Source organism: Prosthecochloris marina (genome assembly GCF_003182595.1).
GTDB classification, from domain to species: domain Bacteria; phylum Bacteroidota; class Chlorobiia; order Chlorobiales; family Chlorobiaceae; genus Prosthecochloris; species Prosthecochloris marina.
The window spans coordinates 1-57671 of sequence record NZ_PDNZ01000007.1 but is presented as its reverse complement, the minus strand read 5'-3'; the positions used below and the strand labels follow the sequence as shown (position 1 = coordinate 57671).

Annotated in this window: 51 protein-coding genes and 1 other RNA gene (1 of these 52 running past the window's edge); 24 read left to right on the top strand and 28 right to left on the bottom strand. The window is 44.6% G+C overall.

Features of this window, described 5'->3' with window-relative positions; genetic code table 11:
- A protein-coding gene (locus CR164_RS10120) for a hypothetical protein (protein WP_110023878.1) crosses the window boundary here: on the top strand, nucleotides 1–190 show its 3' portion. 41 nt of this gene lie to the left of the window's left edge; the window shows 190 of its 231 coding nt (coding positions 42–231); the start codon falls outside the window, past its left edge; the stop codon is at nucleotides 188–190.
- A gap of 431 nt (nucleotides 191–621) precedes the next feature.
- Here the strand turns inward: CR164_RS10120 and CR164_RS10115 are convergent, their stop codons facing one another.
- The 10 genes from CR164_RS10115 to ilvD all read right to left on the bottom strand — a co-directional run bounded on the left by CR164_RS10115 (nucleotide 622) and on the right by ilvD (nucleotide 13106).
- Complete coding sequence (locus CR164_RS10115; RefSeq protein WP_110023877.1) at nucleotides 622–1869, bottom strand: serpin family protein; 1248 nt, start codon at nucleotides 1867–1869, stop codon at nucleotides 622–624.
- A gap of 69 nt (nucleotides 1870–1938) precedes the next feature.
- Complete coding sequence (gene cimA, locus CR164_RS10110) at nucleotides 1939–3543, bottom strand: citramalate synthase (protein ID WP_110023876.1); 1605 nt, start codon at nucleotides 3541–3543, stop codon at nucleotides 1939–1941.
- Between the two features lie 50 nt (nucleotides 3544–3593).
- A complete protein-coding gene (locus tag CR164_RS10105) occupies nucleotides 3594–4157 on the bottom strand; it encodes a LeuD/DmdB family oxidoreductase small subunit (protein ID WP_110023875.1) in 564 nt (187 codons plus the stop codon).
- A 32-nt stretch (nucleotides 4158–4189) separates the two neighbouring features.
- Nucleotides 4190–5488, bottom strand: a complete 1299-nt coding sequence (locus CR164_RS10100; protein ID WP_110023874.1) for a 3-isopropylmalate dehydratase large subunit — start codon at nucleotides 5486–5488, stop codon at nucleotides 4190–4192.
- A gap of 6 nt (nucleotides 5489–5494) precedes the next feature.
- Complete coding sequence (locus CR164_RS10095) at nucleotides 5495–7063, bottom strand: 2-isopropylmalate synthase (RefSeq protein ID WP_110023873.1); 1569 nt, start codon at nucleotides 7061–7063, stop codon at nucleotides 5495–5497.
- Nucleotides 7064–7080: 17 nt separating this feature from the next.
- A complete protein-coding gene (gene leuB / locus CR164_RS10090) occupies nucleotides 7081–8142 on the bottom strand; it encodes a 3-isopropylmalate dehydrogenase (protein ID WP_110023872.1) in 1062 nt (353 codons plus the stop codon).
- A gap of 10 nt (nucleotides 8143–8152) precedes the next feature.
- Nucleotides 8153–9145 carry a ketol-acid reductoisomerase gene (gene ilvC, locus CR164_RS10085; RefSeq protein WP_110023999.1) on the bottom strand — a complete coding sequence of 331 codons (993 nt, stop codon included), beginning with the start codon at nucleotides 9143–9145 and terminating at the stop codon, nucleotides 8153–8155.
- A gap of 40 nt (nucleotides 9146–9185) precedes the next feature.
- The gene (gene ilvN / locus CR164_RS10080) at nucleotides 9186–9665 is read right to left on the bottom strand and encodes an acetolactate synthase small subunit (RefSeq protein WP_110023871.1); all 480 of its coding nucleotides are present in this window, start codon (nucleotides 9663–9665) and stop codon (nucleotides 9186–9188) included.
- Between the two features lie 8 nt (nucleotides 9666–9673).
- The gene (gene ilvB / locus CR164_RS10075) at nucleotides 9674–11395 is read right to left on the bottom strand and encodes a biosynthetic-type acetolactate synthase large subunit (protein ID WP_110023870.1); all 1722 of its coding nucleotides are present in this window, start codon (nucleotides 11393–11395) and stop codon (nucleotides 9674–9676) included.
- A 25-nt stretch (nucleotides 11396–11420) separates the two neighbouring features.
- Nucleotides 11421–13106, bottom strand: coding sequence for a dihydroxy-acid dehydratase (ilvD, locus tag CR164_RS10070; protein ID WP_110023869.1), 1686 nt, complete (start codon nucleotides 13104–13106; stop codon nucleotides 11421–11423).
- A 654-nt stretch (nucleotides 13107–13760) separates the two neighbouring features.
- Between ilvD and CR164_RS10060 the strand changes: the two genes are divergently transcribed.
- The 8 genes from CR164_RS10060 to ybgF all read left to right on the top strand — a co-directional run bounded on the left by CR164_RS10060 (nucleotide 13761) and on the right by ybgF (nucleotide 21086).
- Entirely contained in the window at nucleotides 13761–15332 is a 1572-nt protein-coding gene (locus tag CR164_RS10060; protein ID WP_110023867.1) for a DUF92 domain-containing protein, read from the top strand.
- Between the two features lie 31 nt (nucleotides 15333–15363).
- Complete coding sequence (tolQ, locus tag CR164_RS10055; RefSeq protein ID WP_110023866.1) at nucleotides 15364–16026, top strand: protein TolQ; 663 nt, start codon at nucleotides 15364–15366, stop codon at nucleotides 16024–16026.
- Nucleotides 16013–16477: an ExbD/TolR family protein gene (locus tag CR164_RS10050; protein ID WP_110023865.1), complete on the top strand. Its 465-nt coding sequence runs from the start codon at nucleotides 16013–16015 to the stop codon at nucleotides 16475–16477. Before tolQ ends, CR164_RS10050 begins: the two co-directional genes overlap by 14 nt.
- On the top strand, nucleotides 16464–17315 hold the full coding sequence (locus tag CR164_RS13130; RefSeq protein ID WP_204901806.1) for an energy transducer TonB: 852 nt from the start codon (nucleotides 16464–16466) through the stop codon (nucleotides 17313–17315). Before CR164_RS10050 ends, CR164_RS13130 begins: the two co-directional genes overlap by 14 nt.
- A gap of 201 nt (nucleotides 17316–17516) precedes the next feature.
- Nucleotides 17517–18839 (top strand): Tol-Pal system beta propeller repeat protein TolB, encoded by a 1323-nt coding sequence (gene tolB / locus CR164_RS10040; RefSeq protein ID WP_110023863.1) that lies wholly within the window; start codon nucleotides 17517–17519, stop codon nucleotides 18837–18839.
- A gap of 383 nt (nucleotides 18840–19222) precedes the next feature.
- Nucleotides 19223–19678, top strand: a complete 456-nt coding sequence (gene pal, locus CR164_RS10035) for a peptidoglycan-associated lipoprotein Pal (protein ID WP_110023862.1) — start codon at nucleotides 19223–19225, stop codon at nucleotides 19676–19678.
- 15 nt (nucleotides 19679–19693) lie between these two features.
- Nucleotides 19694–20245: a peptidoglycan-associated lipoprotein Pal gene (gene pal / locus CR164_RS10030; RefSeq protein WP_239994535.1), complete on the top strand. Its 552-nt coding sequence runs from the start codon at nucleotides 19694–19696 to the stop codon at nucleotides 20243–20245.
- A gap of 76 nt (nucleotides 20246–20321) precedes the next feature.
- Nucleotides 20322–21086, top strand: a complete 765-nt coding sequence (gene ybgF, locus CR164_RS10025; RefSeq protein WP_110023998.1) for a tol-pal system protein YbgF — start codon at nucleotides 20322–20324, stop codon at nucleotides 21084–21086.
- Nucleotides 21087–21181: 95 nt separating this feature from the next.
- On the opposite strand, the gene pscD is transcribed toward ybgF, so the two are convergent.
- From pscD to CR164_RS09995, 6 genes are all read right to left on the bottom strand, one after another.
- Nucleotides 21182–21565, bottom strand: a complete 384-nt coding sequence (pscD, locus tag CR164_RS10020) for a photosystem P840 reaction center protein PscD (protein ID WP_110023860.1) — start codon at nucleotides 21563–21565, stop codon at nucleotides 21182–21184.
- A gap of 138 nt (nucleotides 21566–21703) precedes the next feature.
- On the bottom strand, nucleotides 21704–23635 hold the full coding sequence (gene dnaK / locus CR164_RS10015) for a molecular chaperone DnaK (RefSeq protein WP_110023859.1): 1932 nt from the start codon (nucleotides 23633–23635) through the stop codon (nucleotides 21704–21706).
- Between the two features lie 82 nt (nucleotides 23636–23717).
- A complete protein-coding gene (locus CR164_RS10010; protein WP_110023997.1) occupies nucleotides 23718–24116 on the bottom strand; it encodes an Hsp20/alpha crystallin family protein in 399 nt (132 codons plus the stop codon).
- A 490-nt stretch (nucleotides 24117–24606) separates the two neighbouring features.
- On the bottom strand, nucleotides 24607–24984 hold the full coding sequence (locus tag CR164_RS10005; protein ID WP_110023858.1) for an ArsR/SmtB family transcription factor: 378 nt from the start codon (nucleotides 24982–24984) through the stop codon (nucleotides 24607–24609).
- Between the two features lie 169 nt (nucleotides 24985–25153).
- A complete protein-coding gene (locus CR164_RS10000; protein WP_110023857.1) occupies nucleotides 25154–25381 on the bottom strand; it encodes an anti-sigma factor family protein in 228 nt (75 codons plus the stop codon).
- Nucleotides 25382–25412: 31 nt separating this feature from the next.
- Nucleotides 25413–26042: a sigma-70 family RNA polymerase sigma factor gene (locus tag CR164_RS09995; protein WP_110023856.1), complete on the bottom strand. Its 630-nt coding sequence runs from the start codon at nucleotides 26040–26042 to the stop codon at nucleotides 25413–25415.
- A 140-nt stretch (nucleotides 26043–26182) separates the two neighbouring features.
- Here CR164_RS09995 and CR164_RS09990 point away from each other — a divergent pair, with 140 nt between their 5' ends.
- Nucleotides 26183–27694, top strand: a complete 1512-nt coding sequence (locus CR164_RS09990; RefSeq protein ID WP_110023855.1) for a phytoene desaturase family protein — start codon at nucleotides 26183–26185, stop codon at nucleotides 27692–27694.
- Between the two features lie 12 nt (nucleotides 27695–27706).
- Here the strand turns inward: CR164_RS09990 and CR164_RS09985 are convergent, their stop codons facing one another.
- The 5 genes from CR164_RS09985 to mfd form a co-directional block, all read right to left on the bottom strand.
- Complete coding sequence (locus CR164_RS09985) at nucleotides 27707–28927, bottom strand: alanine dehydrogenase (protein WP_161953518.1); 1221 nt, start codon at nucleotides 28925–28927, stop codon at nucleotides 27707–27709.
- 70 nt (nucleotides 28928–28997) lie between these two features.
- Entirely contained in the window at nucleotides 28998–29693 is a 696-nt protein-coding gene (locus CR164_RS09980) for a succinate dehydrogenase iron-sulfur subunit (RefSeq protein WP_110023854.1), read from the bottom strand.
- A 19-nt stretch (nucleotides 29694–29712) separates the two neighbouring features.
- Complete coding sequence (locus CR164_RS09975) at nucleotides 29713–30399, bottom strand: 2Fe-2S iron-sulfur cluster-binding protein (protein ID WP_110023853.1); 687 nt, start codon at nucleotides 30397–30399, stop codon at nucleotides 29713–29715.
- Nucleotides 30400–30536: 137 nt separating this feature from the next.
- Nucleotides 30537–31193, bottom strand: coding sequence for a 2Fe-2S iron-sulfur cluster-binding protein (locus CR164_RS09970; protein ID WP_110023852.1), 657 nt, complete (start codon nucleotides 31191–31193; stop codon nucleotides 30537–30539).
- Between the two features lie 133 nt (nucleotides 31194–31326).
- The gene (gene mfd, locus CR164_RS09965) at nucleotides 31327–34644 is read right to left on the bottom strand and encodes a transcription-repair coupling factor (RefSeq protein ID WP_110023851.1); all 3318 of its coding nucleotides are present in this window, start codon (nucleotides 34642–34644) and stop codon (nucleotides 31327–31329) included.
- A gap of 260 nt (nucleotides 34645–34904) precedes the next feature.
- On the opposite strand from mfd, the gene CR164_RS09960 reads away from it, so the two are divergent.
- On the top strand, nucleotides 34905–35498 hold the full coding sequence (locus tag CR164_RS09960; RefSeq protein WP_110023850.1) for a hypothetical protein: 594 nt from the start codon (nucleotides 34905–34907) through the stop codon (nucleotides 35496–35498).
- 35 nt (nucleotides 35499–35533) lie between these two features.
- Here CR164_RS09960 and CR164_RS09955 read toward each other — a convergent pair whose 3' ends face one another.
- Nucleotides 35534–36064, bottom strand: a complete 531-nt coding sequence (locus tag CR164_RS09955; protein ID WP_146204166.1) for a hypothetical protein — start codon at nucleotides 36062–36064, stop codon at nucleotides 35534–35536.
- Nucleotides 36065–36440: 376 nt separating this feature from the next.
- On the opposite strand from CR164_RS09955, the gene CR164_RS09950 reads away from it, so the two are divergent.
- The 4 genes from CR164_RS09950 (at nucleotide 36441) to CR164_RS09935 (ending at nucleotide 41376) form a co-directional block, all read left to right on the top strand.
- A complete protein-coding gene (locus tag CR164_RS09950) occupies nucleotides 36441–37409 on the top strand; it encodes an ABC transporter ATP-binding protein (RefSeq protein WP_110023848.1) in 969 nt (322 codons plus the stop codon).
- A 157-nt stretch (nucleotides 37410–37566) separates the two neighbouring features.
- Entirely contained in the window at nucleotides 37567–38277 is a 711-nt protein-coding gene (locus CR164_RS09945; RefSeq protein WP_110023847.1) for a response regulator transcription factor, read from the top strand.
- On the top strand, nucleotides 38264–40066 hold the full coding sequence (locus CR164_RS09940) for an ATP-binding protein (RefSeq protein ID WP_110023846.1): 1803 nt from the start codon (nucleotides 38264–38266) through the stop codon (nucleotides 40064–40066). The genes CR164_RS09945 and CR164_RS09940 overlap by 14 nt, the downstream gene beginning before the upstream one ends.
- On the top strand, nucleotides 40063–41376 hold the full coding sequence (locus CR164_RS09935) for a mechanosensitive ion channel family protein (RefSeq protein ID WP_167392945.1): 1314 nt from the start codon (nucleotides 40063–40065) through the stop codon (nucleotides 41374–41376). Before CR164_RS09940 ends, CR164_RS09935 begins: the two co-directional genes overlap by 4 nt.
- Before the next feature lie 126 nt (nucleotides 41377–41502).
- Here CR164_RS09935 and CR164_RS09930 read toward each other — a convergent pair whose 3' ends face one another.
- Both CR164_RS09930 and CR164_RS09925 read right to left on the bottom strand, forming a co-directional pair.
- Entirely contained in the window at nucleotides 41503–41907 is a 405-nt protein-coding gene (locus tag CR164_RS09930) for a DUF4332 domain-containing protein (protein ID WP_110023845.1), read from the bottom strand.
- 162 nt (nucleotides 41908–42069) lie between these two features.
- Complete coding sequence (locus tag CR164_RS09925) at nucleotides 42070–42582, bottom strand: NUDIX hydrolase (RefSeq protein WP_110023844.1); 513 nt, start codon at nucleotides 42580–42582, stop codon at nucleotides 42070–42072.
- A gap of 174 nt (nucleotides 42583–42756) precedes the next feature.
- Between CR164_RS09925 and bcp the strand changes: the two genes are divergently transcribed.
- The 6 genes from bcp (at nucleotide 42757) to CR164_RS09895 (ending at nucleotide 48304) form a co-directional block, all read left to right on the top strand.
- Nucleotides 42757–43227, top strand: a complete 471-nt coding sequence (gene bcp / locus CR164_RS09920; protein WP_110023843.1) for a thioredoxin-dependent thiol peroxidase — start codon at nucleotides 42757–42759, stop codon at nucleotides 43225–43227.
- A 3-nt stretch (nucleotides 43228–43230) separates the two neighbouring features.
- Nucleotides 43231–43794, top strand: a complete 564-nt coding sequence (locus CR164_RS09915; protein ID WP_110023842.1) for a YqgE/AlgH family protein — start codon at nucleotides 43231–43233, stop codon at nucleotides 43792–43794.
- Nucleotides 43795–44342: 548 nt separating this feature from the next.
- Nucleotides 44343–44746, top strand: a transfer-messenger RNA (tmRNA) gene (gene ssrA, locus CR164_RS09910).
- A gap of 206 nt (nucleotides 44747–44952) precedes the next feature.
- Nucleotides 44953–46188 (top strand): tyrosine-type recombinase/integrase, encoded by a 1236-nt coding sequence (locus CR164_RS09905; RefSeq protein WP_110023841.1) that lies wholly within the window; start codon nucleotides 44953–44955, stop codon nucleotides 46186–46188.
- 249 nt (nucleotides 46189–46437) lie between these two features.
- Nucleotides 46438–47232: a hypothetical protein gene (locus tag CR164_RS09900; protein ID WP_110023840.1), complete on the top strand. Its 795-nt coding sequence runs from the start codon at nucleotides 46438–46440 to the stop codon at nucleotides 47230–47232.
- On the top strand, nucleotides 47225–48304 hold the full coding sequence (locus tag CR164_RS09895; RefSeq protein ID WP_110023839.1) for a beta family protein: 1080 nt from the start codon (nucleotides 47225–47227) through the stop codon (nucleotides 48302–48304). Before CR164_RS09900 ends, CR164_RS09895 begins: the two co-directional genes overlap by 8 nt.
- Here CR164_RS09895 and CR164_RS09890 read toward each other — a convergent pair.
- Together CR164_RS09890 and CR164_RS09885 are read right to left on the bottom strand one after the other, a co-directional pair.
- Nucleotides 48301–49041 carry a sce7726 family protein gene (locus CR164_RS09890; RefSeq protein ID WP_110023838.1) on the bottom strand — a complete coding sequence of 247 codons (741 nt, stop codon included), beginning with the start codon at nucleotides 49039–49041 and terminating at the stop codon, nucleotides 48301–48303. The genes CR164_RS09895 and CR164_RS09890 overlap by 4 nt on opposite strands.
- Nucleotides 49042–49766: 725 nt before the next feature.
- Complete coding sequence (locus CR164_RS09885; RefSeq protein WP_161953517.1) at nucleotides 49767–50885, bottom strand: FRG domain-containing protein; 1119 nt, start codon at nucleotides 50883–50885, stop codon at nucleotides 49767–49769.
- A 222-nt stretch (nucleotides 50886–51107) separates the two neighbouring features.
- Between CR164_RS09885 and CR164_RS09880 the strand changes: the two genes are divergently transcribed.
- Nucleotides 51108–51572 carry a DUF1499 domain-containing protein gene (locus CR164_RS09880; RefSeq protein ID WP_110023836.1) on the top strand — a complete coding sequence of 155 codons (465 nt, stop codon included), beginning with the start codon at nucleotides 51108–51110 and terminating at the stop codon, nucleotides 51570–51572.
- A 36-nt stretch (nucleotides 51573–51608) separates the two neighbouring features.
- On the opposite strand, the gene CR164_RS13370 is transcribed toward CR164_RS09880, so the two are convergent.
- On the bottom strand, nucleotides 51609–51839 hold the full coding sequence (locus tag CR164_RS13370; protein WP_110023835.1) for a LexA family protein: 231 nt from the start codon (nucleotides 51837–51839) through the stop codon (nucleotides 51609–51611).
- A complete protein-coding gene (locus CR164_RS09870; protein ID WP_110023834.1) occupies nucleotides 51827–52867 on the bottom strand; it encodes a DUF4917 family protein in 1041 nt (346 codons plus the stop codon). Before CR164_RS09870 ends, CR164_RS13370 begins: the two co-directional genes overlap by 13 nt.
- A 522-nt stretch (nucleotides 52868–53389) precedes the next feature.
- Between CR164_RS09870 and CR164_RS09865 the strand changes: the two genes are divergently transcribed.
- Both CR164_RS09865 and CR164_RS09855 read left to right on the top strand, forming a co-directional pair.
- Nucleotides 53390–54961, top strand: a complete 1572-nt coding sequence (locus CR164_RS09865) for a tetratricopeptide repeat protein (RefSeq protein ID WP_161953516.1) — start codon at nucleotides 53390–53392, stop codon at nucleotides 54959–54961.
- Nucleotides 54962–56019: 1058 nt separating this feature from the next.
- Nucleotides 56020–57671, top strand: a 1652-nt coding sequence (locus CR164_RS09855) for an Ig-like domain-containing protein (RefSeq protein WP_167392944.1), incomplete at its 3' end; no start/stop codon positions are given.

Here is a 57671-nt window from a genome sequence, read left to right as displayed (position 1 = left end):
CAGCGAGACAGATGATGGATCCCCGGGTCTGCGCTCCGCTTGCCCGAGGATGACAAAAGGAGAGAGAAGTCATGCCGCACTTGATGCGGCCTCCATGCTGACCAACGGGCAGGTGATGGATTCCCGGAGTAAGGCTTCTTTTTCCAATTACTCTACTTTTCCTGTTGTTCAAGTGGTTTCAATTCTTTAAATGCGTCTCAAAATGATGGGTTTGATCTCATTTTGAGTCTCTTTTTGTCCACTTTGCTTCATGACAGAATTTTATTCGCCATAAATGCGCTATTTGTTTGGCCAATATTACGTTTTTTGTTTTGGCATACACTTTGCATATAAAGAAATAGTAGTATGAAGTTTACAACCTCACGCCCGTGAGGTTGAGCAGGCGGAATGGGGGACGCCTGCTCCAAGAAAGCGGTCAGTACGGCCGCTTTTTTTTATTCCAATTCCCGATTTTTTGCAAGGCTTTTGACTGCTTATATCCGTTTTGTCAAAATCTCACGTACTGCGCGTATATCGGAAAGAACATCAAGAGCTTCAATCTCGATGCCGAAATGACAACAGACAATCTCACCCTTTAGTCAGAGGTAAAGGGGCAAGTTCACTGCCGGCCATGGCAATCGGTCAGTGATGGCTTGGATCTACAACTCTTCCCATAAACAGTATCGTGCCGAAACGGTTTTCTCTGATCATAAACACAAATGGATGATCTGCACGAAATACAGGAGCGGGTTCAGGCATTGCGGATGTGAGCTGCATAACGACGCCAGTTGCTGCGGCTGCTTCGGTTCCCTCTTCATTAACGTCTATAAATGCTTTATGAACAACAGCCCCGATGAAAAGGTTATCGCTATCGGGAGTCATGTTTGAGAAGTCAGCCTTCATGGGATCAAATGCATCCGTCATGCCAAGTGTACGGAGAGTTTGATCGAGGCGCAAGGTGGAGGTGAGGGTGAATTTCGGCAGAAAAACATTGACGGTTGTCTCTTTGAGTGAGTTTGTCAAGGTATTCAGCAGTTCGGGTGTGATGCTGTTTTCAAGCATGGAAATCCTGTTTTTTTCGACAGGAAGCAGTACAAGCATCGAAAGATCGTTGCCAGAGTAGGGTAGCTCGAGAATCTGCAAGGAATCTGTTGATGCATACTTGAACTGCTGCTCCTGATGCATCATCGAAACGGTTACTGTTTTGTCCTGTTTGACAAAAAAGCTTGATTCAGTTGTTGTCGATTTGTCAAAACTGTTTGTCCAGTCACCCTTGAAGTAGATGGCGTTGACGAGCGTCAGTCTGGTGAGGCTGTTAAGAATACCGGGTTTCAAGAGTTCCTTGATTTTGTCCCTGGTTTTCTTTTCCACCCAGGTGTTGATGGTTTCTCTGGCTGTTTCGGTGTTTTTAGTGTAGTCAACCGAGGTAACAGTTGAACGGTAGTATTGTTTGAGATCATGCAGGAAAGAGTTTGAAAGTACATATCCCTCCTGCGGCCATAAAGAGTTTGCGGTTTCAAGCGTTACGGCACCTTTTGCGGTAATCGAGTCGATATTTTTTTCAAATGCAGCCTGTGCGGTATGATATGTTGCGATGTTTTCCGGTGCTTGAAGCAGTGAGGCGATCTGACGTTCGGTTTCGCCTGCGGCACCTGCAATCGTCATCGAGAGTGCTGCCGATATGCTATAAGGCGAAAAGAAAAGATTGCTTTCGGTGTTTTTGCTCAGTGTACGGTAGAGGTTCAGGGAAAATGCCGTTTTATCCGCTTTTTTTATAGCTGTCGACAACCTGTTTTCAACTTTTCCTGTTTTAGCCGGTACGCTGCAAGCAAAAACCGGTATGAAAAGCAAAAGGATCAGTATTGTGCGTAAAATATTGCTGATAGACATCTCTTTACGATTTAGAGTGTATCTCCTATATAACACGCATCACTCCCGAAATATTGGGAAACCTTCTGGTTACTGTACTTCTGCGGGGGCGGCGTATGTTGTTTCCTGCATATTGAACAGATAGTAGTTGATGCTGTCGCTCAGTGCCTGAAGACTTGCATCGATGATGTTGGTTGAAACACCGACAGTCGACCATGTCGAGTGCCCGTCACTGGTTTCGATAAGTACTCTTACCTTGGCGCTTGTTCCTTTTTTTTCTTCAAGCACACGTACTTTGTAATCAACCAGTTTGATGGTGCGTATGGCCGGATAAAAGCCACGCAGGACTTTTCGAAGCGCCTTGTCGAGTGCGTTGACCGGACCGTCTCCATCGGCGGCCGTCATCTCAATTTCATCGTTGACCTCGATTTTAAGGATGGCTTGGTCAACGGGTTCACGGTTTTTGGCTGACTCTATGTGTACTTTTGATTCGAGCACTTCAAAAAACGGTTTGAATTTCCCCAGCTCATGGTGCAGAAGCAGCTCGAAGGAAGCTTCGGCAACATCGAACTGAAAACCCTCATATTCGAGTTTTTTGATTCTTTGAACGATTTTTTTAAACAGTTCCCCGCTGTCCGGCAACTCTATGCCTAATTCTTTTGCCTTGTAACGAATATTGCTCTGTCCTGCAAGTTCGGAGACAAGGACTCTCTGGCGGTTACCGACAGTTTTCGGGTCGATGTGCTCGTACAGAGAACTTTCTTTGAGAACCGCGCTGACATGGATACCTCCTTTATGGGCAAAAGCGGATTTACCGACAAAAGGAGCTCTGTTATCAGGGGGAAGATTCAGCAGTTCATAGACGGAGTTAGAGAGCGAGGTAAGCTGATTAAGGTTTAGCTTATGGTGAAAATGGCCGTTGAGCTTCAGGATGACGTTCGGAATGATGCTGATAAGGTTTGCATTACCGCATCGTTCACCGATACCGTTTATGGTCCCCTGTACATGGGCAGCTCCGGCTCGTAAGGCAGAAAGAGCATTTGCAACCGCAAGGTCGCTGTCGTTATGAGTGTGAATGCCGATTGGAATGTTCGTTGCGGAAATAACCTCCTGAACGATAGTATATACTTCATGAGGCATTGTGCCGCCATTGGTATCGCAGAGTACAAGACGGTCAGCTCCGGCTTCTTCGGCCGTTTGCAGCATTGTCATTGCAAACACAGGATTGTCCTTGTAGCCATCAAAGAAATGCTCGGCATCGAACAGCACCTGCCGACCGCGGTTTTTCAGAAAGTTGACCGACTTGAAAATCAGCTCGGCGTTTTCTTCGTCGTTCAGCCCCAAGCCAACTGCAGAGTGGGCTTTCCAGGTTTTCCCGAAAATGGTTATCACAGGTGTTTCCGATTTCAGGAGCCCTGTCAAATTCGGGTCTTTTTCGATGTTATCGGGTTTTCTCGCTGTAGAACCGAAAGCACAGAGCTTGGCGTTTTTTAGCTGAATGTGGAGCGCTCTGCGGAAAAATTCCTCATCCTTAGGATTACTGCTCGGCCATCCTCCCTCGATATAATCAACACCGAATTCATCGAGTTTTTCGGTAATAAGCAGTTTGTCCTGGACGGAAAGGGTTATTTTTTCTCCCTGTGTTCCGTCCCTGAGTGTGGTATCGTACAGTTCTATGGCGCTTCTGTTCTTCATATCAGTTTCTTTCCCTGTGCAATGAGCGATCAACGCGAGGTGTGCCCGAGTCAAGAGCCCATAAGATTTTCCTTTTTAGCGTAGGCGAAAATTCCTCCGGCCATGACAATATTGTATACGTCCCCGAGCGGTTTGAGGGTATAGGTTTTTTCCTGTGTCAGGTTTGCAATCGTGTTGTTTTCAACATCAATCTTCAGTTCATCACCGGTCAAAACGGTTTTGTTGAGCGCTTCGGCTGTTTCGTAAGGTATAACAAATCCCCCGTCTACACAGTTGCGGTAGAAGATTCTTGCATATGATTCTGCAACAATGGCCTTTGCTCCGGCAACCTGAAGGGAAAACGGGGCGTGTTCACGCGATGATCCACAGCCGAAATTGGGACCAGCGATAATGATCGAGTATTCCGATTCGAATTTTCCGTCTTCAACAAAGGGGCGATTTCCCTCGGGAAGACCCGCTTCAGCAGTTGGTACTCCGGAGAGCGCGTATTTTCCGTAGAGTTTTACTTCTTCGGGATCTGAAAGGCTGTAGACAAGATGCTCGGCCGGGATGATCTGGTCGGTATCGATGTTCTTGCCTAAAACATAGGCTTTTCCCTGTATAATGCTGTCCATAATGTTTGAGCTTTGATCTGTTTTCGGTCCGATTATCTGAGAAACTCTCTGGGGTCGGTTAATTTGCCTGTGATTGCCGATGCGGCGGCAGTCAGCGGAGAGGCAAGGCAGACTCCGGCTTTTTTACTGCCCATTCGGCCTGGAAAGTTTCTGTTTGTTGTCGAGACGACAAGATCGTTGTCTTCCGAGCGTCCGAATGTGTCGGATGGGCCTCCCAGGCAAGCAGCGCATGATGGCCGGGCGATGGTGCAGCCTGCATCTTCAAGGATCTTCCTTATAGGCTGGCCTTCAACCAGTTCTGTCTCGAGGCTTTGGGCAACTTCCACGGTAGCCGGAACGATGTTTGTCGGTATCGATACCGTGTTTCCTTTCAGGATTCCTGCAGCCATGACAAAATCACTGAGCTTGCCGCCCGTGCAGGATCCGATATAGGATTTCGTGATCCTGGTACCCTGAACACTCCGAACGGTTGCACGATTGTCAGGGCTATGCGGCATGGCCACTACAGGTTCGAGTTCCTCAACCTTATAGCGATAGATGCTATGGTAGTCGGCATCGGGGTCGCTGTTGAAAATTTCGTACGGTTTTCCTGTCCTTTCTTTTACGTAGGCTTCGGTAACATTGTCCGCAGCAATGATACCGTTCATACCACCGGCTTCTATCGCCATGTTGGTGAGAGTCATGCGTTCTTCCATCGGCAGTGAGTATACCGCTGAACCGTCGAATTCCATGGCTCGGTAAGTTGCTCCATCGGTGCCGATATCGCCAAGGATCTGCAGAATGAGATCTTTTGCTGCAAGATAGTCCGGCATTTGGCCTTCAAAGATGAACTTCATGGATTCGGGGACTTTTTCCCAGATTTTTCCCGTACCGAGAATAAATGCGGCATCGGTATTGCCGATGCCCGTACCGAACATGCCGAACGCACCGGAGGTGCAGGTATGTGAGTCGGTCCCGAAAAGAACCGTTCCAGGAAGGTTATAACCTTCCTGGGCAAGGGCGACGTGACAAACCCCTTTGTAGCGGTCGGTCCCGACGTCGTAGTAGTTTGGAAGGTTCTGCTCTTTCGAGAATTTCCGCAAAAGGTCGATGTTGCGGTGAGCGTGCTCGTTTTCAGTGAAAATATAATGATCCGGAAGTACCACGACCTTTTCTGGATCCCATACTTCTGCGCCGGAACCGAATTTTTCCCTGAATATGTCGAAAGTAGGTGGGCCGCATACGTCGTGTGTCAGCAGAATGTCGACATTGAGCCATACATTCTCGCCTGTTTCGACAAATTTTCGGTTGGCAGCCCTGGCAAGGATTTTCTGCGTTATCGTTTGTGCCATGATCGGTTAAATCCCGTTATCGATTGTATTGTTGTTCTCGTTTTCTTCTGCATCCTGTCTCAGACTGAGTGCCTGAAGGTATGCTTTTGCACTTGCTTCGATGATGTCTGTCGACACACCGCGTCCGGTAAAAAGATGTTTGCCATCCTTGAGTCTTACTGTCGCTTCGCCGAGAGCCTGACGCCCTGCGGTTGTTGATCGTACCGAATAGGAGTATAGCAACGAGCCAAGACTCAGTGCCCGTTCGATCGCCCTGAAGCATGCATCGACGGGACCATCTCCGGTGGACGACTCTTCATACGTGTTGCCTTTTGCCCGTATTCGTACTGTCGCGGTAGGAATTGACGCTGTACCGCTGTTGACATGGAGGTAGTCGAGTTCAAGCGGTTCGAGCGGTTTGTTCAGCTCGTCTCCCATGAGTACTCTCAGGTCATCATCGTAAATTTCTTTTTTCTTGTCGGCAACTGACAAAAATCGCTCATATACTTTTTCCAGTTCCTCGCCGGTGACTTTGTACCCCAGTGAGCTCAAGCGTGCCTGCAAACCGTGTTTGCCTGAATGGCGCCCAAGCACGATGGTTGTTTGTGGAACGCCTACGGATTCAGGGGTCATTACTTCATAGGTTTGCCGGTTTTTCAGCATTCCGTCCTGATGTATGCCGGATTCGTGGGCAAATGCGTTATCACCGACAATTGCCTTGTTCGGCTGGATGATAAGACCGGTGAACGAGGAAACCATGCGACTGGTGTTGTAGATTTCTTCGGTCACGATATCGGTATAAAAGTCATGCAGGTCACTTCGCACTTTCAATCCCATCACGATCTCTTCGAGGGAGGCGTTGCCTGCTCTCTCCCCAATGCCGTTGATCGAGCATTCGGCCTGTCTCGCTCCATTTTCGATTGAGCTGAGTGTATTCGCTACGGCAAGACCAAGATCGTTGTGACAATGGACACTGATAACTGCCTGGTCTATGTTTGTGACCCGTTGTTTCAGGTCGGCGATTTTTTTCCCAAACTCGGAAGGCCAGGTATAGCCGGTAGTGTCTGGAATGTTGACCGTTGTAGCTCCGGCTTCTATGACTGCCTCGATGATTTCTGCGAGGTAGGCCGGGTCTGTTCTTCCGGCATCTTCGGCGGAAAATTCAATATCATCGGTAAATGTTTTTGCATACCTGACTGCGTCTACCGCCATCTTGAGAATGGACCGCTGTTTTTCCGCAAGAGTCTTACCGTACCGTTCGTGTCCGAACTTGCCCATGATATGGATATCCGATGTACTGATAAACGTATGAATCCTCGGATACCGTGCATTTCTCAGGGCATCGTGGGCGCTTTTGATATCGTTTTCCATGGCCCTGCAGAGTGCGGCTACGATTTTACCGGATTCATCGCCAACATGACGAACAGCCTCGAACTGGAGCGGGGAAGATGCGGGAAACCCGGCTTCAATGATATCTACATTGAGCTTTTCGAGCTGCCGTGCTATCTCGACCTTTTCCTGCAGGTTCAAAGATGCCCCTGGTGACTGTTCACCGTCACGCAGGGTGGTGTCAAATATCAGTACCTTTTCTTTCACATTTCGTCAGATGATGGTTACGATACTTCTAAATTTGCCGTGATGGCATCGGTGATTTCTGTTGTCGACGCGATGTTGTCATCGGAGTTTGCGATATCGGCGGTACGCATTCCGGATTCAAGAGTCTTTTCAATCGCCTTGTATATGTCATCGGCAACGTGCTGCATTGAAAAACTGTGCTCGAACATCATGGCTACCGAAGCGATAGTCGCTATCGGATTTGCCTTGTTTTGCCCTGCGATGTCGGGTGCACTGCCATGAATCGGTTCATAAAGAGCATGGTTCTTGCCGATACTTGCCGATGGAAGCATGCCCAAACTGCCGGTAATCATGCCGGAGATATCACTGAGTATATCGCCGAAAAGGTTTTTTGTGACAATTACGTCGAACTGTTTGGGATCGCGAACAACCTGCATTGCAGCATTGTCGACATACATGTCGGTCAACTCGACATCAGGAAAATCCTTGTGCACTTCATGGACAATGTTTCTCCAGAATTGTGAGCATTCCAGCACGTTGGCTTTGTCAATGCAGACAAGCCGCTTTTCCCGTTTCATGGCTGTTTCGAATGCGAGGCGTGCAATGCGCTCGACCTCGTATTTTTCATATACCATGGTATTCCAGCCTTTGGTGTCATCGTATCCTCTTGGCTGGCCGAAATAAATTCCTCCTGTCAGTTCCCTGATGACCATAAAGTCTGTGCCTGAAAGGATATCCGGCTTGAGTGACGATGCATTGACGAGAGCATCATATACTTTTGCCGGACGGAAGTTTGCAAAAAGGCCCAGTTCCTTGCGGATTCTCAGGAGTGCGGCTTCCGGTTTTTTCTCATGCGGCAGGTTTTCCCATTTCGGGCCGCCAACAGCGCCGAGCAGGACAGCATCGCAGTTTTTACAGGCTTCGAGAGTTTCCTCGGTGAGCATCTCGCTGTGGACATCGTATGATGCGCCTCCGAAGAGGTGTTCCTCTATCGATACTTCCAGGTCGTATTTCTCCTCCAGCGCATTGATGACCTGTACGGCACTGGCGACAACTTCAGGTCCGATTCCGTCGCCTGGTATGGTTACTATCTTGAACATTCGTTATGCATTATTTTTTTAGAAGCCAGCTCATCATTTCACGCAGCTTTGACCCGACCTTTTCGATGGGATGGTCTGTGTTAGAAGCGCGAAGTTTTTTCAGGTTTGGGTAACCGGAGTTGCATTCATCGATGAACTCTTTGGCGAACCTGCCGTCCTGAACCTCTTCAAGGATTTTTTTCATCTCTGCCTTGACGGCTGAAGTGATGACTCTCGGGCCGCGTGTCATGCCTCCGTATTCGGCAGTGTCGCTGACGGAATAATTCATGCGTGACAAACCACCTTCATAATACAGATCGACAATCAGCTTCAGTTCATGCATACATTCGAAATAGGCGAGTTCTGCCGGGTAACCTCCCTCGACAAGTGTTTCAAATCCTGCCTTGATCAGTTCTGCGGAACCCCCGCAAAGTACGGCCTGTTCACCGAACAGATCGGTTTCGGTCTCGTCCTTGAACGTTGTTTCGATGACGCCTGCTTTGGTGCCGCCAAGGCCTTTGGCCCATGCAAGTGCCTGTTGCTTGGTGTCGCCCGTATAATCCTGATAGACGGCTATGAGGCAGGGGACACCGTTGCCCTGGGTGAAGGTTCGGCGGACAAGATGGCCGGGGCTTTTCGGCGCGATCATCATGACGTTTACGGTTTCGGACGGTACGATCTGGTTGTAGTGGATATTGAAGCCGTGTGCAAACGCCAAGGTATTGCCGGCTTCAAGGTTCGGAGCTATTTCCGTTTCATAAATGCTTTTTTGGTACTGGTCGGGGAGAAGAATCATAATGATATCCGCCCACTTTACGGCATTGGCTATCGGATTGACCTCCAGGCCTGCTTCCCTGGCTTTTGCGCATGAAGAACTGTCCGGTCTCAGACCTACACAGACGTTCAGTCCGCTTTCTTTCAGGTTCAGGGCGTGAGCGTGGCCCTGGCTTCCGTAACCGAGTACGGCGATGTTTTTCTCCTGCAGGTATTTCAGATCGGCATCCTGCTCGTAGTAAACGTTCATATGATTGTTTTCTGTTTTATGTTGCATGAAAAAAATAAAATCAACTCTCGCCACGGGTCATGGCAACCGTGCCGGAGCGGGCAATTTCCTTTATGCCGAGAGGCCGGAACATGTCAATGGTTGTATTGATCTTGTCCGGTGAACCGACGACCTCAATAGTAATGGATTTTTGTTTTATATCCACGACTTTTGCCTTAAAAACATCGATCAACTCGAAAATCTCCTGCTGTGACTGTTTACCGAGTTTCAGGGTCATGAGAAGCAGCTCTCGCGATACGTGCGGCTTGTGTGTTACATCGACAACCTTCAAGGTGTCGATGAGCCGGTTTAGCTGCTTGAGTATCTGGCTTATGATGTTGTCGTCTCCTCGGGTGACAATCGTCATTCGGGATATTTCACTGTCTTCTGTTTCTCCGATCGAGATGCTTTCAAGGTTGAATCCCCTTGCGCTGAACATGGCTGCAACTCTGTTAAGCGTACCGAATTTGTTTTCGACCAGAACGGATATGATATGTTTCATAGTTTCATTTATACCATTGTGTTAGGGTTCAGCCTGTCAAAAAGCATTTCAGAAATCGATGCACCTGCCGGTACCATGGGAAAAACCATGTCTTTTTTAATAACCTTGAACTCTACCAGGACAGGGCCTTCGTTGTGATCAAGAGCTTCGCTGATGGCTTGCTTCGCTTCAGCCGGATTGATTGCACTCATCGCTTTGACGCCGAATGCCTCAGCGACACGGACAAAATTAGGGTTGCTCTGCTGCAAGTCGGTGAACGAGTACTTTTCCTGATGAAAGAGCTCCTGCCACTGCCGGACCATACCAAGGAAGTTGTTGTTGATCAGGAAAAGTTTGACAGGCAGTTTGTAGTGTACCGCTGTAACAAGCTCCTGGATGTTCATCATGAAACCGCCGTCGCCACAGAAAAGAACAACCGGTCTGTCGTGAACGCCGAACGCTGCACCGATAGCTGCCGGCAAGCCATATCCCATGGTGCCGAGACCTCCACTGGTTATGATCGAGCGCGGGTTGGCGAACTTGTAGTACTGAGCTGTCCACATCTGGTGTTGTCCGACATCAGTAACCACAACGGCACTGCCCTCGGTCTGTCGGGAAACTTCATCGATAACGAACTCGGTTTTGAGCTTTTTTTCATCGTTGACATACGTGAGGGGGCACTGCTCCCGCCATTTTGCAATCTCTTCGAGCCACGGCTGACGGTTTTCCCTTGTTTTCGGCAGCGCTTTAAGAACGCCTTCAAGAAAGTGCCGGGAATCGCCGACAACAGGAAGGTTTACCTTGATATTTTTGTCGATGTTTGTCGGGTCGATATCGTTATGAATTTTATATGCATGCGTCGCAAACTTTTCAATCTTGCCGGTTACCCGGTCGTCAAACCTTGCTCCGACTGAGATGAGAAGATCACAGTTGTTGACGGCCTGGTTTGCCCAATACGTCCCATGCATACCGAGCATTCCCATGCTCAGGGGGTGGCTGCCTGGAAATGCGCCTAATCCCTGCAAGGTCATGGTGACCGGTATGTCTTGCTCGATCGCAAGAGTTCTGAGCGCTTCTGACCCTTCGGAAGCGATAACACCGCCGCCGACATACAGAAGCGGCCGTTTAGCCTTGGCAATGATTTTCGCCGCTTTTTTTATCTGATTTTCATGGCCTTTGATCGTTGGCTTAAATCCACGAATGTCGATCTTTTCCGGCCAGTTGAAAACGCATTCCGAGCTTAGGACGTCTTTTGGCAGATCGACCAGAACCGGGCCGGGCCTTCCTTGTGTTGCCAAGAAAAATGCTTTTCTGATAGTCGTTGCAAGGTCTTTGGCATCCTTGACCAGGAAATTGTGTTTCGTTATCGGCCGGGTGATACCGACAATATCGGCTTCCTGAAAGGCATCGTTGCCAATAAGGTTGCTTACTACCTGGCCGGTAAAAACAACCATTGGAGATGAATCCATGTAGGCGTTGGATATTCCTGTAACAGTATTGGTGGCTCCGGGGCCCGAGGTGACCAGGACAACCCCGGGTTTGCCGGTTGCCCTGGCATAACCTTCGGCCATATGAGTCGCTCCCTGCTCATGGCGTACAAGGATGTGTTTGATATCCTGGACGTCGTAGAGCGTTTCGTATACTTTCAGGAGCGCACCGCCGGGGTAGCCGAATATGTATTCAACATTTTCCCGGCGCAAACATTCAAAAAATATTTCAGAACCGTTCATTTTTTTGCCGGATGCATGCATGAGTTGTCATTGTTTAATATTAAGATTAACAAACCGGATTTTGTAAAATCGCTCCCGTGCTTGCTGACGTTACCATCTGCGAATAACGTGCAAGGTATCCTTTGGTGATTTTCGGGATGAATGCCGGAATTTCTGCCAGTCTTTGTTCAATAGTTTCGTCGGAAAGATCCACCGACATCATCCTGTTCGGCAGATCGATAGTTATCATATCGCCGCTCCGAATCGCTGCTATCGGTCCTTTTTCTGCAGCTTCCGGTGACACATGTCCGATACATGCTCCCCGGGAACCTCCTGAGAATCGACCATCGGTAATGAGTGCAACGCTGTCTCCGAGGCCCCGGCCCATGATCGCACTGGTCGGTGATAGCATTTCTGGCATACCAGGGCCTCCTTTCGGGCCTTCGTAACGGATAACCACAACGTCACCGGCGACTACATCTCCGTTCATGATGCCGGCAATAGCTTCATCCTGGCAGTCATATACTTTAGCCGGTCCGGTGTGATGCATCATTGATTCGCTGACCGCACCGGTTTTGACAACCGCACCTTCCGGAGCAAGGTTGCCATAAAGGATCGCCAGTCCTCCAGTATGAGCGTAAGGGTCCTCTATGGAACGAATGACCGATGAGTCACGTGTCATTGCGTTTTCAATGTTTTCTCCAAGTGTTTTTCCTGTAACTGTTGGCCTTGAAAGATCGAGCAGACCGTCGATTTTCGACAGTTCTTTCAATATTGCTGAAATGCCGCCAGCTCGGTCGACATCTTCGATATGCACATCTTGTGTTGCCGGACTGACCTTGCAGATATATGGCGTTTTCGATGAAAGAGTGTTGAGTTCTGAAAAGTCAAACGCCTCTTCAGCCTCATTGGCAATAGCCAGTGTATGCAATATCGTGTTTGTACTACCGCCCATCGCAAAGTCAAGTGCGAAAGCATTAAGCAGTGTTTTCCTTGAAAGAATGTCCCGCGGCTTGACATCTTTTTCAACCAGGTCGATGATTCGCCGTGATGCTTCTCTGACCAGATCCTCTCTTCGAGGATCCACCGCAAGCACCGTTCCGTTTCCGGGAAGTGCGAAACCGAGTGCTTCACAGAGGCAGTTCATGGAATTTGCCGTAAACATTCCCGAACAGGAGCCGCAGGTCGGGCAGGCATTATCTTCAATAACGCTCAGTTCGTCCTCGCTTATTGCGCCTGTACTATGACGACCGACAGCTTCGAAAACCGAAATCAGATCAACAGTCTCGCCCGAAGGTGTACAGCCTTTTTTCATCGGGCCTCCAGAGACGAAAATAACCGGGATATTCATACGGACAGCAGCCATCATCATGCCTGGCGTTATCTTGTCACAATTTGGTATACAGACAAGGCCGTCGAGACGGTGGGCTTGTGCAACGGTTTCTACGCTGTCGGCTATCAGTTCGCGGCTTGCGAGGGAGTAGCGCATGCCGATATGGCCCATGGCAATACCGTCACATACTCCGATGGTATTGAACTCGAAAGGAACACCACCTGCTTTTTTTATCTCTTCTTTTGCGATTTTTCCCAGTTTCTGCAAATGGGCATGACCGGGAATAAGTTCGATAAACGAGTTACAGATACCGATAAACGGTTTTTTGAAATCATCGTTCGAAGATATTGTTCCTGTTGCTTTCAACAGACTTCTGTGAGGGGCTTTTTCAAAGCCTTTTTTTATGGTATCAGATCTCATAAAAGGTAATTTTTGTCATTAAAAATCCTTCCCTGGGAGCACCGTTCCCAAGGCCAATGAAAGAATTTTTAGTCAAGAAAGAAGATTGATTGGACCAGGGACCGGAGCGCCGTCAGGGCACTAGAATACCCACCTGTAGAATAATCACAGGCACAAGTGTTCCGATCCTGCAAATGAGGAAAGTGGCTGATTTGCCGAATTGGGCTGTAAGGCCTTTTGGATTTTGTAAGCTATCGTTGGTCATATTCATAATAACTACAATGTATGGCAAGTATAGTGTTTTCTTTCATGTAAAGCAAGTGCAAAATGCAGTGAATATATTATCTGTGGTGGTGTTCGGGGAATTTTTCCTCCGAGCAGATCATTTGGCAAGAATAAATCGCTTTTTACTGGAGATGGGTTTTATGGTAGGATCTTTTGCTGATGCACTCGTGCCATAATAGTAGTATATATGAAAAAACAAGATTTAACGAGTTTGAATCTACTCATTCCAGATGTTATCAAAACACATTTTTTGCTGCCAATCTGATAGAGATGATCGCTAAAATGTTTCTTTTTTGTAATATACATCTCGTTCAGCTATTTTTTCGCTGTATTTTGCGTTAATTATACTTTCGTGAGTTCCGAAAAGATTTTAACCCGAAATTCTTCAATATGCTACGTTTGCAAGCCCCCCTTCAGCAGGATCTCCCAATGTTTTTTCTGCTTCTGGGAGTCCTGACTCTTTTTTTGTTGCTTTTCGAAGTACTTGTCAGGAAATTTTCCGTAAGCGGTTTTGTGCTCAGGAAAGTGCTGCACTTCAGTTTAGGGCTGATTTTGTTTTTTTTCCCCGTTTGCTTTTCCACAAATTTTTTTCCCGTTTTACTTGCGCTGATTTTTGTGGTTGTTAACGCTGCAAGTTTTTATGTTGGGTTCTTTCGTGTTTTGCATGACAGAAACCGGCTGAATCTGCAACAAGGCAATGAACAGGTAAGCTACGGTCCGATTATGTTACCTGTTGCTTTTATTATTCTTGCACTTTTTCTGTGGGAAAGTCATGTCTGGATTCTGAGGATTTCCGTTCTTATTGCCGGGGTTGCTGATTCGCTAGCCGCCATTGTCGGGGGGGCTCTTGGGAAAGTGCATATTGAAAATCTGACAAAAAGCAGAAAAACCATAGAGGGCTCATTGACGATGTTTACGGTGGGGTTTCTGTTATTGCTTGCCTGTCTTTTTGTTTTTCAGAGCGATTTTAAGGAAGGGCTGACGTCCGCGACGTGGTTCCAGCTTCTAGCTCTTGCCTTGTTTCTTGCTGTAATTGCGACAGCCGTGGAAGCACTTGTTTCATACGGGTTCGACAATCTTTTTATTCCCGTTGCGATTTCCTACGTGCTTTACATTGTCGATATAAGTGAAAAAGGGCTTCTTTTACGCTTGTTTGCTGGGGGTGCTTTTGCTTTGATGCTGGCTTTTTTTTCCGTCAAGGTAAAATTTCTCAACAATAGCGGAGCTACAGCGACGTTTCTTCTTGGTACGACTATTTTCGGAATAGGTGGGCTTGAGTGGACGGTCCCGCTACTTACGTTCTATTTGTTGTCTTCACTGTTATCAAAACTTGGTCGAAAAAGAAAAGCCAAATTTGATCTGGTTTTTGAAAAAGGGTCTCAGCGCGATGCAGGTCAGGTCTATGCCAATGGAGGGATTGCATGGATTATCATGATTATTTATTCCTTGACTAACGAACCGGCATATTTTTTTGCTTATCTTGGAACGCTGGCTGCAGTACAATCCGATACCTGGGCAACCGAAATCGGTACCATGTGGCCCAATCCCAAAGCAAGACTTATCACCACTATGCAATCTGTGCCTGTTGGTACTTCAGGAGGTATATCTTTTCCAGGGACACTCGGAGCATTTGTCGGTGCTCTCTTGATATGTGCAAGCGCAATTGTCATGCAGGTAAGCTGGCTCATTGATTTCGGAATAATTAAATCGTTCATGTTGATCGGTTTATCAGGGTTACTTGCCAGTCTTGTTGACAGTTTTTTTGGCGCGACGATCCAGGCACAGTATTATGACCCGATCAGAGAGAAGGTTACTGAGCGTGTCGAGAGCTACAAAGGCGATGGTACCGTTTTGAAAAACAAGCTGATCAAAGGATATAGTTACGTCAACAATGATGTGGTTAATACGCTCTGTGCGCTTTCAGGTTGTGCACTTGCGTTTTTCTTTTCCCTGAACATATGATGATTCCATGAATAATAAACTTAGGTGACTCATGTTTTCTTCCAAGACCGGTTTTTTTTCACTGTTGGCAGATGCAGGCCCTGTTGTTCTTTTTGTGCTTGTTGTCCTTCTGTTGTTTTCCGTTCTCTCCTGGTCTATTATTATTATGAAGGCCGGAAGCATAGGCAGAGCTATTTCGCAGTCAAAAGATTTTCTTGATTATTTTTTTGATGTTTCCAACATAGACAAGGTGTTCGGAGAAGCTGAAAATTACAGGAATGGTTCTTTGGCGAAGGTTTTCAGAGCAGGATATGTAGAGTACCGTGCGCTTGGTGATCTCAAAAAGGCCAGTCAGATTGAGGAGCGCATATCGAGGGCGATAAGGCGTGAAGCAAATGAGGAAACAAAAAATCTATCGAGGTATGTTCCGTTTCTTGCAACCGTTGGTAATACCGCTCCGTTTATCGGTTTGTTCGGAACCGTTTGGGGGATCATGAACTCGTTTTTGAGCATCGGTGTGACCCAGTCGGCTTCACTTGCAACAGTTGCTCCAGGAATTGCAGAAGCACTGGTTGCAACTGCAGCAGGGCTTGCGGCAGCTATTCCTGCCGTAATAGCCTATAATTACTTTACACAGCAGATTAATTCGATAGAAAGGGATCTTGAAGATTTTTCCGGTGAATTTATAAAGTCATTTGTCAATGAACTCGGGTAACGGTTCGAACGGGATGAGGGGAAGGTCGAGCCGGCTGTTGAGTGAAATAAACGTTACTCCGTTTGTTGATGTCATGCTGGTGCTGTTGATCATTTTCATGGTTACAGCTCCTATGATGATTCATGGCGTCAAGGTCGAAGCGCCGGAGACATCTCATGAAAAAATTGATGTAGAGCCGGAGGCGCTAATAGTCAGTGTTGATGAGGATCGTCAGGTTTTTATCAATAAATATCAGCTTGCACCTGATGAATTGAAGGAAAGGCTCCCGGAGATTATCGATATCAATACGGCAGGAGAGGTTTATCTGAAGGCGGATAAGTCTCTGCCTTACGGTTTTGTGATGTTTATTATGGCGCAGATCAGGGATGCGGGGATTGAAAAGATAGGGATGGTTACCGAGCCAGGGAAAGGTCCGGTCAACGATGCAATAAATCCGGATGAGAATGAATAATCGTGACGAACGGAAAGCGAACAAGCGCCGTTTTCTCACAGCCTTTGCCATATCTGTTTTTCTGCATGTTCTGCTTGTAGCTGGCAGTTTTTACCTGCAATATCTTACAGGGCTGAAGCGTCCACAACTCAAAACGATCGATGTGAGCCTTGTAACGTTACCAGGGCCCGGTTCATCTGAAGAGGTTGATTTGTCCGATGGACCGCTTTCTGTCCCCGAACCCGAACCAGAGCCCGAACCAGAGCTTGAGCCTGAGCCCCCTGTTGAAGAACCTCCAGTTAAACCTGAACCTCAAAAAAAGCCTGAGCCAGTAAAAAAAGCTCCGAAAAAGATTCCCGACAAGCCAAAAAAGGTTGAGAAAAAAACGCTTAAAGAAAAGCCAAAGGAGCCTGAGGCGAACGTTCAGGAAAATCAGACGAGTGACTTCGAGCGCACACTTGAGAAGCTCCGTCAGAAAGTTCAGCAAGGTCCTCCTTCCAATCTTTATAAAAGATCAGGGCCTGGGCGCTTCTCATCCGGTGATGGAGATTATGGGGCCCCAATGGGACCTTATGATCGTTATCTCGTTAATGTTGTGACAATTATTCGGCAAAATTGGTCGTTTACACCCCAGTTTATCAGAGAAAAAGGGGATATAAAGGCATATGTCGCTCTTACTATCAATCCAACTGGTACTATCAGTGATATCATGCTTGACAGGGGCTCGGTCAGCAGCTATTTCAACGATACGGTGATCAAGGCAATTGAAGCATCGTCTCCGCTGCCTTCTATACCGGAAAATGTGAGTTACAAACCCATACGGATAGGGCTTGTTTTCACTCCGCAAGGAATAGAGTAGAGGTCGGCATAACAACTCTTTGATATACTGCCGGTCGTTATTTGCAAAGCCCTGATTATTTCCCTTCAAGGCCTTGCGAAAAAGCTTTCGAGTTCATTATTTTTACAAAAGTAAAGAGGGTAATATGTCGAGTTGTATTTATGTGGATATGCTGGATTTGATTGCTACATCAATCAGGAAAAATCATCTCATCGTTCGATTATGAAAACCCATCGTTTATTGTTCCGGATTTTGCTTGCTCTTGCATGGTGTCTTGTTTTTCCCCATTCCGCTTCGTATGCCGAACCCGTAAAGGAATATATCAAAATCACAAAAGCTGGTGCCGACAGGATTCCGTTGGTGCTCAAGCCGATCGATACAAAAAAAGATAAAAACAAACAGTATACCGCAGGAATCGATACGGTTATTAAAAGCGGGCTCGATTTTACCGGTCTTTTTGCCATTATAAAATCACCTCTCAATATTATAACCGGGGGTGATCTGTACCAGGTTGGACAACGGGGGATTAACTTTGCCGCTCTGAGTTCCGTTGGGGCCGAAGTATATGCGGGAGGGGTACTTGAAAGAAAAGGTGATACTCTGAAGATGGATATGGAGGTCTACGATGCTTTGACTGGCAAGCTTCTTATGAGGAAACTTTATGAAGGAGATAAAGATGAGTTGAGGCCGATCGCGCATAAATTTTGTGCTGACCTCGTCAGGCTGTTTACCGGTAAGCCATCCATTTTCGGAAGTAAGATCGCTTTTGTTTCACAAAGCGGCCGAAAAAAAGAAATTTATCTCGCCGATTTTGATGGTTACGGTGCTGTCCCTGTTGCCAGTAGCGGTGACCTTGCGGTGACCCCTGCACTGTCTTCTGACGGACGCATGCTTGCTTATCTTACGTACACACGCGGCCGACCGGATCTTCATATCAAAGATCTTACCACTCAAAAAATTGTTTCCGTCACAAAGAAAGGGATAAAAATCGATCCGTCATGGCGGCATGGCTCTACTGAGCTTGCTACCACGTTTTCTTTCGACGGGAACCAGGAACTGTACCTGGTGCGGAGCAATGGGACTATTGTCCGCCGTTTGACGAAGCATGGCATGATCGATGTATCCCCCTCTTTTTCTCCTGATGGAACCCAAATGGCCTTTGTTTCTTCACGGCACGGCAATCCTCAAATCTTTGTTAAGAATCTTAATTCAGGGGCGTTAAGACGCCTTACTTTCGAGGGAAAATACAATACTCAGCCTGCATGGTCGCCTGTTGGTGATAAAATTGCATTTACAACTATGCAAAAAAACGGGGAAATCAATATATTTATTATAAATGTAGACGGAACAGGGTTGAAACAACTGACGTACGGAGCCAGACATAACGAAGCTCCGAGTTGGTCACCTGATGGAACCATGATAGTTTTCAGTTCTGACAGGAGTGGAAATAGCAAGCTCTATGTCATGAATGCTGATGGTCAAAACCAGAGGAGTCTCAAGCTAGCAGGTGAACAAATGCAGCCTTGTTGGTCTTCATTTCGCTGAAAGCAGTTTCTACTAACCTAAAAAAGGATAACATGAAACCTATTAAAATCTTGTTGAAGGTTCTTCTTGTTCCATCCATGCTGTTTGTTATCGGCTGTGGATGTTGTGAAGAAGTGGTGGTTCCACCACCCCCAGAACCAGAGCCAGTTGTAATTCCGGTACCTCCGCCACCTCAGCCGGCAAGGGGATAACCGATTACACCTTCCGTTATTTCCGCAGCATGTTCTGCATGCTGCGGTATGGCGGTTTCAGTTTTTATTGATGATGAGAGGTTAATAGTTCTATCATTGCAGTATCAAGTCGGCAGCTAAGCAAGGATCACTGAGTAGCGTTGTGTCTTTGGTGTGCTTAATGTGTAAGCAAATAACCCAAAAGGGTACAATATGAAGTTTCCCAAAAGCTTGTTGAACGTTTTTCTCATTCTGTCGATGCTGTTTATTATCGGTTGTGGCTCGTCTTGTCGAGACGTGGTCGTCAAAGCTCCTCCACTGCCACTATCTGCGCCGATGGTTGAGCTTGGTGATGTTTTCTATGCTTTTGACAGTTCGGTACTTGATATGGTGTCTCGGAGCCAGCTCGACGAAAATGTTCAATGGATGATGGAAAATCCCAACGCGACCATTATCATTGAAGGTCATTGTGATGAGAGAGGTACCTACGAATACAATATTGCGCTTGGTGAAAAAAGAGCTGAAAATGTGAAGAATTACATGGTCAATGCTGGTGTGGATCCTTTGCGTATGCAGACGGTAAGCTACGGCGAAGAGCGCCCCTTTGATCCAGGGCATGACGAAACTGCATGGGCTAAGAACAGAAGAGTGCATTTTGTCGTTCAGTAGCTGTCTTGTTTCATTATGAGTAAGGGGGCAAGCAGTTTACTGTTTGCCTTTTTTTTATCATTATTATCAGGAGAAGATCAAACTATGAAAAAGCTATTACTGTTGTGTTGGATTGTTGCTGCAGTTTCGGTGGCAGGATGTGGGTCGAAATCAAGTGAATCTGCTCTCACTACAGATGTGGATACAACGCAGTATGATCAAATTGATGCTGATGCAGCGCTTCGCGAAGAAGCCAGAAGAATGGTGAAAGATGTGTTTTTTGAGTTTGATAGTGCTGAACTTGACCAGATGGCGGTGAGCCAGCTGAAGAATAATGCTGCTTGGTTGGTAAATAATCAAAGCATTTCGGTGATGATAGAAGGGCACTGCGATGAACGTGGAACGTACGAGTATAACATGGCTCTCGGTGAAAGGCGTGCAGAAGTGACAAAAGGTTTTCTTGAACGGGCCGGTGTCAATGGGTCGAGACTTGAAACTGTAAGTTATGGGGAGGAAAAACCGTTTGATCCGGGCCATAATGAAGCTGCGTGGGCGAAGAACCGGCGTGCACATTTTGTGGTTAAATAGTATTTTTTCATAATAAGCATAAGTGTCTCTTGGAAAGAAGCGGGCATTTGTACTTATGAACAAGCTGTGAATGACGATGAAACATACCAGTAGAATAGTTGCCCTTGGCATTGTTGGCGTTATGGTTGCGGGGTGCGCTTCCAAGACTGATCTTTATATGTTGCAGGATGATGTCAAGGAACTCAAAACGCAATCTCAAAAGTCCGGTGGTCAGAATGCACAAGTGTATTCTGAAGTTGAACAGCTTCGCGAAGAGGTCGCCCTGTTGCAGGGAACAATAGAAGAACTGCGTTTCAAATTAGGAGAATCAGGTCAGCCTGGCGTTTCAACCAGCGGTGACCTTGCTCTTCTTTCTGCGGATACAACAGCCTCTTCGCAGCCTCTCGAAAAAGTCACGCTTCCTGTAGATCCGGAAAGTGCCTCGTCTGTTCCCGATTCCGGGGTTTCCGGCATTGAAACATCTTCAGCTTCTGCTGTGGATGATCAGGGGTTATACGATACGGGAGTACGGTATTTTGAGAGCTATAATTATTCTTCGGCAAGAAAGGAGCTTGGACTGCTTTTGGATAATTATCCTTCATCACCGCTTGCTGATGATGCTCAGTACTATATTGCCGAGACTTATTATAATGAGAAGTGGTTTGAAAAAGCTATTCTTGAGTACCAGCTTGTTATCGAAAAGTATCCGGAGGGAGATAAGCGCCCTTCGGCTTACTTCAAGCAGGGGCTTGCCTTTGAAAATATTGGTGATTCCACCAATGCAAAGGTAAGATACAAGGAGTTGGTACAGCTCTATCCCAACTCGAATGAAGCAAAAATAGTTGACCGTAAGTTACAGTAGAGTAAGTAAAGAGATTCAGAAAAAACAAAAAACCCCGGGTAAGGCTCCCGGGTTTTTTGTTTTTTTATTACTACTGATCTGACTGCACCTTTGCTCTATTTGAAGAACTGGTCGAGGGTATAGGTTTCTTTATCTATTTCTACGCAAAGCTGGTCACGGAGGTTGTCGTAAAACACCGGTATATCACGCATTGTCCATTTAATGCCGCGCTTGTCGAAATCAATAACATATCGGTTTTCATTGTCCAGCACTTTTTGGGGCAGATTGATTGCTATGTCCGGCTGTGTTGTGAGAACAAGCAACTGAATTTTACCCTCTTTCAACTGTTCAATAATTTCTTTTGTGGGAAATAGTTTTCTTCTCCCCGAAGCTGGAGATATTACCAGTTCAAGTTTGCCGTTGGGATCTCTTTTCGCAGAGGTTATGAAATACTTGGCAACTTTATGTAGGGCATTGCCGGACCAGACAGCTGATTGCATCGTAAAAGTGTTTAAATTGTCGAAAATTAAAACACACCAGCATGGAAAATATATATCGCTTAAGTTAGTAAAACAGTGGCAAATAAAAAAGGGATTCACATGGAATCCCTTTTTCTGTAAGGTATGGAAGAACCTGTCTTATTTGTCTTTATCGTTGCCATCGATTACCTCATATTCAGCATCGACTTCACCATCACCGTTATCTTTTTTTGTTTTGTCATTTCCTTCGGCTTCGGTGGTATCAGGTCCGGGTGAGGGAGGTGTTTCGCCAGGTTGAGACTGATACATCGTAGAGGCTACTTCGCTCCAGACTTTGTTCAGCTCATCCATTGCCGGTTTAATCGAATCGACACTGCCGGACTTATGAGCTTCCTTGAGTTTTTCAAGTGCAGATTCCAATTCTGCTTTTTTGTCGGAGGGAACTTTGTCGTCCAGTTCCTGTAGTTGTTTTTCGGTACTGAAGATGAGTGAATCCGCGCTATTTTTCAGGTCGATTTCCTCTTTGCGCTTTTCATCTTCCGCAGCGTGCTGTTTCGCATCATCTTTCATTTTTTCGATTTCGGACTCACTGAGTTTGCCGCTGGCTTCGATACGAATGCTCTGTTCTTTGCCTGTTGCCTTGTCCTTTGCTGAAACGTTAAGAATGCCGTTTGAATCGATATCAAACGCAACTTCAATCTGAGGGACTCCGCGCGGTGCAGGAGGAATATCACCGAGATGGAAACGCCCAAGGGTTTTATTGTCCGTTGCCATTGGTCTTTCTCCCTGAAGAACATGTACCTCAACCGACGTTTGGCTGTCCGCCGCTGTCGAGAAAATCTCCTGTTTTTTCGTCGGAATTGTCGTGTTGGCATCGATCAGCTTGGTCATAACTCCTCCAAGAGTTTCGATCCCGAGTGAAAGTGGTGTTACATCCAGAAGCAGTACGTCGCTGACGTCTCCACTCAGAACACCGCCCTGTATTGCAGCACCAACGGCTACAACTTCATCAGGGTTGACACTTTTGTTGGGTTCTTTATTGAAAAGATCCTTGACGATCTCTTGAACTTTCGGGATTCTTGTGGAACCACCTACAAGTACTACTTCATCGATCTCGCTGGTTTTTACTTTCGAGTTTTTAATTGCCCTTTTGCAGGGTTCGACCAGGCTGTCGAACAGGTCGGAACACATTGCCTCGAACTTTGCTCGTGTCAGATTGACGACAAGGTGTTTGGGGCCTTCCTGGGTTGCAGTGATAAAGGGAAGATTAATTTCGGTATCTGTGCGTGATGAAAGCTCGACCTTTGCTTTTTCAGAAGCTTCTTTCAACCTCTGTAACGCCATCATATCTTTTCTGAGATCGATACCTTCCTGCTTTTTGAATTCTTCTGCAAGGTAGTTGATGATTTTCTGATCAAAATCGTCTCCTCCAAGATGAGTATCACCGTCGGTTGCCTTTACTTCGAAGACACCGTCACCAAGTTCGAGAATTGAAATGTCAAATGTGCCTCCCCCCAGGTCAAATACAGCGACTTTTTCATTTTCTTTTGTTTTGTCGAGTCCGTATGCAAGAGACGCTGCTGTAGGTTCATTTATGATGCGTTTGACATCGAGTCCGGCAATTTTCCCTGCGTCTTTCGTTGCCTGCCTCTGTGCATCATTGAAGTAAGCCGGCACGGTAATAACTGCTTCGGTAACTTTTTCACCTAAAAAATCTTCAGCAGTCTGTTTCATTTTCTGCAAGATCATTGCTGAAATTTCCTGAGGAGAATAGGTTTTGTCGTCGATTTCGACCCGTGCTTCTCCATTTGTATTGACTACCTTGTAAGGAGCAATTTTCTTTTCATTTGGTACTTCATCAAATTTTCGCCCCATGAAGCGCTTGATGGAGAAGATGGTATTCTGTGCATTGGTGATAGCCTGCCTTTTTGCAGCGTGTCCGACGAGGCGTTCACCGTTTTTCGTGAATGCTACCATTGACGGAGTTGTCCTGTAGCCTTCGGAGTTTTCTATGACCGTTGGCTGTGTTCCCTGCATTACCGCGACACAGGAGTTTGTTGTGCCAAGATCGATTCCGATAATTTTGCCCATAATTATTTCCTTGTTTTTAGTGTCCTGTCAAAAGGCCCCTTTACCCGCATGTAAAGGGCACCTGACATGAAATTCACTGAGATTACTTGATCGTTATTTCTTTGTTTTTTCTGACCTGCTGTGCTTTTGGAAGACTGACATGCAGGAGACCTTCTTCAAAAGAAGCTTCTATTGTATCCTGATCTATCAGCTCTCCGAGATTGAAACTACGGGAAAAGCTTCCGTAGGTTCTCTCTGTTCGATGATAATTTTTTCCCTGTTCTTCGGTTTTCTGTTCTCTTTCTCCTTTGATGGTCAGTACATTTTCTTCGACACCCAGAGTAATATCTTCTTTTTTTACACCGGGCATTTCGGCTTCTATATGAAATGCATTTTCATCTTCAGAGATGTCTGCCTTGAAGGCTGGAGTTGCAGGTAACTGGGTTCCCTCCCAGATGTCATCGAATAATTTAAGCGGGTCTTTGGATAATTTCACTAACATGGTATGCTCCTTTCTCTGTTCATTCATTACGGTTGTTTAGCTGTGTCCCTGTGTGGTACACAATTCTATTAACAAGTAAGGCAAATTATGTGCCAAACTGATTTTTTCTCTCTTAGTCAGTAAAGTGCTGGATTTTTGTCAGAGCATGTGAAAAGAAGGAGGTATATTTGTCATATTTTCTGGCACGATGTGTGACAGAAATAATGTGGAGGGACAGTAAGTGCTGAGATGATGATCATAACAACATCACTGCGGCGATGAAACGCAACGGGGGGTATAGAGAATGGTCGTAGGTGAATTGTTCTGAAAGAGGTTGACAGAGTTGAATAATGATTTACGCCTAAGTTGAACGATTGTCAAGATGTGGCGGAGATGGGCGGAGAAAAAGGCTCTCATATAATTGAAATGAGATGCGTTGAGGGTGAGCCGACTCGCTCCTTCACTGTGCATGAAGAGAGATATGAGCGGTTATGAAGCTACAGACAGGAAATCAGCTTTCGACTTTCTGAAGCCAGCTCAGTCTGTCCTGCAGATTTTCGACAACGCTTTTGGATATAAGATAACAGGCAAAGATAATGCTGTCATCTGCAATACTATAATAGCATTTCAGTCCTTCTTTCCTTCGGTTGACAATTCCATTGTCGTGCATGAGGGCCAGATGTTTTGAAACATTGGCCTGGCTTGCATTGATCTGGTTGACAATTTCCTGAACAGTTCTTTCTCTTTCGCAAAGCGTCCGGAGTATCCTAAGGCGCATTGGTTCAGAGAGCAGTTTAAAACGATTGGCAACTGCTGTCAGCATCTCTTCAGGCATTTTGAGGTTCCACTTTTTTACCTCTTCTTCGTCAATAATAATATTTTGGCCCATCGCTTAAGAGTTAATTCAGTGCTTAAAAGCACTGCATTTAAAGGGGGAATTCATTCTTGTGGTGGTTATATAGTTATTTATTCATACAAATCAAACACAAAAAATTTTTTTTTCCGGAAAGAAATTATTGCCCTCACTTTTGCGAAGAGCTTGAGTTTTTCCCGGTTAATCAGAGTGGTGTGTCGCTAAGCTTCAGAATGGAATTAACCAGGGATTGAGGTGCCTTGAATCTGATGATTTTTTCCCTGATAATGCTTTTTGTTTTTTGAGCTTCTTTGAATTCACGAAAGCAGGTGGGACACGTCTGAATGTGTTTTTCAAAACCCTCCTGTTCTTCAAGCGTCAGCTCTCCATCGACAGCTGCGCTCATAAGATTCTGGGCTTGTGTGCAATTCATTGTACTGATTAATTCATGTGTTATGTGAGTATTACGGAGTTTCCCTGTTGTCGGTGTTATACCCGTGTTTTTTTGCAAAATCATTGAGCTTCGTGCGCAAAAGCTTTCTGCCTCTGTAGAGTCTTGATCTTACTGTTCCGATCGGGCTTTCAACCATATTTGCAATTTCTTCGTACGTGAAACCTTCAATATCACATAATTGTATGACTTCCTTAAACTCTTCCGGTAATGAATTTAATGCTTGGTATACTTCATCGTGCATCAGTGACCTGAAATAGCCTGTGTTCAGGTCTTCATTGTCGTTTTGCGTGTCTTTTATCGAATGATAAAAATCTTTTATGAGGTCATAGTCAACTTTGCCTGGCTCACGAGCATTTTTTCTAAATTTGTTGATATAATTGTTTTTAAGGATTTTAAACAGCCACGCTTTGCAGTTTGTTCCCTTCTCAAACGAATCAAAAAATTTATATGCTTTGAGATAGGTTTCCTGTACCAAGTCATTTGCATCATCCGGATTCATCGTAAGATGCAACGCATAGTTGTATAATGCGTTAATGTGCTCAACGGCTTCTTCCTGAAACTCCTGCTGTTTAATTTTTTCTTTTGCAGAAAGCGTGTTTTTGGATTCAGGAACGTTTTTTTTATGCGGGGAACTCGTCATATTCTGAATTCGGTAAAAGTTCTTTGATCAGCTCGTTATCATTATATACTGTTACGTAAAAAGTGAAGCGCTAGTAATATAGTATTATAAGAATCTATTTTAATGAAGCTTAAGGTATAAAACAACAGGGTTATCTCGTAATGGCTTATTCTTCAGATATAATTGTCATCGGTTCAGGTATTGGAGGGCTTACAGCCGCTGCTCTTCTCCAGGAAAGAGGTTTTTCTACGCTTACTTTTGAAAAAAACAGTTATCCCGGTGGCAGCTGCGCAGCCTTCAAGCACAAGGGGTACACATTCGATGCTGGTGCTTCGGTCTTTTATGGTTTTGGAGAAGATAAAAGCAGCGGTACGTTGAACATGCACACTCGGATTTTCAGAAAACTGGGGATTGATGTACCTGTTATTTCCGACCCTGTCCAGATTCATTTCCATATGCCTGATGGATTTGACATACCGGCTTATTATGAGAAGGAGAAGTTTCTTGGGACGCTCATGGAACGTTTTCCCAATGAGAAAGAGGGGATTGTGGCGTTTTACAAAGAGCTTGGATCGGTACATGATATCCTCAGTTCTCTTCCTCCCGGTTCGCTTGAAGATCCTATTCATATTCTCAATGTGGGAAGCCGACATCTGGGAAAAATATTGTCGCTCGCATTGAAGACTTTTCAGTCGATGGGAAAGAGTGCAAGAAAGTATATCAAAGACGAGGAGTTGCTCAAATTTATTGATATGGAGGCATATTCCTGGGCTGTACAGGATGCGGTTTCGACGCCTCTTGTCAATGCAGGGATTTGCCTCGCAGACAGGCATCACGGTGGCATCAACTATCCTGTGGGAGGCGCTGGTGTTATTCCTGCAGCGTTATGTGACGGTATAAAAAAATTCGGGGGTGCTGTTGAATTCGGTTGTGATGTTGAAGAAATTTTACTGCGAAATGGCAGGGCGATAGGGGTAAGGTTGAGTAACGGAGACGTACATACTGCTAAAGCGGTTATATCTAACGCTACTGTATGGGATACGTTCAACCGTCTTGTAAAAGATGCTCGCTACAATGTTTCTGAAACCAAGTTTCTTCGTGCTCCAAGCTGGTTTCAGCTGTATCTCGGCGTTGATGCCGGCGTTATACCTGAAGGGTTTCATATGCATCACATTCTTGTTGATGACTGGGCTCGTTACAACGAGCCGGGCGGTACCATCTATTTTTCTGCGCCATCGGTTCTCGACCCGACAGTGGCTCCCGAGGGAAAGCATGTTGTACATGCTTTTGTCACGGATGAAGTTGATCACTGGAAAACCTATCAGCGGGGTGAAGAAAAGTATAAGCAGGCTAAAGAGCGGTATGGTGCATCGGTGATCAGAAGAACGGAAAAAATTCTTCCGGGCTTATCCGATGCTGTAGAGGTGAAAATATTTGCCACACCATTCACTCATGAGCGATACCTGAATCGTTACAAAGGGTCATATGGCCCTCTGTTATATCCCGGTCAAAATGTTTTGCTGAAACCGCAGAATCGAACAGTAGTAAAGGATCTTTATGCGGTCGGTGACAGTACGTTTCCAGGACAAGGGGTTATCGCGGTTACCTATTCAGGCGTTTCCTGTGCATCTTATATTGCCAGAAAACTGGGGAACCCTCTTTCATATCTATAAACAGAGCAGGTATTATCCGGTGGCAAGCAGCATGTCGATTTCACGACAGGGAAGGTCGGTGATTTGAGCGAGGGATTTCTGTGTTACATACCCTTTGAAGGTATAGGTTCCTTTACGGAGGCTGTGGCTGTTCCAGAGGATTTCCGTGATGGTTTCATGAGCGGTGAGTTTCATCAGGAAAGGTAACAAGGTATTGGTAAGGGCGAAAGATGCTGTTCTTGCGACAGCTGAAGGTATGTTCGGTACACAGTAGTGGGTGACTCCGTGCTTGACAAATATCGGGTTCGTATGGGTTGTATGCCTGCTGGTTGCAAAACAGGCTCCCTGGTCAATTGAAACATCGATGATAACAGAGCCTGGCCGCATTGTTTTTATGATGTTTTCATTGACAACGTGTTTGATGACTTTTTGCTTTGGACTGAGCGCTCCAATCATGACATCGGATATTCTGGCAAGTTCCGAGATATAGTGCTCATTGGATATGGCTGTAACGATGTGGCGGTTGAAGAATGCTTCGAAACGTCTGAGCCGGTTGATCTCCTTGTCAATGACTGTAACTTGAGCACCAAGCCCGAGTGCATCCTGGGCAGCGAAGAGGCCTACTGTTCCTGCGCCGATAATAGTAATATGCGCTGGAGGAACGCCTGCTATGCCACCAAGCAGAATACCTCTTCCACCATAGCCTGTTTCAAGATATTTCGCTGCTGTCTGTATTGCCAGAGAGCCTGCTATTTCGCTCAGCGTTCTCACGATAGGCAGTTCACCATCCCTTGTTTCAATAAACTCGAACCCGAGGGCGGTAATGTTTTTTTCAAGAAATGAGTTGATGAGTGATTTATTGACAGTTCCTAGATGAAGCGCAGAAATGAGCATTTGGTTGGGCTTGAAGAGAGCGGCTTCTTGGGGTTGGGGAGGCGAAACCTTCACGATAACGTTTGCATTTTCATAAAGAGTTTCTTGTGAATCTGTTATGTACCCACCTGCTTCAGCGTATTCTTCATCAGTGAAATTACTTGCCAAGCCGGCATTTTTTTCAATTAGTACTCGTACACCGTTTTCATTGAGGATCTTGACACCTGCCGGAGAAAGCGAAACCCTGCGTTCATCATTGGCCCTTTCTTTGGGAATTCCCAGAGCGATGTTCATTTTTTTGTCGGGCTTGATGAGCCATCGTTCCAGAGTTTTTATTCCCAGATCGAAGTCGATGCCTTCAAATTCTCCGCTGTACCCCATTATTTATAAGAGATAGAGTTAGTGTTTTGTAATTAGGTTGCGCCGGGCTCCCTGCCGGTGAGCTGTTTTTTTAGAGCCCGAGAGAGGCTTTTTTCAGCCGGGTAATATGCCAGGTTATATCTATTTCCTTCGGACAGGCTTCGACACAGTTGTATGCTGTATAACATTGCCAAATGCCATGATCCGATGCGACTTTTCTGAGCCTTTCCTGTTTTGCCTGATCCCGGGAGTCAAAAATAAACCTGTAGGCTTTCAGAAGTGCGGCTGGCCCAAGATAATCTTCATTTGCCCAGGAGGTCGGACAGGCTTGTGTACAGGCTCCGCAAAGAATACACCGGGTCGATTCTTCAATTATTTCATGTTCTTTCGGGCTTTGCAGGCGTTCTCTGTCAGGTGGTGGTTCATCATTAATCAGGTAAGGCATGATAGCCTGATATTTTTTCCAGAAAGGGTCCGTGTTGACAATGAGATCTTTTTCAACAACTGCTCCAGGGAGGGGTTCAACTTTGATTCTGTTACTTTCCAGGTCTTTAACCAATGTTGAACATGCAAGTCTGTTTTCTCCGTTGATCAGCATGGCATCACTTCCGCAGACACCATGGCCACAGGATTTTCTCAGGGCAAGCGTACTGTCCTGTTCAGACTTGATTTGCAACAATACATCCAGCACCCTTTCATGTGGAGCAGCATCTACGAGAAACTCTTGATAGTAGGGTGAACGGTCTTTTTCAGGATCAAAACGCGAAATTACTACTGAATACTCCATTGTGTGTTGAGTCACAAGACTATTTTTTAGAAGAACTTGCTTTAATATGAACCCTTTCAACGGGAGTATCGTCTTCGCAGGATTTACATGTCGTGCCTGGAAGATGCAGTTTGCCTCCTGATACATTGCAGAGCGTGCTCGATGCACCCTCAAGCAACCCTGTTGCGCCGGCACCTGCCATATTTACAGGGGCCTGGAGAAACGGAAAGGTGTCGAAAACATTTTTGCCGATCAGTTGTGCCGCCGGGCCCAGACCCTTGCCGATATTCTGGATAGAGGTTACGGGATTGAGTTTCCCTTCCCTGACACGACTGAAAATATTGCCGATTCCGGAAGGAAGCTGATTGACGACATTGTAACCGATGGTCTGAGCGTAGGTGACAAAATCGGTAACCTTCAGACCGAGAACTATCCTGCGAAACATTTCCGCTCTGGACAGTATTCGTACAGGACCGTCCTTTATTATTCTTGTCTGGCAGGCCAGCCTTCCTCCCGCGTCAGTGAGTTTATCGGATATGAAGGCTTTTTCAACATCACTTCGTTCCGACAGGTGGTCCATCCCTTCCTGCACATAAACAAAACAACTTTGGCAAACACCACTTCCGCCACATATGTAACCGATATGGCATTTGTTTTGCTTGGCTACGTCAAGGAGTATGTCTCCCGGTTGTGCTTCACATGGCATGTCATTGATGTGGATACGCATGGTTCTGGATATTTGTTGTTTTTTTTCCTTGCTTCAGGTTAAACATCATCCTTTACAAATATAAGTATTTTTTATGCAACGGTAGGGGGGGCGGTTTATCGGCCCAAGATGTTGCCATGCCGGGCGATGCTCCGGTATCAGTTAACCGGAGCATGTTTCTGGAGTTTCAAGGATTCATGAATTTCGGGAGAAGTTTTATGCGCACCCTCAGCAGTCTGGCCCTTTTTTCCATTACTTCTATGTTCAGAGGTATCAGCATACTCCCTTGTAAATGTTTTCGGTTTTACCTTCCAGTCCAGAGTGCCTTGAATCGCCATGCCAACCAGCTCGAAGGCACCGGCTATTGCTCCGGCAATATCGGTGACAAGCTGCCACGCATCCAGCTTGCCTTCGGAAAACCTGCGGGCCTGCATCACTATGGTTTCGGGGAACTTGATCAGGGATTCCCATCCCATTTTTGCTTGATAAGGAACAAGCTCAAGCGGTTTTTCCTCAAATGTTTTCTTAACCTCTTCGACTGTCGTCAAAAGCTTTACGGTTCCCAGTTTGTCGAGAGTTGTCAAACATGCCACCCTTATTCCTTCTTTGATCAGGCTATCAGAAAGCATCGCTTTTTCTCTGTCGTTCAAAGGAGAAAGCAGGTGCATTCCTTCGGTCACCTTCACATAACAGGTCTGGCATATTCCATTACCGCCACAGAAGTAGCCTATATGCGTGTGATTATTACGGGCAATGTCTATAAGGCGTTCGCCTGTTTTCGCTTCAAATTTTTTGTCATTTATATATACAAACATGGTTATATGATTTATTGTTTATGTACGAAAAGTCTTTTCAATGCTAACCTTTATTGCTTCTTTAAAAGTTGCTTAAATAAGACTTTTTTTGTCTTGTTTGGCTGTGCAAAGGTGCTGACCTGCAATGGTGGCTTCAGGCATGATTGAGCTTTTTAAGAAGAGAACGATACTGTTCCATCAGTACGGCAGGCTCAGCAGGGTAATCAGGTGGATTATGGAGGAGAAGTTTCATTTTTTTACCCTGTTGAAAACGGGGTGTGTATTTCTGCATCCATTCGGACTGCAGGGAAGCGATGAGTTCCTGAAAAAAATGACGATTGTAAAATTCCGCGTTGTTTTCCCCAGGAAGGATGATTGAAAGTGTTTGTGGCTGGATATCGACTTTTGACAGACCGATAGCTGAACAAAGGTTTTTAAGTTTCGCAACGCCTATCAGGTTTTCAACATCTTCCGGAAGAGGTCCGAACCGGTCACGCAGTTCATCCCTGATCGAGTCGATAGCGTTATCTGTCTGGCTTTTGGAGATTTTTTCATAAAAGGAAAACCGTTCCTGTGTAGCCGATATATAATATTCGGGTATCAGGGCGTCGAAATAAAACCCCATGTCGGTGTTGCCTTCCATCTGGACCGGTTGTGACTCGTTCGGGGTGAAAAGCTGGCTGAATTCACCTGATTTCAGTTCTGATACGGCTTCTTCAAGCAGTTTCTGGTAAAGGTCGAAGCCAAGTTCATGAATCGCTCCCGACTGTTCTGCACCAAGAAGGTTTCCGGCGCCTCGTATATCCAGGTCTCTCATTGCGATATTGAAACCTGAACCAAGCTCGGTAAAGCTTTCGATCACGGCAAGCCTTTCCATGGCTTCTCTTTTAAGGGTGTCGGCAGAAGGGATGATAAGGTAGCTGTAAGCCTTTCTTTCGCTTCGTCCTACACGTCCTCTGAGCTGATAGAGGTCGGAAAGACCGAACATGTCCGCTCTGTTGATAATAATCGTGTTCGCATTCGAAATATCGAGCCCCGAGCCGATGATAGAGGTGGAAATGAGAACATCAAGCTCATGGTTGATAAACCGCATCATGACGTTTTCAAGTTCTGCAGTTGGCATTTGACCGTGTGCAATGGCGGTTTTTGCTTCCGGAATGAGTTCGTGAAGCGTATTTCGAACCTGATCGAGTCCTGAGATGCGGTTATGCAGGAAAAAAACCTGACCCTGGCGGTTGATTTCGTGTTGTATCGCTTCTCGGATAGTGTCGGGATTGAACTGTGTAATGACTGTTTCAACAGGTTGACGATTTCTGGGAGGTGTCGATACTATGGAAAGGTCTCTTGCTCCGAGCATCGAGAACTGCAAGGTTCTCGGGATCGGCGTTGCAGACATGGTGAGCGTATCCACTCCAGGAAAAGATTGGCGCAGCTTCTCTTTAACCGCGACTCCGAAATGTTGTTCTTCATCGATGATGAGAAGGCCGAGATCTTGAAACAGAACGTCTTTTGAAACCAGCCGATGTGTACCGATAACTATATCTACAAGCCCTCGAGAAATTTTTTCGACGAGTTCTTTTTGTTCTTTTCGGCTGACGAACCTGCTGAGGACCGCTATATTGACCGGGAAGTTTTCAAATCTTCGTTTGAACGTTTCGGCATGCTGGTGGGTAAGGATGGTTGTAGGTGTGAGAACGGCGACTTGCTTTTTTGATTCGACAGCTTTGAATGCGGCTCGCATTGCTATTTCTGTTTTACCGAAACCGGCATCGCCACAGATCAAGCGATCCATTGGTGACTGGGAGCGCATGTCGTTCTTGACTTCCTCGATTGTTTTTAACTGATCGATGGTTTCGTCGAAAATGAACGATGCTTCGAACTCTCTTTGAAATATAGAATCCTGTCCAAATGCAAAACCCGGTGTCATTTTTCGCTTTGCATAGAGCTTTATAAGCTTGGAGGCAATATCCTTGAGACGTTTTTTTACCTTTTCTTTTTTGGCTTTCCACTTTGGACTTCCAAGTTTTGAAAGCGTCGGCATGGAGCCTTCGGAGGCGTTGTATTTCGAGATGAGGCGGATGTTCTGTACGTTGACGTAGAGTTCGTCACCGCCCTGATATTCTATCAAAACGCTTTCCTGTTCGGAATTACCTACTTCAATGGTCTCAAGAGCCTTGAAAACGCCAATTCCATAATCTTCATGGACGATGTAGTCTCCTACCTTGAGTGTCTGCAGGTCTTTGAGAGAGATCCCTTTGAAGGCTCTTTTCTTGTGGGATTTATGGGTATGGAGTTTACCGAAAATATCGGATTCCGTATAGACGTCAAGGCCGTTGAAGACAAAGCCGGAATGCAGGTTCAAGGCTACCCAGTTGAACTCAACCGGTATTGTTCTTCTGATGTCCCGGGCTTCTTCGGAAACGAATTCTACAAGTTCCTCGATTTCCTTCTTTGAACGACCGACGAAGACGGTATGTCGCTTGTCGGGCTTTTCCCGGTTGAGTTCCCTCGCGAACAGTTTGAAATTTGCGTTCAGCTTTGTCTGTGCCTCGGAATGAAAATCAAGCGTTTGTTTTTCAAGACGGTTTATACAGAGACAGGGAAAACCTTCCAGTTTTTTTTCAACAGCGGCTTTCTTTTCGAAAGCGTTGAAGGAGACAATGTCATCGATCAGGATAACAGTTTCCGGGGGCAGGTAATCCAGAAGGCACCAGGAGGGGCCTTTATCGTCATCATGGTGCTTTTCGGAAAAAAAATTACCTGTCAGAACGACGGCGTCGAGTTGGGCACCCGATAGCTGACTGTTGGTATCAAACGAGCGGATCGAAGTGACGGTGTCTCCGAAGAACTCCATTCTGACTGGTTCACGCGATCCGAAAGGAAATATGTCGACGATCGAGCCGCGCGTTGAGAATTGCCCTTCTTCTTCAACGAACTCCATTCTGTTATAACCATTTTCAGCAAGAAAATCCGTCAACGTGGTATAGCCGGCCTCTTGATCTTTTTCAAGACGAAAAAGCCTCTTTTCCGAGCCTTCGGGGTTTTGTAGCGGAGTCACCACATCATCAAAGTCGGCAAGAAGAACAGCTGCGCGGTTTTCGGAGAGGGCGCCAAGTGCTGCCGGAAGTTCGTCCGAGACGGTGTGAACCGTTGCAGGACCTAGAAGGCCGGGCAGGTCGTTATCATAGATATCGAAGGATGCCTGGGAACCTATGATGAGAAGAGGAACTCCGGTATCATTGAACAACTGTGCTGCAAGCAGAGAAGAGAGGGAACCCTGAAGACCCGAAAGGTTCAGGGTCGGTGAGGCTGTATTCGTGTGTTCCGGAAAGTTGAATTTCTGTTTGATGTCGGCATAGGTGGGATGCATGCCGAGAGCGTTCAGCAGGTAAAAGGTTTTTCTTCTGGTGACTGATGCGTTCGCATTTTTTTGCCTGTCCCGGTCTGCCGGGTTTTCATGAGAGTCTTGCATAACCTGTTTGTCCCTGAACTAAGAGGAAAAGTACTGATAATGTATTTTACTTTACTCGCGATTTATTACTGAAACTGAGTCTGTGGACCGCTTAATTATGCAAAAATATATTGAGTATTTACCTGTACCCGACCTTTTTTTATCAGTCCCTTTCTTTCCTCCAACTTACTATCAGGCTCCCTCCTCGAGGTTTTGGCTTAATTGCCGAATATTTGCGTATATATATTCAATGCCTTTATTCAACTTAACAGACATGCTTTATGTACAGAATGGTTCTCGTTTTAGTCCTGGCTTTGGGCATTGCTGTACCGGTGTATGCAGGTAACAAAGTTACTCGTAAAGTCGATGACTTTACCGGTCTTGAGATGGTGACATTCAAGAAGCCATTGAAGTTTTTACGAACAAAGGGTGTTTCCGTTGCAACAGCGTGGCTTACACCGGAAGTTGCTAAGAAGCCTGACGGTTCTATAGACTGGATGAGGTTTCATTTCAAAAGAGATGATTACGATTCTGCGCTGGGAATATCAAAGGCTTCAGGTAGTACTTTGAAGCTAAAACTGAACAATAATGAAGTGATTGAGTTCCAAGCTATAAATAACCTTTCCGAGATAGATATTGAGTGGACAAGTGTAGGCCCTAAATATAAAGAATATGCTATTTTTGATCTATCGCCTCATCAGTTAAGAGCTATAGCTGAAGCTTCTGAGATAAGGGGGCGAGTAAGTGGAAGGAACGGTATGTATGTTAATATTCCGCATAAACATTTTATGATTCATCAGGACTGGTTGGAGGAGATGAGGGGGTTTTATAATGCGGTTTTTAGCGCGGTCCCAACTCAAGCAGCGCAGCCATGATGAGGCGCTGTCCGATAGCTTGGGTTTTTAGTTTGCTAAAATCCTGATGCCGCACCCTCTTTTGCTTGTTGCTTTTTATATTCTGCTTTCTGTTTTTCTACTTCAATCGAGTACAGGAAAAGTGTGCCGACTTTTGAGAATTCGTTGTATTCCAGGGATATTACAGTTTTTCCCTTGGAAAACGACCCCCAAAGGTAATCTTCTATAAATCTGTTGCGTTGATATCCCTTTCCAAACTTTTCGAATACAACATCTTTAAGCGCAGCCCAATTACTATATCCTTTTGTTTTAATTCCAATACCCGAGAGTTTTCCTTTCCAAAAAAAATATTTGAGTACGGCTAATTCGGCATTTCCTATCTTCATTTCGTCACCGATCCTTTCGTAAGTATGGGTATCACCTTCTGTGTCTATCGCAGTCATGTTGCTTAATGAATTGATGGCCGTACCCCATTTGATGCCACGAAAGCCATCCGGTTCGTTTTTGAAGGCATAGCTTGTTCCTGTCGATAAAATTATCAGTGTTATGAGCATTAAATTGGTGGTGGCAAAAATTTTCTTCTGCACGTTTACCTCCTATGAATTATCGTAGACTTGTTGCTGGAAATGCAGGAATAATAACGGAATTTAGCAAAATTGAAGTAAAATATGTAACCCCGACTGAAATCCGGACTTTTGCATTTACACCGCTTTTCTAACTACCCCCACTTCACCCGACGTGCATTACAGCCCCGGCCCTTTTCCGCTCGATAGATACGCTGTCGCTATTGCTGAGCATGATTCTGCCATTCTCGATTCACGGATGTTTTACCGTTTGTTCTCCTTTGATGAAGCTATTTTGAATATTTTCAGGCAAAGAATTAAACTGCGACAGAATATTTGTACCTTTTCCAGTTCCCAGATTGTTGTTTATTAAGCAGCATGTATAAAGTGGCTTTCGTTGATGGAAAAAATTCTGGAAGTAAAAAACCTCAAGACGTACTATTCGACCGATAACGGAACTGCCAGAGCGGTTGACGGGGTGAGTTTTTCGCTCGGGCGCAACCGGACGCTCGGTATTGTCGGTGAGTCGGGATGCGGGAAGTCCGTTACAGCTCTATCCATCATGCGTCTTGTTCCCATGCCCCCGGGGTATTTTGCCGGAGGAGAAATTTTCTGGAAAGGCAGTGATCTCCTCAAAATTTCCGAAGATGAGATGAGGAAGCTCAGAGGCAATGAGATAGCCATGATCTTTCAGGAACCCATGAGCTCACTCAATCCGGTTTATACCTGTGGCAACCAGATTGTTGAGCAAATTCTTCTCCATCAGGATCTTTCAGGAAAAGAAGCAAAAGGGTTGGCGGTTGAAATGCTTCGTCATGTAGGAATTCCAAACCCTTCTGAGCGCTTCGAGGCCTATCCTCATGAACTGTCAGGGGGGATGCGTCAGCGTGTTATGATTGCCATGGCGTTGTCATGCAATCCGGCTTTGCTTATTGCCGATGAACCGACAACCGCACTCGATGTTACCGTTCAAGCCCAGATTCTTGAACTGATCGGCAAACTTCAGGCCGATACCGGAATGAGCGTTATTCTCATTACGCACGACTTCGGAGTTATAGCAGAGTTGTGTGAAGATGTCTTGGTGATGTATGCCTCAAAAGTTGTTGAAGAAGGAAGGGTTTCGCAGATTTTTTCCGATCCTTTGCATCCCTATACCAAAGGTTTACTGAAGTCGATTCCGAGGATCGGTTCAAAACAACAACGTCTTAACGTTATCGAAGGAAATGTGCCCAGTGCGACGCGTCTTCCCGACGGGTGCAGATTTGCCAATCGCTGTCCTTTGGCAGATGAGCTTTGTCGAAAAGTTGAACCTCAACTTGAGGAATATAACCCTGGACATAAGGCAGCCTGCTGGAAAATTCATGCCTAATCGTATTGAATAGGGTGAATTTTTCACTTTCGTAACATTCTTCGGTGATGTTGCCGGACTGGAAATGGCGGGCTTTTCTGAAATGCCAAGCATAATACCTATATTTCCCCCTGAATTGCATGTATCAGGCTTTTCCAAACCGTCCACTTATGATGCTATGCCCGAGCCATTGATTCTTGTCGTGGAGGATGACCGTAACTTGGCAAAACTTTTGAAATACAATCTTGAAAAAGCCAGTTACAAATGTTTTCTGGCTGAATCGGGGGAAGATGCTCTGCAGTTGCTTGCGGAAAGAGATGTCGATCTCGTTTTGCTTGACATTATGCTTCCTGGTATCGATGGTTTCGAAGTTTGCAGGAGAATACGCCAGCACCAGCTTTTCAGGGATCTCCCTATTGTGATGCTGACTGCAAAAGGAGAAGAGATCGACAAAGTGCTGGGTTTTGAACTTGGCATCGATGATTATGTTGTCAAACCTTTCAGTCCCCGTGAGTTGAATCTCAGAATTCGTGCTATTCTCAAGCGTGACAGAAGAGGAAAGCGGGATACAAGAGAGGTCATGAAATGCGAGGGCCTCGAAGTCGATATTGCCAAACACAGTGTCAAGCTCAATGGCAAGGAAATTACCTTGACACTTATGGAGTTCAAGCTGCTTGCCGTACTTTTAAAAAGAAGAGGGCAGGCTCAGTCACGTGAAACGCTGCTCAGTGATGTATGGGACGTGGATAAGACCATAAACACTCGCACCATTGATACCCATATTACCAGGTTAAGAGAAAAACTCGGTAAAACCGGTAAACTTATCAAAACCGTAAGAGGGCTTGGTTACAAGCTCGAAGACAGCAGAGAGGGCGGTGAAAAAAACTAGCGTTTCTTTTAGACTTGGGCTGGTTTTCGGGGTTATTATTTTTTTTACAGTTGCAATCAGCTACTTCTATCTTGGCGGCCAGCTTCGGTCGCTTTTCTATGATGATTTAAAAAATCAGTTATACAAGAAGCTAAAGCTTAACCGTCAGCTTCTCGAGAGCAGGCCGGTACAGTGGGATGATATTACTGTGTCGGATCAATGGGCTGATGATGTCGGTTCGGCCCTGGAGCTTCGGGTAACGCTTATTTCAATGAATGGCGCGGTGATAGGAGATTCCTATATCGCTCCTGAGCGACTACCTTTTGTTGAAAATCATATGCAGCGGCCTGAGGTGCAACAGGCGCTTGTTGAAGGTGTTGGTGAAGATACCCGCTTCAGTGAGACCGTAAAAGAGGACATGCTGTATATCGCGATAGTGCTTGGTTCCCAGAAACCTTTTGCCGTCCTGCGTTTTGCAAAGCCCTTGAGCCAAATCCGACGGCTTGAGGCTGAAATTCGTAGAGGTGTTGAAGGGGCCTTGTTCTGGTCGCTGTTTTTGTCCTTGATTTTCGGCGCGCTGACGGCTGTTTTTCTTGCAAGTCCACTGCGGCATATTGCGTTGGCCGCCGATAAGCTTGTCCACGGTGATTATTCCACCAAGCTTCAAGTGAAGCGCGGTGATGAAATAGGACAGCTTGCCAGGGCCTTAAACTATATCTCGGATGAGATGAAGCACATGAACCAGCAAGAGGAATGGTTCAAGGCGGTGTTTTCGAGCATTCGAGAAGCGATTATCGTTACTGATTCAAACGGTTTTGTCATGCTTGGAAATCCCGCTGCCTGTAGGTTTTTCAATCTGGATTGCGGACAGATGATAAGGACAGGGGCCGGACGTAAGGTAACCGATGCCCGACTGCTTGATTTATTCGAGCGTATAAAAGTATCTGATTCACCGATTGCCAAAGAAGAGATTACCGTTATGACCGATCGTGGGGAAAGGGTTTTGCAGGTCAGCGCCATGCCGGTGATCAAGGACAATGTTTCTCAGGGAACGGTTTTTGTCCTCAACGATATTACCAGATTGCGTAACCTGGAGCGGGTAAGAAGGGATTTTGTTTCAAGCGTTTCTCATGAGCTTCGTACACCGTTGACCAGTATTACAGGGTACACTGAAACACTTCTCGAAGGAGCTATACACGACCCTGAAAACGCCAAACATTTCTTGCAGATAATTCATCAGGAGAGCGAGCAACTGACTGCACTTATCAATGATGTACTCGATCTTTCGAAAATAGAGTCCGGTCGAATCAACTACAAGTTCAGGTCGGTCAATCTAGGTGATCTCGTTGAAAAAACTCTGAACCTTTTCAGCAGGGCTATTGAAAAGAAGGGTATAGCTTTGCATTTGCATTTTCCCGAGGATCTTCCTTATGTTAACGCCGATAGGGATTATCTTGAGCTTGTGGCTAGAAATCTTGTCGATAATGCCATAAAGTATGTTCCCGAAGATAATGGACAAATCTGGATCAAGGCGTTTGTCGCTGATGATATGGTACGAGTTGATGTGAAGGATAACGGTATCGGAATACCTCAGAAAGATCTCGGAAGAATATTCGAGAGGTTTTACCGTGTTGACAAGGCAAGATCGAGGGCTATCGGGGGAACTGGTCTGGGATTGTCTATTGTCAAACATATTATTCTTGCACACAAAGGAAAGGTCGAAGTTCGTTCTCGGCTGAACCTCGGTTCGTTGTTCAGTTTTACCGTTCCGATTGTTCGTGAAAACCGCAAAACACAATCTAACACATGATAGAATCTGCACTTTCCTATTTGCAGACACATGGACTTACTGAGGGGGAGGCAAAGATAGGTCTTACAATCCTGATGGTTCTGGTCGGTCTGGTTCTCATCGTTATCGTAGAAGTGCTGACTAAAAGAATCTTCTTGAATGCCATTAGTGCATTTGCTTCAAAAACAAAAACCAGATATGATGACCTGTTGGTAAAATACAAGGTTTTTCAATGGTTGGCCCATCTGATTCCTCCTCTTTTGCTCTATAATTTTGCAGTCCCGGTGCTGCAGTTTTATCCTAAAAGCGTTGACGTTGTTCAGTCTCTTGCCTTGGTCTATCTGACAGTCATTTTTGTTTTTGTGATTCTCAGTGCACTCGATGCTCTGCTGGAATATTACAATCAAAGCACCGTTGCCCGGAAGCTGCCTCTCAAAAGCTTTATTCAGGTTATCAAAACTGTTGTCGTGTCGGTTGGAGCCGTGATTGTCATTTCCAACCTGATCGGTCAATCTCCGGTTGTTCTTTTCAGTGGGCTTGGTGCTTTTACTGCCGTTATCATACTGATTTTCAAGGATTCGATCCTCGGTTTTGTGGCAGGTATTCAGTTGACGACAAACAACCTTGTCAAGGTCGGTGACTGGATAGAGATGCCTAAATACGGGGTCGATGGTGATGTTATCGATATTTCCCTTGTAACGGTATCCGTACAGAATTGGGATAAAACCATCAGTACGATTCCGGCCTACGCTCTTATCTCCGAGGGTTTCAAAAACTGGAGAGGGATGGACGAGTCGGGGGGCCGCAGGATCACGCGATCCGTTTTCATTGATATGAAAAGTGTGCGTTTTTGCGATGAGAACATGCTGGAAAAATTCAGCAAAGTTCAGCTTTTGCAATCGTATTTGAGGGAAAAAAAGCTTGAGGTTACTGAATACAATCAACATCACGGCGTTGATACGTCATCACCGGTTAACGGACGCAGGCTGACAAACCTCGGAACGTTCAGGGCTTATCTTGTTGCCTATCTTCGAAATCATCCCAAGATAAATCCCGATATGACTTTTCTTATCCGTCATCTGCAGCCAACCGAAAACGGTATCCCTGTTCAGATCTATGTTTTCAGTAATGACCAGGTTTGGGCAAATTACGAAGCGATACAGGCTGACATTATGGACCATGTTCTGGCTGTCCTGCCGTTTTTCGAGCTCAAGGTTTTTCAGGTTCCTTCAGGCTCCGATATTGCCGACGTTGGGAAGGCTGTACAGCAGGTTTTCACAGAAAACATAGCAAAGCAATCAGCGCATATCGAGCAGAAAGGAAGACAGTAAATGCCTCTGTATCAACGAAGTTGTCCTTTTGATTGTTATTCAGCAGAAGCATTGTAAAATAGCCTGAGCTGTAAGGGCGGTCCCGTCTTTTTCGGGGACTCGCCCGTATGTAAGCCAGCGAAGGTGTCAGTAGTTGATGACTCGAGGCAGCTCTTTGGCTTGGCTAACCCAGTCTGAAACCTGTTTTTCGGTGGGCATTTTCCTGACAAGGTTTTTCACTTCATTGACCTCGACCATTTTTGCATGAAGATTTGCTGCATTACGCTGTGCAAGTTCAGGAACAGTGTCAACACCTGCTTCCTCGAGGAGGTCTGAATACTCCGAGCCGATCCCTTTCACTCTTGACAGGTCGGCGCGGTTTACCCATTGTAGAATCTTATGTTCATCGATACCTGTTTTTTCTGCAAGTGCTTTTCTTCCTTTGCGATCACAGCCTTGCTTTAATAGTTCAGACTGGTTTGGAACCCCGGCGTTTTCGAGTTTTGAACCGAAAGCCTTTCCGATTCCCTCAACATCCGTAATTTTAGCCATGCAAAGCCTCCTTTTAGTTTAAAATTATGGTGTCGGAAGTGGTTTTGCTGTATGGTTGTTTGCTATAACGTAACAATTATGAAGAAAAATGTATACGTTTAGTTATATGGTTTACCAATGATAAGGATACGGTTGTTTTGCTCTTAAAAGTAAATGCTTGCGTCAAGTAGGCGGTTGGTATTCATGGTTTCTTGCATCTTCAATGATTTTCTGGTGGAGTGGGATGTTAATTTGCGGTATACATTCATGGGGGAAAAAATCCGCTTCATACAGTTCATGGTTAATCTGCAATAGCCCGTCGGCTGCAATCACTTTGTATGCGATAACAAGCAGGGAGCCGTACATTTTTGACACACGATGGTATGCACCGATCAACCGGTCTATTTTTCCGAACAATGAGGTCTCTTCAAGCAACTCTCTCAAGCAACCATCCTGAGGTGTTTCGCCGGATTCAAGAAAGCCGCCGGGCAAAGCCCATTCGTTATATGCCGGCTCATGGGCTCTTCTGACGACCAGCAATTCACCGGACAAGTTTTCTGTATAGGCAACCGTTACCGGAAGGGGATTTTCGTAATGTATCCAGGAGCATGATGGGCAAATTTTTCTTTTCCGGTACTCTATTTCTGCAGTTTTTAGTGGGCTTCCGCAAACGGGACAATAATTATAGGTATTCATAGTATCAGTATTGAAGAATGTTTCTCATAGAAGCAAGATGTCAACAGCTTGAAAGGTCAACTGTTTTCTGATTTTTATCTTGGCTGAAAGCTGCATCATGCAAAGAAACTTTTTGTTGGCACAATTAATTCATATCAGACAGTAATAACTAGATAATCATAAAAGTTCATCTTTATGGCACTGCTTGAACCGGGTATGGAAGCGCCGCTTTTCGAGGCAACTGATCAGGATGGAAAAACAGTTAGACTCAAAGATTATATCGGCAAGAAAGTTGTTCTTTACTTTTACCCGAAAGACGATACTCCGGGGTGCACCAAAGAAGCTTGTGCATTTCGAGACAATTTCCCTAAATTTAAACAGATAGGTGTAGAAGTTCTCGGTGTCAGCATAGATAGTGAAAAGCGCCATAAAAAGTTTGTCGACAAGTATGAGCTGCCTTTTAGGCTGGTGGTGGATGAGGATAAAAAAATCGTCCAGGATTATGGTGTTTGGGGACTTAAAAAATTTATGGGTCGGGAATATATGGGGACGAACCGGGTTACCTACCTCATTGCAGAGAACGGACGTATAGAACACGTCTGGCCGAAGGTAAAGCCAGCAGAGCATGCAGAAGAGTTGATAGAATATATTGAAAATAGCGGGTAAATCATGGTTAACGAGTTTGAACAACTTACAGCAGGTGATCTTGTTATGGCTTCGGCAGTTATGCTCGAGTCAAATTTCAAGCGTACTGTTTTGTTGATGTGTGAACATAATGATCAGGGATCGTTAGGTTTTATTCTTAACCGCCCTATGGAAATAAAGGTAAGTGACGCTATCACCGGTTTTGACGATGTTGATGTTCCGCTTCATATGGGCGGACCTGTACAGGTTGATACAGTTCATTATCTGCATAGCAGAGGGGATGTGATTGACGGTTCCCATGAAGTTTTTCCAGGAGTTTTCTGGGGGGGTGAACAGGAGCAGCTAAGTTACCTGTTGACTTCGGGTGTTGTTTCACCATTCGAAGTTCGTTTTTACCTTGGTTATGCAGGCTGGGCTTCCGGTCAGCTCGAAGCCGAGTTCGAAGAAGGCTCGTGGTATACGACGGCTGCAAAAAAAGATGTTGTCTTCAGCGGCGAGTATGAACGCATGTGGGCAAGAACCGTGCGTTCAAAAGGAGGCGACTATCACTATGCTGCTAATTCGCCGGAGCTGCCTGGTATGAACTGATGGTTTTTTTGATCAGTTATGATAATGTTTCGGACGCAGTTTCTACAGACTTAGGTTCTGCATGAATTGCTCAAAGAGCCTATTACCACCTTGGCATTGCCTTATATGGGTTACAACATTGCGAAGAAGCACTTGCAGGTTTAGAGAGAGCAGTTGCCATCAAGCTAAATTTTCCGGAGGCACTTGTTTTTCAGGGAAGCGTGTTTGATGGTATTACAACGATACCGCTTTTTCGTCAGGCATCAGGGGGTGGCTGGAAACCGGTAATCAGGAGCGTGAGCAAAAGCACTGAACGAAGAGTAACTTGTCAAGAGCAATAAGGTAAAGCGATTACCTGACCCTTGTTCACCATCAATTTCCGAAAACAATCAGAATAATAACTATCAACAAGTATGAAACTATTCCCCAGATGACAACGTTGGTAGCTTTCAGCTTTTTTTTGAACATGGAACTTAATACTGTTTGTTTCCGGTTGTTCTTCTCTGATTAAAGTTATATATATGCCTTATACTACACAAGGTCGTGCTTGTGTTTTGTTCTTTGTTATCGGGGATGACAGGCTTTTGACAGGATAGGTGTGCGATCCGGTTGCACTCCGAGTTTCAGCATGGATGGACTCGTTAAAGAAGTCTATGTAACAATTAGATGCAGACGATCATTCGTATGCAATGGCTGCCTGATTAGCAAAAGTTAATTCAATCAGCCATCATTCGATAAAGGAGGCGCTTACTCTGAGCTTATCGAATGGCATAACCCGCGCTTGAGCCATAGCTCGCGCAAGTAAGCTTCATCTGTTTTTTTTTCGGGAAAGCAGGTGAACACTCTTCCGGAATAGTGTTTCGAACTTTGTCGACGGAGTCGTGAAACATGAATACTTAAACATCGAAGATGAGTGTGGTGGCTGTTTCAAGCAATGTTCTGGACGCGGGTTCGATTCCCGCCATCTCCACTATTTCCCTTTCCGATATCATCCAAGAAAGTCTCAAAACCCCTGTAAAATCAGGGTTTTTTGCTTTTCTGTCGTCCGTTATAGTCTCTCTAAGTGTTTTATAATCCAGACTTTTTCGGTACCATTGAGGGTGCTTTAGTGCCAAAAAGCATCTTTTAACTGGATATCGGTACCTATACGGGTACCTATATCGGTACCAATGCTATATCATGCCGAAACAAGTCATTCCTTTAACAGCAGTTAAGGTGAAAACGGTCAAACCAACAGAGAAGGAGCAAAACCTTTTCGATGGTGGGGGCCTCTATTTACATGTGCGATCAATCAAGTACGGAAAAGATGGTAAACTGCTTCCGGGTTCAAAGTTGTGGAGGTTGAAATATCGATACGGGGGCAAGGCCCGCAAGTTGTCGCTTGGCTCTTATCCGGCAGTGAGTCTTGAAGAGGCAAGGCAAAAGAGGCAGGAGGTCAAAGAGCTTATTGCGAAAGGGATTGATCCGCAGGAGATGCGTCGACAGGCGAAAGCGGAAAAGGTTGTTGATCCACAGGGGGAGATGTTCGGTAAAATTGCAATGGATTGGTACAGGATCGCAGAGACCGGATGGAGTAAGAACCATGCTCGGACGGTGTTATCACGGATCGAGCGGGACGTATTGCCTGCTTTGGGACAAAAGCTGATAGCTGAGATTACAACTCGTGATGTGCTCGATACTTTAAGGCGTGTAGAGGATCGTCAAGCGTATGAGACCGCACATCGTATCAGGACAATCATTGGGCAGATATTTTCGTTTGCTCTTATATCCGGGGTTGATGGGGTTTTGAATAATCCGGCATCCGGGCTGAGTAAGGCGCTCAGGAAGCCTGAGACGAAACATATGGCTGCAATACTTGATCCTGATAAGCTTGGCCAGTTACTTCGAGACATTGATGCATATGCAGGAGTTTATATTACTAAGTGTGCTTTACGGTTGACTCCGATGCTTTTTGTTCGTCCTGGTGAGTTACGTACTGCCGAGTGGCAAAACGTTGATCTGGACGGTGCAAGGTGGCGTATTCCAGCGGCACGTATGAAACTGAAGCGAGATCATGTCGTGCCTCTGGCACGGCAGGCTGTAGAGATTCTTCGTGATCTACATATGTATACCGGTGACGGTAAATATGTGTTCCCCGGCAGGATGGCTTCGAGGGTCATGAGTGGCAACACGGTGAATAGCGCATTGCGGACAATGGGGTGGAGTGGTGAGACGGTTACTGCTCATGGGTTTCGTGCAACGGCTCGGACACTGCTGCATGAAAAACTCGGATTCAGCCCTGATGCGATAGAGGCACAGCTTGCCCATGACGTTCCGGATCGCCTCGGTTCAGCTTATAACCTTACCAAACACCTCGATGAGCGCATCCGCATGATGCAGGCGTGGGCGGATTACCTGGATGGGTTGAAATCATAGATGTGAGGATTTAATGGATTTTCTTGCCTCATATTCTCTTCTTTGTTGCAATTTTACGTATCTTTCACGTAATGCGTTCTCATTAACGGAGCACTTTCTTTTAAAATAAGGAGGAATTCGATCGCCTGCAGTGGGGTAGATTACTCTATGTTGTTTTTAGATGAATCTTATAGTGATCAACGATACGTGTGTGCAAAATCAATGATCTGTGATTGTTTTGATTTGCGTCATTAATAATTGATAGATTTTATGGATAAAGAGCATGTGTACGGATATAGAGCCGTTGCTTTTTTAGATGTACTCGGATTTAGTGATAAATTGGATGAATTTGAGGCTGAAGTATCCGATAGATTTGTCTCGAAGAAAGCTAGTGAATTTATAGGAGTATTTAAGAGCGCTATTGAGTCATTAGATCCTAAAAGGTATGCGTGTTATTTGTTTTCCGATAACATCTGTATAACTACAATTAGTGATGATATTGCGGATTTAAGGGATTTACTTATTGTTGTTTGTGAATTATTTTATCGATTTGCGAAAAAAGGATATTTTTTGAGGGGAGGAATTGATTATGGTCTTTTTATAAATGAAGAATTTATTGCTATTGGTGTGCCATTAAAAAACGCATATAAGATGGAAAATCAGGCCATATATCCGAGAGTGGTCATGAGTGAAAGGTTTATTGAAGAGTTTCAAGGATATAATGAAGGTGGTGAGATAGTATTTGATGAATTTTATGATAAATACTTCATTTTAAATAGCTATGAAGTTAATTATTTAAATGTTTTTCTTTACGTTTTTCAGACTAATAATCGTAAAGATAAAGAGGGCTTTTTTATTGACTATAATACATCAATCTCTAATTGCATCAAGAAAAGTAAAATTGAATCTGTTTTCATAAAGTATAAATGGTTGGCCGATCAGTTTAATATTTTTATAGATTTATATGTTGATTCACTGGTGTTTTTGGATAATGATTTTGATCCGGAATCTGAACATGGGTTTCTTGATTTTGTAATAAAAAAAAGAATAAATTATCATGTCTGATTTAGTGTATATGCCGACATTTCGTTCTCGTCAGCAAGAAAATCTTGTCTTGAAAAGCTTTGATTTTGGTGATCATATTTATCCATTATTAGAAATAATAAAAGAATATGATAGAAAGCCTTCGAATAAATCACAAAAGAAGGCAAATGCTGTATACGGATCATTGATTGATGAGATAAGAGCTAAAAAAGTTTTTGTGGATTTGCCGGTTTATCTCAAAGAGCGTCCCTCAATGAAAAAAGAGGTGTTAAATTTTAGTCGTGAGTTTTGTGCCGATAAAGAAAAAAGAACAAAATTTATTCTATCACTTGCTGATTTAAGTGACCGGATTATTCCGGTTATTTCCTCATATCTGCATAGAACTGGAGAGGCTGATTCTTTAAGGTTTCAATTCGATGCACTTAGTTCTTCTTTTGATTCTATTTGTTTTCGTATGCTTTATAATCACTTTGTTGAGGACTGGGAAGAAGTATCGAAATTAGTAAGGGAAACAGATTATGTGATAATGGATCTTGATGTTATCCCTCCATATGTCAGTCCTGCAATAAAGCGAATTGTGGGTTTATGGGAAGATTTTGACAAATGCATCAAAATAGTTTTGAGAAGTGCAATAAATACCGGAATTCAAAATGTTTCATTGAACCACGGAAAGATTATATATGATGCAGATAATAATCTGCTAGATACATATAAAAGAGATTTTAAGGCTGATGCGCTTGGAGATTATGTTGGAATCAAGAAAGATGACTTGACATCAGGTGGGACCATTAGTCCAGGATTCATCCTCTATGACCCAATAGATAATCAGTATATAGGGTTTAAAGGGAAGGTAAAGAATCTCGCAGAGTTTGAGAACACGATTGTTCCTGATGTTTTAAGCTCAGAATATGTGAGAAGAATGAGGAGTGATCACCGTGGATATATCGATGATAATAATATAGGCTGGGAAACATTGCTCAAGATAAAAGAGGGATTGGTTAGCGGTAGAAGTCAGGCAAAATTTAAAAAAATATCAATGGAGCACTATATATACTGTATGAAAAGAAAGATAGAATGTGGTGTGTTTGATTAATTTGAATATATCAAATCTGGTACTATGTTTTTATTGAAAAAAAACTGTAAGTCTATTGGTAGAATGCTATTCCAGTTATTTAAAATGAACTGCCATTTAACATGATATCTTGCTTTAAGGGCTTCTTTAAATAGTTTATTGATTTCATTATTAGAAAACGAATATAAAATGCTTGGCATATATGTCTGCTTAAAATATTTTTTAAGCTCTTTTTTTGTCAGGATTTGAATTTGTTTTTCAGGATTCAAGCAAGGGCTGATAGTTGCTTTTATATGCTCATATCTTTTTTTGCCATTAAATGTCCAGATTCCGTAGTATTCTGGAATTAGTTTTTTTACAGATTCTAAGTGTTTTTCATCAATGACTATAGTGTTGAATTCAAATAACTCCTTGTAGTTATATATTTGTTTTTCAAGCCTATTGAGTGTATCGATCTTTGATTTTATTTCGAAGCATTTAGTTTGGCCATTTATTGCTAAGAAATCAGCTCTGCAGTTTGTGGTTTTGACTTCAAAGGCTGCAGTGTAGTTTAGGCTTCTAAAGTAATTGGCTAAACGGTATTTGAGGATTTCCTCTCCATGGTAGTGTTTTAATAAATCGGCATTTACCTTTCTATGAAGATCGTACTTTCCATATGATGAGTAAGATGTGTCCTTATAAAAAGCTACGAGCGTGTTTCTTAGCTTTTCGGGATAGTCGAGGGTGTTATATGATCTGGCTAAAACACTGTAATCCATTTTATTAAAGTATTTAGAATTAAAGTGTTAGACTATAATGTAGAAAAAGGAAATGAATATACCACTATTATTTATAATTTACACAAATTACTGCTAATTAAAGATGTTTTTTGTTTAATCATGCACGATGGCAATTATATACCTGACGCCGTTAGGGTATCTGCTTTTGCGGGGGGTTTTGGAAGATGTGTACTCGGTCGGGTGATTATGGTAAGAGGTTTTAAAAATTACACTTAAGAGAAAAACACGGAAGCCTCGATTTTTTGCTGGACTAAACAATACGTAAAATAGATGTATTGTCTTATAGAATAATGGGTTAAGCCCATCCGTACAGGTAAAAAAGCCTTCCATCTTGTATAACTCGTTCGAATTATGTAAGATACAGATGAACAGAATCGGTACATTCAGCACTTTGTCCTTTGACATCACTGATTTTCACACGAGCCATCCATTGTGCTCTGGGAGCCCTTGCCAGACAAGCGTTTCCAGAGGTACCTTTTGATCTAATCGTACTCATGGAGTATTGCGACAAATCGGGTTCTTTCTCGGCGTGCTCTTCGCAGTAAGAACTTTTGATCTAATCGTACTCATTGAGTATATAGGGCCTTGGGAGTTGCAGAGGTAGTTATTCGTTGGTGTGCTCTTGTATTGAAGGAAACTGAAAAGCCCGGTTTATCGCCGGGCTTTTGTGTTTATGGGGGGTTGGAAGGGGGGGATGTTTTTCTTTAAATCTCAAAGTTACGATCTTTTAGCTCTTCACATGCCCCATCTAAACCAGGGAAAAGTGAGCCAGCCGTGATGCCCATGTATCTAAGCTCTTGTATTGCCTTATCACGATTACTGATTGGAATGTCGATAGCTGAAAGATATTGTTTGTTGTTTTCTTTTTCTTTTAAATGAATATAGGCTTCAATGTCATCTATATTCGTGACTGTAGTCGCTGCTTGCTGGGGTATTAATCGCTCGTTATCAATTGCTATGAAGTCAGCAATAGATAAGTGTAGATTTGCTGTCGAAAGCAAGAGCTGTTGTTCATAGTCCGACCTCCATTGATGTTGATCAAAAACAAAAATTCGAACCATTTCATCATCATTAGAATCAGCGGCCATTTTGCTTGTAATTGATCGAAAAGCAAAGAATACCGCTACATATGGGGAATACGTCCAATCTAAAAGTGGTGTTGGATATCCATGATGTTGTACTAGGTTGAAAAAGGCACCATTTTCTTTTGGTATATCCAAATTGAATACATGTTTAGTGCGCGCGCTAAGATGTTTATGCAGAGATGGAATATCCTCATTTACAAACCGTGTAAGATCTGCTCTCCCTGTTCGATGGAACGAAGATCGCAATTTCCACGGTTTATTTTGCCCACGAAAAAGGTATCGCGTACCTTTAAGAAGGCCAATGTCCTGTTTAAAAATATCCCAATCTTTTATGTTTTGTTTTAGGTTAGATGGTTCTTCAGCCTGTGAACGAGGTAATGTGCATTCGCCGTGACCATCAAGACTAGTATTCCATTTTAATGACAAATATTTTTCATCCCAACTTCCAGTTACATCTACGAACTCAGCGATCCTTGCGTTTGGATCAAAAGAATTCTTAATATTATTCCAATCATCGGGGAAGCGAGTGGACGGATTTATAGGGGCTATAGAATAAGTACGAAAACTAAAATCATTTCTTTTGTCTGATGTTTGAATTATTGCAAATACGTTCGGAATATTATCATTGTTATGGATAAGATATACGCATCCTTTAAAGTTGTCATGAAGTTCATCGATATTAATGACGATGAAGCCCTCATATGTACCGCTGAAATGTCCGAGCCATTGTCCTTTCAAGATTTCAATTAAATCTAGGTTAGAAATATGATGTGCAAAACAAAAGAACTTATGAAAACATTGACACAATTATTTAATGCTTTAGAATACAAATTAACGATATCTACCCGGTTTTCCGTATCACCCACGTCACCACCTCCCACCGCTTGAAAATCCATCGGAACCTCGAAAGGTTCGTAGTGCCCGCATAACAGGCATCCTGCAAAGCGGTTACACCATAATATGCGGAAATTTGCGTATATTTATGATATTTTATTAACTAACAAATTTACTGTTATGAGAGTATCATCAATACTGCGAATCACCGTTTTGTTTTGCACATTTCTCTTTGTGATCAGTTGCTCATCTGCGTCAACAGTGAGCAAAGACGGGAAGGCACCTGAGGTTGAACCGAAATACTATAACATAGAATATGTAAAGGTTTTTGCCGGCGCTATTGAGGCGGTTAATGCAATGGAGTGGCAAATCACTTTTGCCGATAAAGAGATCGGTATAATCTCAGCTAAAACTCCGACAAGCCTTTTGACATGGGGCGATGAGATCAGCATAAAAGTCAGAAAACCCGAGAATAACAGAGTTAGGGTTGATGTTTCGGCAGGAACCTCCCGACAGATGATTGACTGGGGGAAAAACAGAGGAAATATCAATAATTTTTACCAACAGCTGGATGATATCCTATTAAAATAGAGAATTAAAACCCGGTTCACCATCGGGCTTTTACCTTTATACAGTTTTTCGAATAACCCAAGTCACCACACCTAACGTTCTGAAGTCCATATCTTCGGTTATCTCTGTCGTCTGGTATTTGTGGTTTTCTGAGTTAAGTGATTCGGTTTTGCCTGAAATCAATAACCTTTTGGCGGTTGGTTCTCCGTTGATTGATGCTATGACTTCTGTACTCTCGATAGGTTCAAAGTGGTGGTTGCTGGGCTTTAGGGTGATTATTTGCCCCAAATATTTGCTGTTTTTGCGTCAAAGACGTGAACTTTGCAGTTGATTTTCTCGGCAACTTGCTCGATATGATTTTTATCTTCATCTGAGTATACACCAATATATATACTCCATAGTCTATCAGGTTTTTTTTGTTTGGCTGCTCTATTAATTGCATCGATGATATGTTCGTCATAGGGGCCAAAACTAAAACCAAAGGTGACTAATGATCCTTTGGCTTTACAGAAGCAATCATAACAATAGGTTAAGTACGGATTATGCTTTATGTGCTTTAACTTTTGCTCTCCATTACCTGCTGTTACGAAGATTGGGTATTCGCCTTTTTCCATCCTAGCACTAATCTTACTAAGAAGATAGTTGTAATTGTCATACTGTTCCTTAATAACTGCGATTCCACTATCAAAAAACGGGAGTGCCCCGTGAAGATAGAATACATTTTGCTCATCACGGTGCTTTCCCCACATAAGTTCTGACCATTCTTGTTCTTCCGACTCCATATATTCCCCAGTATCATTTTCGAGTTCCCTGCCACAACCATCTACATGATTCAATACTTTATTTCGCATCAGTACCCAATACAATAGTAAGTCATAATTCGTGGAAAAGAGATTCCCGCCGGTATTCAAGAAAATGCTAAGAAAGTTTGCACATGCAGTGCTTTGCTTCTTTGGTACCTTAAAAACGTGTTCTGGATGTAATGCTCTGACAGCATCAAGAAGGCTGGTCTTGAGTTTTTTGCTAGCTGTGTCTATTCTTTTCTTGAGTTTGGGATCACCATCAAATGCGCGAAAAAGCGCTGAGAAATGATCTAAGAACTGCATGATCACTTCAAAGTTTCTTGTTTCAATGACTTCTAAAATTTTTGAGAGGTCTTTGTCTTTCAACTTACTGACGAAATCGTGCAATGCATTATACGAAAAGATGCCTGGGTCATAGGCGATGCTAAATCCGTTTCCAAGTAGCAAATGAAAGGAGCGTTTGGGACTGTTCCTTATTGAGTTTAGGACATTGTTGAAGTTCAGAAGATCCATGCAAGGAGATAGATAAGATTATTACACATGCTATTTTTATTGAAATGGGATCAGTGTCTAAGCCGCCTTTCAAATCGCCCCCGCTAACACTTCTAACATTTTGGAATCCACCCTCTTTACCACATTGAGAAGCTCGTAGTGTCCGAATAACAGCCAATCTGCAAAGCTCTTAAGCTCCAATATGCGGAAATTTTACGTATATCTTGGTGTTTGTTTCTCGCATTCTGAAGCAGGTTAATCACTTCAAACGGAATTTTCTCTAAAATTCGTGTTACAGTAAACGGGGCAAGTTCCTCTGAAGCCGAAGTGGTGGCACATCAAGCGCCGGCAGGTCGAGTGGGAAGTGGCTGGGAAAGCAGGTGAAGAGGAAGCGGTCAGGGAGAAAAAGCAGAGGCTCAGGGTTAAGAATCGATCGTTATATAGGCTTAAAAAGCAATGAGTTACCGTCACACGCCTGTGAGTGGTACAGAATATTTACGTTATATTGCAGAAAATCATTTTACTCCTCACTCATTTTTATCTATGAAAAACAAGATTACACTTACAGGTTCGTTAGGTATTGCAGCAGTTGTATTTGCAGTTGGCTTGTTTTCAAGCTGCGAATATGGCCAGAAATCAGAAAACGATAAGGCCGAGCAGGGTGTCGGCGCCGTTGGTATTCAAACCGGGGATGCTACGATCAGGCAACTGGGGGAGATGCTGAAAAAGTCTGAAGATGCCGGCAGTCTGGACAATCTTGCACAATTGCTTCAAAATCAGGGCAAGTATGCAGATGCTGAGCCGCTGTACCGGCATGCGCTGCAGATTCGTGAAAAAGAGTTTGGATCGGAGCATCTCGAGGTGGCCAAAAGTTTGAACAATTTGGCTGTGCTGCTTGTAGACAATGGCAAGTATTCAGAGGCTGAGCAGCAGTACCGCCGCGCGCTGCGGATCCGTGAAAGAATGCTTGGAGTGAATCATCCCGAAGTGGCTGAAACTCTGAACGATATGGCGAAATTGCTTGTAATCCAGTACAAGTATTTGGATGCCGAGCCGCTGATACGCCGCGCGCAGCAGATCTGTGAAAAAGAGCTTGAGCCGGATCATCCCGAAATGGCCGAGAGTCTCAGTAATCTGGCTGAATTGTACTATTTCGATGGTAAGTTTTTTGAGGCTGAGAGGATGTTACGCCGTGCGCTGCAGATCCGTGAAAAAGAGCATGGAGTGGATCACCTCGAACTGTCTGAGAACCTTGACTACCTAGCAGTCTCGCTGATTTACCAGAGAAAGTTTTCGGAAGCCGAACTGCTCGTGAAACGTGCGCTACAGATCCATGAAAAAGAGCCTGGACCGGATCATCCTGAAATGGCCGAAAGCCTGAACACCCTCGCTCTGTTGTTTATGGACCAGTACAAGCGCTCGGAGGGCGAACAGCTGAGCCGACGAGCGTTGTCAATCAGTGAAAAAGCCTTGGGAAAGCAGCATCCTGATATAGCGTTCAACCTTGGCATTCTGGCTTCATCGTTGCAAGCTCAAGGCGACTATGCAAAAGCTGAAACATCATACCGCCGTGCGTTGTCAATCAGCGAAAAAACATTTGGAAAGGAGCACTTTCTTCTCGTGACAGAACTCTACGGTTTGGCTTCATTGTTTCAGGAACAGGGTAAGTATTCCGAAGCCGAAGCGCTATACCGCCGTGCGTTGTCGATCAACGAAAAAGCTTTGGGAAAACAACATCCTTACGTTGCAGCAAGCTTGAACAAGCTGACAGTATTGTATTTCGAGCAAGGCAAGTATGCTGAAGCCGAATCGTTTTTGCAGCATGCACTGCAGATCAGTGAAAAAGCCTTGGGAAAACAGCATCCTGACGTTGCTGCAAGTCTGAGCATGCTGGCTGTATTGAATTACGAGCAAGGCAGGTATGCTGAAGCTGAATCACTTTTTCAGCATGCACTGCAGATCAGTGAAAAAGCTTTGGGGAAATCGCACCCATATACAATCGCAATAAAAAGGATCCATGAAGGTTTCCGCAAGAAGATGAATCGTAATGGATGGCTCAGCTTTCTAGGCCTTGAAAACATCATAAAATGGTTAGGCGAGTTAGGAGTGCAGTAGTGCAGGTCTTGCTTAGAAGCAACATCAAAGGAGTTACCAAGAGCCTCGGTACACTTGAGAAGAAGTATGTTCCGAACGCGATCAGGAACGCGATAAACGAGACGCTCTTCGGGCTGAGAAAGGCACATCCTGAAGAGATGAAGAGCGTGTCCGAAGAGCCCACGACACACCAATTAGCCTGGTTGACAAAGCAAATAAAACAAGTTTGTCCGGTCTGATCAAGCTCAAACGGGCGCAGACATCCTACCTCAGGCTTGAAAGTACGCATATAACCGAAACGAAAGGCAAAACCCGTTCCGAAGCCGGTTCAGCGGGTGCACCACGGCGGTTTGAAAAAGATTTGGAAAAACCTGCTTGACTGACCGACTTACTTCAGTAGCAGGCTGAAGAATTCCCCGTTAACTGTCGCGAAGTCAGGTTTGCAAAGGCTTCTGCGAAACAGCAGAATTCCTGATTCTGTTTTCTGAATTTCAAAAAATCTTCATGACCGGCTCGTATTTTTTGCTTGTGTGCCCGAATATGGTGTAATCACTTTGGTTTTTCCTTTTGAGATAGGTGTTTGTATAAAAAAGATATAAAGTGTCTCGATTTGAGTCGAATATGGAAATGTTATTTATATCAAAATAATACGCTATTTGCTGATTTGTTTTTTTCTTCAGTGTGCAGCAAGCCTTCCTGTTTGATGTTTATCCCTTTTATAAAAATGATATAGCCTTTTTTTCTCCTTGTCTGTCACTTTGCTGACTTGTGTGTTGTGACTTTTTTTTGGCACGATGTTTGCTATGATTGTGGTTGTGCTGAAAAGATTTCTGTAGGTGATGGCCGGGTGTTGAAATGCTTTTTTTGGGCAGTTTCATTTACTCGGGTATGTATCGAAGTGAGAAAAATTGTGCAGATGAAAGAAGGTAATAATTGACGTTTAGGTCAGTTATTATTTTTTTTGCCCGATTCGATGTGTTATTGGTGTGTTGTTTTTGGTTTTATTTTCCTTGTTTTTTTACGCTTGCTGAGTCAGCATCAAGTAATCGCCCAGGTTTAATTTTATTCCGCTTATAATCATGAGTAGCACGTCCAATCCTCCAGTTGTAGCTTCCGTTGTATCAATCACAGGCAAGGCATGGGTTCGTACAAAAGAAGGAAACTTGCGTCTGATCAAGGCAGGTGATTCTGTTCGGGCAGGTGAAGCTATTGTTGTCGATAAAGGGGGCAATGTTGTCCTTGAATATAATGACGGTACTGAGTCTGTGATATCAGGTTCGTGGGTTGCTGCCGGTACAGAGAACCATCCTGGAAAAGAGGGTGAAGGTACTCAGGGTCGCGAAGAAATATTAGCCTTATTGGATTCTGACCCTGTTGCATCAAACAGCAAAAAAGGGCAGGATAACACTTCTTCCGATTCCGACGGTCAGTATCAATACGGGCAAAAAACAAATGAAGCGCCGGAAAACGCCGAAATATCGGATGACCCAAATGGCTTTATTCGTATCGAGCGGATCAGTGAATCCTTTGATGCCCCCAATTATCGTTTTGTGTCACTTACGGGCGAATTCGATCCTTTTCTCGATGGTCGCGCCACGTTAGACCCGCGGCTTGTGGAAGGATTTTCGCCATTGGAAGCCACGGAAGAAAATACGGAATATGGGCTCCGTGAGTATAGAGAGTATTCCGAAGACGAACGTAAAAACGATGTTCCTGTTGCGCAGGACGACACAACGAGCACGGACGAGGATACACCTGTGACGGGCAGTGCGCAGTCGAACGATACACCTTCGGGTGACGGTGGTAATGTGTGGAGTGTGGTCAGTGATCCGTCGCATGGTAGTGTAACGATGTCGAGTGATGGTACGTACACGTACACACCTGATGCGAACTTCAACGGTACCGACACATTTACCTACACGGTGACGGACGCTGATGGTGATGTGTCGACGGCAACGGTGACGGTGACGGTGAATCCGGTTGACGATGTTTTATCTCTGACATCTGACAGCATCGGTGTTTATGAATCCGACCTTGCTGATGGAACGACACCTTCCGGGGACCGCGAAAGTGATAACGGTTCATTTACTATCGAGGCATATGACGGTCTTGCAAGTATAACGGTTCACGGTCAGCTGATTACTGCGGAACAGCTTGCCGATCTTGAAGCAGGCACGATTTCGTCTATTCCGATTACAACTCCTACAACATATGGTACGCTGGTGCTTACGGGTTATACCTCTAATCCTGCAACTGGTGGTGGTGTGGTAGAATATACTTACACATTGAGTGGCAACACGCTGGACCACGGTGTTCAAGGCAATGATACGGTAAGTGAAAATATAGATATTTCCGTAACGGATGATGACGGAGATAGCTCCAGTGCAACCATTACGGTAACAATTGTTGACGACGTTGCGGTTGCGGTTGCCGATACGGACAGTGTGGGTGAAGACAGTTCGTTGAGTGCGAGCGGTAATGTGGTGACGGATAGCGAGTCGAACGGTGATAACGGTGGTGACACGCTTGGAGCGGACAACGCTCCTGTGGATCCGGTGACGGGTGTTGCTGCGGGTAGTGACGCGAGCAGTGCGGTGAGCGGCAATGTCGGGACGAGTGTGACGGGTAGTTACGGAAGTGTTGTGATCAATGCGGACGGTAGTTACACGTATACGCTGGACAACACGAACCCGTTGGTGCAGGGTCTGTCGGATACGGAAAGTCTGACGGA

Excerpts from the sequence above, each read along its gene's own strand:
- pal (WP_239994535.1), top strand. The coding sequence starts at position 19,694 with ATGAGTAAGGGGGCAAGCAGTTTACTGTTTGCCTTTTTTTTATCATTA.
- CR164_RS09900 (WP_110023840.1), top strand. The coding sequence starts at position 46,438 with ATGGATAAAGAGCATGTGTACGGATATAGAGCCGTTGCTTTTTTAGAT.
- CR164_RS09985 (WP_161953518.1), bottom strand. The coding sequence starts at position 28,927 with ATGGGGTACAGCGGAGAATTTGAAGGCATCGACTTCGATCTGGGAATA.
- CR164_RS09990 (WP_110023855.1), top strand. The coding sequence starts at position 26,183 with ATGGCTTATTCTTCAGATATAATTGTCATCGGTTCAGGTATTGGAGGG.
- CR164_RS10115 (WP_110023877.1), bottom strand. The coding sequence starts at position 1,869 with ATGTCTATCAGCAATATTTTACGCACAATACTGATCCTTTTGCTTTTC.
- CR164_RS10060 (WP_110023867.1), top strand. The coding sequence starts at position 13,761 with ATGCTACGTTTGCAAGCCCCCCTTCAGCAGGATCTCCCAATGTTTTTT.
- CR164_RS09935 (WP_167392945.1), top strand. The coding sequence starts at position 40,063 with ATGATAGAATCTGCACTTTCCTATTTGCAGACACATGGACTTACTGAG.
- CR164_RS09915 (WP_110023842.1), top strand. The coding sequence starts at position 43,231 with ATGGTTAACGAGTTTGAACAACTTACAGCAGGTGATCTTGTTATGGCT.
- CR164_RS09960 (WP_110023850.1), top strand. The coding sequence starts at position 34,905 with ATGTACAGAATGGTTCTCGTTTTAGTCCTGGCTTTGGGCATTGCTGTA.
- CR164_RS09995 (WP_110023856.1), bottom strand. The coding sequence starts at position 26,042 with ATGACGAGTTCCCCGCATAAAAAAAACGTTCCTGAATCCAAAAACACG.
- CR164_RS09905 (WP_110023841.1), top strand. The coding sequence starts at position 44,953 with ATGCCGAAACAAGTCATTCCTTTAACAGCAGTTAAGGTGAAAACGGTC.
- CR164_RS10105 (WP_110023875.1), bottom strand. The coding sequence starts at position 4,157 with ATGGACAGCATTATACAGGGAAAAGCCTATGTTTTAGGCAAGAACATC.
- CR164_RS09930 (WP_110023845.1), bottom strand. The coding sequence starts at position 41,907 with ATGGCTAAAATTACGGATGTTGAGGGAATCGGAAAGGCTTTCGGTTCA.
- CR164_RS10000 (WP_110023857.1), bottom strand. The coding sequence starts at position 25,381 with ATGAATTGCACACAAGCCCAGAATCTTATGAGCGCAGCTGTCGATGGA.
- ilvN (WP_110023871.1), bottom strand. The coding sequence starts at position 9,665 with ATGAAACATATCATATCCGTTCTGGTCGAAAACAAATTCGGTACGCTT.
- CR164_RS09975 (WP_110023853.1), bottom strand. The coding sequence starts at position 30,399 with ATGCGTATCCACATCAATGACATGCCATGTGAAGCACAACCGGGAGAC.
- dnaK (WP_110023859.1), bottom strand. The coding sequence starts at position 23,635 with ATGGGCAAAATTATCGGAATCGATCTTGGCACAACAAACTCCTGTGTC.
- pal (WP_110023862.1), top strand. The coding sequence starts at position 19,223 with ATGAAGTTTCCCAAAAGCTTGTTGAACGTTTTTCTCATTCTGTCGATG.
- ybgF (WP_110023998.1), top strand. The coding sequence starts at position 20,322 with ATGAAACATACCAGTAGAATAGTTGCCCTTGGCATTGTTGGCGTTATG.
- CR164_RS13130 (WP_204901806.1), top strand. The coding sequence starts at position 16,464 with ATGAGAATGAATAATCGTGACGAACGGAAAGCGAACAAGCGCCGTTTT.
- mfd (WP_110023851.1), bottom strand. The coding sequence starts at position 34,644 with ATGCAAGACTCTCATGAAAACCCGGCAGACCGGGACAGGCAAAAAAAT.
- CR164_RS09970 (WP_110023852.1), bottom strand. The coding sequence starts at position 31,193 with ATGTTTGTATATATAAATGACAAAAAATTTGAAGCGAAAACAGGCGAA.
- CR164_RS09895 (WP_110023839.1), top strand. The coding sequence starts at position 47,225 with ATGTCTGATTTAGTGTATATGCCGACATTTCGTTCTCGTCAGCAAGAA.
- CR164_RS09945 (WP_110023847.1), top strand. The coding sequence starts at position 37,567 with ATGCCCGAGCCATTGATTCTTGTCGTGGAGGATGACCGTAACTTGGCA.
- ilvB (WP_110023870.1), bottom strand. The coding sequence starts at position 11,395 with ATGCATGCATCCGGCAAAAAAATGAACGGTTCTGAAATATTTTTTGAA.
- pscD (WP_110023860.1), bottom strand. The coding sequence starts at position 21,565 with ATGCAATCAGCTGTCTGGTCCGGCAATGCCCTACATAAAGTTGCCAAG.
- CR164_RS09950 (WP_110023848.1), top strand. The coding sequence starts at position 36,441 with ATGGAAAAAATTCTGGAAGTAAAAAACCTCAAGACGTACTATTCGACC.
- cimA (WP_110023876.1), bottom strand. The coding sequence starts at position 3,543 with ATGAAGAACAGAAGCGCCATAGAACTGTACGATACCACACTCAGGGAC.
- CR164_RS09865 (WP_161953516.1), top strand. The coding sequence starts at position 53,390 with ATGAAAAACAAGATTACACTTACAGGTTCGTTAGGTATTGCAGCAGTT.
- leuB (WP_110023872.1), bottom strand. The coding sequence starts at position 8,142 with ATGTTCAAGATAGTAACCATACCAGGCGACGGAATCGGACCTGAAGTT.
- CR164_RS09890 (WP_110023838.1), bottom strand. The coding sequence starts at position 49,041 with ATGGATTACAGTGTTTTAGCCAGATCATATAACACCCTCGACTATCCC.
- ilvD (WP_110023869.1), bottom strand. The coding sequence starts at position 13,106 with ATGAGATCTGATACCATAAAAAAAGGCTTTGAAAAAGCCCCTCACAGA.
- CR164_RS09980 (WP_110023854.1), bottom strand. The coding sequence starts at position 29,693 with ATGGAGTATTCAGTAGTAATTTCGCGTTTTGATCCTGAAAAAGACCGT.
- ilvC (WP_110023999.1), bottom strand. The coding sequence starts at position 9,145 with ATGAACGTTTACTACGAGCAGGATGCCGATCTGAAATACCTGCAGGAG.
- CR164_RS10050 (WP_110023865.1), top strand. The coding sequence starts at position 16,013 with ATGAACTCGGGTAACGGTTCGAACGGGATGAGGGGAAGGTCGAGCCGG.
- CR164_RS10100 (WP_110023874.1), bottom strand. The coding sequence starts at position 5,488 with ATGGCACAAACGATAACGCAGAAAATCCTTGCCAGGGCTGCCAACCGA.
- CR164_RS10010 (WP_110023997.1), bottom strand. The coding sequence starts at position 24,116 with ATGTTAGTGAAATTATCCAAAGACCCGCTTAAATTATTCGATGACATC.
- tolB (WP_110023863.1), top strand. The coding sequence starts at position 17,517 with ATGAAAACCCATCGTTTATTGTTCCGGATTTTGCTTGCTCTTGCATGG.
- CR164_RS09870 (WP_110023834.1), bottom strand. The coding sequence starts at position 52,867 with ATGGATCTTCTGAACTTCAACAATGTCCTAAACTCAATAAGGAACAGT.
- bcp (WP_110023843.1), top strand. The coding sequence starts at position 42,757 with ATGGCACTGCTTGAACCGGGTATGGAAGCGCCGCTTTTCGAGGCAACT.
- CR164_RS09925 (WP_110023844.1), bottom strand. The coding sequence starts at position 42,582 with ATGAATACCTATAATTATTGTCCCGTTTGCGGAAGCCCACTAAAAACT.
- tolQ (WP_110023866.1), top strand. The coding sequence starts at position 15,364 with ATGTTTTCTTCCAAGACCGGTTTTTTTTCACTGTTGGCAGATGCAGGC.
- CR164_RS10005 (WP_110023858.1), bottom strand. The coding sequence starts at position 24,984 with ATGGGCCAAAATATTATTATTGACGAAGAAGAGGTAAAAAAGTGGAAC.
- CR164_RS09880 (WP_110023836.1), top strand. The coding sequence starts at position 51,108 with ATGCGGAAATTTGCGTATATTTATGATATTTTATTAACTAACAAATTT.